This window comes from Brevibacillus brevis (genome assembly GCF_900637055.1).
In the GTDB taxonomy this organism is placed as follows: domain Bacteria; phylum Bacillota; class Bacilli; order Brevibacillales; family Brevibacillaceae; genus Brevibacillus; species Brevibacillus brevis.
In genome coordinates this window covers 3884684-3942354 of record NZ_LR134338.1, presented here as the reverse complement: position 1 = coordinate 3942354, position 57671 = coordinate 3884684, and the positions used below count along the sequence as shown (strand labels likewise).

Below are 57671 nucleotides of genomic sequence, written 5' to 3'. Positions count from 1 at the left end.
CATGTGGATCAAATGGGTTACGATTCATGAATCGTATGGCCTCCCGCGGATTGCTCAGGAATGTCGGCGTTATTTGGAAATGAAGGGGATTCGTGTCAGGCTTTTGTCCAGACAGACCAAAAAAGCAGGACATGTCTATACACTGCAAGTACCGCTCGCTCAACAGGAGCAAGCAAAGGCGCTGCTACGCGATTTTAAGAACACTCTGAAATAACGGGCACAGCCATACTTCCCCTTACGTCCAGTCGAATGGCACGGGCATACTAGGTGAAGGGGGGATGATGGATATGGGAACGACCCTTTTGGAAAGACCTGAAAAGACGGAGCAGAAAGGCAGCAAGCTGTTTGTTCCAGATTATATTTTCGTCGAGCCAAATGCACTGAATTATCCACTTGGTCAAGAGCTGTATCGCCATTTTCAAAAGGAAGGGATTCCGATGCAGATGACGACCAGTCATAATCAGGTCCGTGGCATCCCTGGGGATACGGAAGTGGAGAAATATCGCAATGCGAAGCGGACATTGGTCATTGGTGTACGCAAAACATTGAAGTTCGAGACCTCCAAGCCTTCCGCAGAATATGCCATTCCACTGGCAACCGGATGTGCTGCCCACTGTCACTATTGCTATTTGAACACAAATATCGGGACAAAGCCGTATGTTCGGGTGTACGTCAATACAGATGAGATACTTGCGCAGGCCGAGAAGTATATCCAAGAACGCCCAGGTGAGATCACTCGTTTTGAGGCAGCCTGTACATCCGATCCAGTTAGCATTGAGCATCTTACGGGCAATCTGAAAAGAGCAATTGAGTTTATGGGCCAGCAGGAGTTTGGGCGGTTGCGCTTCGTGACCAAGTTTCACCACGTGGATTCCTTGCTGGATGCCAAGCACAACAAGCATACCCGATTTCGTTTCAGCATGAATGCCGACTACGTCATCAAAAATTTCGAACCAGGCACCTCCAGCTTTCATCAGCGACTGGAGGCCGCAGGGAAGGTAGCCAAGGCCGGTTATCCACTCGGCTTTATTTTAGCGCCTTTGTATTGGTTTGACGGATGGGAAGCAGGGTATACCGATTTGCTCGAAAGGCTGCGTTCACAGTTGGTTCCCGAAGCGATGGAGGATTTGACGTTCGAGCTGATCCAGCACCGTTTTACCAAGATCGCCAAAAGCTTGATCCTCCAGCGCTATCCGAAAACGAAGCTGGAGATGAAGGAAGAAGAACGCAAGTACAAATGGGGAAAATATGGGAAAGGCAAGTATGTCTATCCCGACATCCAAGCAAAGGCGTTGCAGGCCCATTTGGAAAGTGAAATTGCCCGACTGTTTCCGCAAGCTCGCGTGGAATATTTTACGTAAGTACCAGACTGCTCTTGATGAAGAGCAGTTTTTCTTTTTGAAAAATGAGTACCAAATGATACTAAACGACACAATGCGAATGTTTTCGACAAACGCTTACATACGTGCTAGAATATGGAGTGCTCTCATTTTCTTGAAAGGAATCGAAGCATACATGAAGTCCATATTGATTACCGTTGAGGGACCTATCGGTATTGGGAAAACCTCTTTATCGCGGGAACTAAGCCGTGCATGCAACTTGCAGCTACTGGAAGAAATCGTCTACGAAAACCCGTTCCTAGGCAAATTTTATGAAAATATTGCCGAATGGAGCTTTCAGCTCGAGATGTTTTTCCTCTGCAATCGTTACAAGCAGTTGCAGGATATACATTCACAGTTCCTGAATCAAGGTATTTCCGTTGTTTCTGATTACAATATTTTCAAAAATACGATTTTTGCCAAACGGACGTTACAAGGTGATAACCTGCCAAAGTACCTCAAAATTTATGATATCCTGACAGAGGATTTGCCTCAGGCCCATTTGGTGATCTACATGACAGCTTCGATTGAGACCGTGATGAAGCGGATTGCGATGCGAGATCGTGAAATGGAGCGTAGTATGGATGTCACCTATATGGAGAACCTGATTGCTGACTACAACGAGTTTATGGAAGCGTTTGAAAAGCATCATCCGGATACGCCTGTCATCAAATTCGATTGTGACGATTTGGATTTCGTACATAGACCAGAAGATTTGAAGGTTGTACTGGATCGAATTGTGCCACGAATTCAAGAGGTGATGGGACAAGAAGGATAGGGAACGAAGGAAAAGTAAGCATGGGGATAAGGAGTTGCGTACATGTCGAGGTTTCAAAGCAGCACGCTTCGTGAAAAATACGGGATACCAAACAACGCAGTGATTACGATCGGGGGGACAGTAGGGGTAGGAAAATCCACCTTTACACATGCCTTGGCAGATCAGCTCGGATTTCGTGTGTCCGTAGAAAAGGTTGACAATAACCCGTATTTGGGCCGTTACTATAACGATTTATCGCGTTGGGGCTTCCATTTGCAAATTTTCTTTTTGGCAGAACGCTTTAAGGAACAAAAACGGATGTTTGATTATGGCGGCGGTTTTGTTCAAGATCGCTCCATCTATGAGGATACCGGGATTTTTGCCCGCATGCTGTACGAGCAAGGCAACATGACAGAAGAAGATTACCGCACTTATACAGAACTTTTTGAAGCGATGGTTATGACGCCTTACTTCCCGCACCCGGATATTTTAATCTATTTAGAGGGAAGCTTCGATGATATTATTGGCCGCGTAAAAGAGCGCGGGCGTCCGATGGAGCAACAAACGCCGGTGGATTACTGGCAGGATTTGTTTGGCCGCTATGATAGCTGGATTGCCTCCTTTACTTCCTGTCCGATTTTGAGAGTCAATATCAACGAATACGATGTTGTGGAGGACCCATCTTCGGTAGAGAGCATTATTGCTCGGGCTGCTGAAAAAATTCGGATTGGACGAGCTACCCGCTTTTCATCATAAAAACCCTTTGCAATGACAAAAAAGCACCCCTGCATTTTGCCGGTAAGAGGCGGAAGCAGGGGTGCTTTGCTTTTATTTTGCGCGATATCCTTCCAAGAGAAGGGTCATCGCTGCTGAAATTTCCTCAAGCGACTTCTCATGATCAGGCGTCTCCGAAATCCATAGCACCGCTTCATTCATCGCACCAGACAGCAAATGCGTCAGAGCATCGATGGAAACGGGTCGTAGGCACCCTTGCTCCTGCATCGTTTGAAGCTGCTCCTTGAGATGCCGCATGGAGTTTTCCTCGTCCATTCGTCGCCACGTTTCCCACCCGATGACAGAAGGGCCATCGATAAGCAATATCCGCTTGTTGCGATGTTCGACGGCCGAGGAGACAAAGGCCAAGCAACCCAAGATCAATTGTTGCCAAGGATCATCACTTTTCGCAGCTTCAGCTTCTACGCGCTCTCCGATTTCTTGTTGGACAGAAGCCAGTACTGCCTGAAATAATCCTTCTTTGCTCCCAAAGTTATGGTACAGTGCGCCACGGGTCACCCCGGCTTGTTTCACGATGTCTTCCATGGCGGCATCCGCGTAGCCTTGTCTGGAGAACATCTCTCTTGCCACTTCGATCAGTTTTTGTATCGTCTGCTGTTTTTGCTCTGCTTTGGACATCTTCATGTTGTACGATCTCCTTACTTATTTCATGCCAGATGAAACAGGATCAACATAACTGTCAGCAAATGCTTCAGTAGGCGGGATTACCTTTATGATATCAAGCAAAATGCCATTCGGATCGGATGTAATAAAATGCCGCTGACCGAAATCCTCGTCTCTAATGTCGAGATGGAGAGGAAGACCTGCTTTCACAATAAGTCTCTCGTATTCAGCGTCAACATCATCGACTTCGAAATTAAGGATAAGACCGCCATCTACGGGCTTTCGGAACCCTTGAGGAATCGTGTTGTGAGAAGGAGCCAAGATGGCTAGCTCAAATGGCGGAGTGCTGCTCTGATTTTGCAGGCTCACATACCAGTCTGCTTCGAAAACCATTTCAAATCCAAAGTGCTGTTGATAAAACTTCGAGCTAGCCTCAACTTGTTCTGTCAAGATAACAGGATAAAAGCTGTTCACTTTCATTATGGATCTCTCTCCCTCACGATTGGATGAGGTTAATTTAACATACATACAGTATGTATGTAAAGTGCTTTCTCTATTTTACAACAAAGCTTCCCTACACTTTGCCACATGCAAATCGGCTCCGGATAAACCCCGCTGTGGTATAATAAGAACATCTTGGAATTAAAGGGGCTCAGACATGGCAGAAGAATGGTTTGAACGCAGCTTTCGCGAAGATTATGTGCTTGTGTATCGTCATAGGGACGATTCGGCAGCAGATGGAGAGATCGCTAATCTGTTGGAAAGATTGCCGGTAAAGGACACAGGACGCGTACTTGATCTTTGCTGCGGGAGCGGGCGTCATTCGCGTGCGCTGGCTCGCCGGGGGTATGAAGTAGTTGGTGTGGATTTGTCGCCTGTTCTCTTACAGTTGGCTGAGGAACAAAACACCTATCCACAGCTAAGTTTTGCCCGCTGTGACATGCGCGACATTCCGTTTCACGAAGAATTTGATATCGTGGTGAATTTGTTTACCAGCTTTGGTTATTTCTCCACCGATGAAGAAAATGCTAACGTTATTCGTAACATGGCACAAGCGCTCAAAACAAAAGGTGAAGTGGTCATCGATTTTTTAAATGCAGCGTACGTTATCGATAATCTCGTGCCGCACTCTACGAAGGAAGTCAGTGGGCTGTTGATTAAAGAAGAACGCTGGATCCAGGATGGATTTGTGAAAAAGCGGATACTGATTTCTGACGAGTCATCGAACGAACCGCGTGAGTATATGGAGCAGGTTCGCTTGTTTTCTGCTCAGCAAATGATGGCGATGCTTGCAGAGGCGGGATTCGAACAAATTCAAGTATTTGGAAATTATCAGTTTGACGAATATGTGGCCCATGAATCACCTCGAATGATTTTTTATGCCGTGAAGCAATAGGGTGCGGATAACCTGTACGTCTCGTGAATATGATGGTGTAACAACCGTTCATCGGGTAAAAGGGGGCATTGCTACAATGAGCAAGCTGTCTTTGGAACAGGTCAAATTGTATCTGAGCAAGGTACCTGGCTGGAAGCTGGTAGAAGACCGAATGGCACTATCACGCACGTACCACTGTCGTGACTTTTCCACTGCGATCAGTTTCGTCAACCGGGTGGCAGAGATGCTTGAGCATGACAATCAGCACGTGGAAATTCATTTGGCAGGGGGAACGGTCACATTTACGTTAGCCACCCGCGAGGCAAAAGGTTTAACTGGCAAAGATTTTGCGTTAGCCCAGACCATCAGCAAAGTGAGCTAACAGGCAGAAGAGAAAGAGCCGCTTCCACAGCGAAGCGGTATTTCTTTTTGGCTTTTTAAGAGCTACTTTGTTATGATGGGCAGTATGAACCATTTCGGAGGGATTACAAGATGGACATTCAACAACACGAGCAATTGATTCAACTGTTGGCGGAGTATAAAAATCAAAAGACTTCCGTGACTTTTACCCAATGGGATACCGAGAGTGAAGAAGAGGAAGAGGTAACACAGTTTCAAGCTCAACTCCTCGAAACCAAGCTGACTGACAATGAATTTGAGGAAAAAGATCTCCTGCTCGTGTTTACGACAGAACAGGGCGAAGAAATGGAAATCCTGATGGAGATTCCGGGTGATGAAGTAGATTTGGCTAGCTATGAGGAAGGCCATTTGCGCATTTTTGGAACAGAAGCGGAGATTGTTTTGCAAAAATGAAAACGAAGCGAGCTTTTCGTTATGTAGGTACGCCCGATTCCATGTCTGATAAAGAGGCGTACCACTGCGAAAAATATATAAAGAAAAACAAGCATTCCTTGGTGAGAGCAGGACAATATTTGGTTGATGTAACAGCCCTCCACGCTTTGTTTCACTTGGACTGTTGGAATTGCAGGACGGTCCATCGCGAGACCTGCTGTGAGGGTGGACAACCGTACGCTGTAGAAGAATGGCAGATTCCGATCATGGAGGGGGAAATCCCCTCTATCTCTGCTGGACTTCAGGATGAGTCCGAACGCAATCATTGGCTTACGCATGGGGTATGGGATCGCAATGAGCGTCCAGGAACCATTCGCATGCGGCATGGCAATTGTCTTTTTTATCAAGAAAACAATGGGCGTTACGGCTGTGCGATCCATGCTTATGCCGAGCAGGCTGGTCGTGAAGTTGAGCCTCTCAAGCCATTTAGCTGTCAACTGTATCCAATTGATTTGATTGATACAGGGGAGGGGATTCTGTTAACGGCAGTTACCAATGAAACGTCGTCCTTTTCCAGATGGGGTACGGATTATTTGGAGCAGTTTTACTGTGCCAGCCCGGCTCGCCGAGAGCTTGCCACGCACATAGATGACAAGCTGTTTGCTTTAGACGGCTATCGCCCAGCCTATGAGTGGAATCTCCCTTTGTTACGTTACATTTTGCAAGAAGAGGCAGAGAGAATAGAAGGCATGCTTGCGAGCAGCTATCAATTGGAACGTTGAATGCCTTGTGATATGATGATGTATGCATCAAGTAGATTGATAAAGGAGCAACAGCGATGAACGTCAAGACAACTCAAGAATCTCGTACAATTCAGGCATCACTGGTTCAGCCATCTGATACGAATTACCATGGGACTATTTTTGGTGGTACGATGATGGCTTATATAGATGAGGTAGCTGCAATCGTTGCGATGCGACATTCGCGTCGCCCTGTTGTGACAGCATCGATTGACTCGATTGACTTTCTTGCTCCCGTGAAAATGGGACATTCCATCTGCCTGGAAGCGTATGTTTCGTCAACAGGCAGAACGTCTATGGAGGTTTTCGTAAAAGTTATCTCGGAAAATCTCCAGACTGGCAAGCGCATTTTGACCGCGACATCTTTTCTCACCTTTGTTGCCCTGGATGAGGAAGGGAACCCGACTGAGGTGCCAGCCATTGCCCCTGAAACAGAGGAAGAAGAGAGATTGATGGCCACTGCGGAAGAGCGCAAGAAAATGCGCAAGGAACGAAAAGGGAATCTGCAAGATTTTGTGAGCCAATTGAACATCGAGAAAAACATATAATTTTTTTTAGTCTTCACCCTGAGCGAACATTCGTTCAGGGGATTCTCGTTTATCCATAATGAGGAGGAATCGGGCAATGAAGTACCGCAGATTAGGAAAAACCGACCTGAACGTATCCGTAATCGGTGTAGGTACCTGGCAATTTGGCGGGGAGTGGGGAATGGATTTCTCCCAAGAAGCTGTTGACCAGATTCTCGACAAAGCAAAAGATCTCGGCATCAACTTGATTGATACAGCAGAATGCTACGGAGATCATCTGTCTGAACAGCTTATCGGGGGATATTTGAAAAAAAACCGCCGCGAAGACTGGATTGTGGCGACGAAATTCGGACATCATTTTCATGACAAATTTTCGCGAACCAATCATTACGGAGCAGCTGAAGTTCAGCAACAATTGGAAAAATCGCTGCAAGCCTTGCAGACCGACTATATTGACTTGTACCAATTCCACTCGGGACCAGACGAGGCTTTTGACAATGATGACTTGTGGACCTACCTCGACAAACAGGTGCAGGCAGGAACGATCCGTCATCTCGGCCTCTCGATTGCGAAAAATGACAACATGCATCAAACATCTGCCGCTACCTCGGTGAATGCAAAGGCAATCCAAGTGGTGTACAATCGTCTGGATCAAAAGCCGGAAGAAGGTGTTTTTGCTTCCTGCCAGCAGCAAGACCTGGGTGTGTTGGCTCGCGTTCCGTTGGCGAGTGGTTATTTGAGCGGAAAGTATAAGCCAGGGTCTGTATTTGGTGGCAACGATGTGCGGCATCGACACGATCAGGAGCATGTCAACAAGCTGCTGCTCCAAGTAGAAGAAATCAAGAAAAATGAAGTTCCAGAAGGTATGGATATGGCGCAGTGGGCATTGGCGTGGTGCCTCAAGCATCCGGCTGTCACTACCGTGATCCCAGGCAGCAAGAGCCCAGCGCAGGTAGAGGCGAATGCCAAAGCAGCTGACTATGTGAGCGATGAGCATCCACAAGCGACGTCGAAATAAAAAGGAATCGTGCTATGACAACTTCCAAAAAAACGGTAAGAACTTGCGCGAATGGTCATTCATACATGAAAAGTAGTGATTGTCCGACTTGCCCAATCTGTGAGCAAGAACGCAAACCGGATATGGGATTTCTTTCTCTGCTCTCGGCACCAGCAAGAAGGGCATTGGAACACAATGGCATCACTTCCTTGGAACACCTCGCTAGTTACAGCGAAAAAGAGATCCTGAAATTTCATGGGATGGGGCCAGCATCTATGCCGAAACTTCGGACAGCATTAAACGAAAAGGGATTGTCATTCAAGAATGAATGATTGGGCATAGCAAATAAAAAAGGAGGAGTCGCGATAGGATAGCGGCTTCTCCTTTTTCTTTTAATCTAAAAAGCGGGATCTGATCTGCGGGGTAGGAAGCATGCATTGTTCTGCTTTGCCCATCCACCGATAACGATTTCTCGCCACCCAATCATAAATCGGATCGCGGATAGGTCTAGGGATGAGCCGAGCTGCGTTTGACAACAGAGGCCATACACCTTGAAGCTTGCGGCCAACGTGCAAGATCGCATCAGACTTTGTATATAGCTGTCCGTTGGCAATAAAAACCACGGAGGACATGTCTTTTTCCTGATAGCTGTAATGAGACAAAATTTCCTGTGCTCTCTGTGATTGCAAGGAAGCAAAGTGAATGTGCCCATGCGGATCACGCTTCAAAATAAACTGCACAGCACCGTGGCACAGATGACAAACCCCATCAAACAGCAACAGGTAGTCAGGATGGTCCAGTTCTCTGCCTGCTTTCATGAGACAGCCCTCCATACGTCAAGTGGTTTGGTCTACATGCTTATCCTTAGCTCCATCATAGCAGAGAAAGACAATGGTTCCTATACACGAACGATTATTCCGTGACAAACGCGAGTGTCCCTTGCTGGATCAGCTCTTCAGCCTTTACGAGATCAGGATGCATTTCGCGGTCTTCATGCAGGCGGGGAATCACTCGGCGCAATTGCTGATAGGCTCTCGCTGTGCCGGTCCCGAGATCTCCCGAACCAAAATCGATAGCTTGTGCTGCTGCCAAATATTCAATGGCAAGCACCTTGGTGACATTCGATACGATCGTGCGAAGCTTGCGAGCAGAAGTCGTTCCCATGCTGACATGGTCCTCCTGATTGGCAGATGATGGAATCGAATCGACCGATGCGGGATGGCAGAGCACTTTGTTTTCAGAAACAATGGAAGCGGCTACATATTGCGTGATCATAAATCCAGAATGGAGCCCGCCATTTTCGGTTAAGAATCCGGGAAGCCCACTTAGCTGTGGATTGACGAGACGTTCGGTGCGTCTTTCGGAAATATTTGCCAGCTCGGCGATGGCAATGGCAAGAAAATCAGCTGCGAATGCCATTGGCTGACCATGGAAATTCCCGCCGGAGATGACATCGCCTGTTTCTGTAAAAAGGATAGGGTTATCGGTGACGCTATTGCATTCACGAGTCACTGTGGTCCATACATACTCCAGCGTATCACGAGTTGCACCGTGCACTTGCGGGAGGCAACGAAGGCTGTAAGGATCTTGGACACGTAGCTCACCCTGCGCAGTCGTTCGCTTGCTGCCGGATAAGTGCTGGAGCAAGCGCTTTGCTGATTCCTGCTGTCCTGGATGCGGGCGGACGAGATGAAGCTGGGGATCAAACGCTTTTGGAATTCCACGCAGCGCTTCAATCGTCATCGCCGCAATCAATTCAGCGCTTTCAAGCAGAACTCGCGAATCATACAAAGCGAGGCAAAGCTGTGCAGTCATCGCCTGTGTACCGTTAATCAGAGCCAGACCTTCTTTTGCCTCCAGTCGAATTGGAGAAAGACCCACTTCACTCAGTGCTTCTTTGCCGGATAGCCGCTTGCCATTGACGAGCGCTTCACCTTTGCCGAGCATGACCAGTACCATATGAGCGAGAGGGGCTAGGTCGCCACTGGCACCAAGGGATCCTTGTTGAGGAATAATCGGATGAACCCCTCGATTGCATAGTTCTACAAGCTGAAGCAATGTTTCTTCCCGAATGCCCGAATACCCCTTTGCCAATGCATTAATGCGCAAAGCCATCATTGCACGGACAACTTCATCGGCATAAGGGTCTCCCATCCCGCAAGCATGACTCATAATCAAATTTTCTTGCAGCTTGCTTACGTCTTCATCGTGGATCATGACATCAGAGAATTTTCCGAAGCCAGTGGTGATTCCGTATACGACTTCCTGCTGCGATACCATTTTCTCTACCATGGCACGTGAAGCACGAACACGATTCAATGCTTCTTCGGTCAATTGGATGTGTGTGGCTCTTCTTGCAATGGAAACAACATCTTCAATACGCAGTTGATCCCCATCTACTTTTACAACGTTTGCTTGCTGATTCATCTGTAATTTCCTCCTTTAGCAGAGCAGAGAACGAAAAGAGCGAGGGGTTAGGATATGATATCCTAACCCCTCGCTCGAGAGCATGTATGTGATTGGATGAAAACGTGTAAGCCTGCATTCGTCGCGGCATACGTTCTTCCTCACTTTCGTTCATGTGCAACTGTCTGATTATTTTATCTATTGCTATCATTGTATCAAATGCCTACGTGCAGTCAAGATGATCTTGTCACGGCGGCTTCCCTAGAGAGGAAAAAAAGGGCTTAGTCCATTTTTTCAAACTGGGCGAGAGTCGTCTCTCGAGTTGGATAAATGTCATACCATGTACTGTGTTATTTCATCCGAAAGGACGTGTAGATCCGTGGAAAAGCGACGTAAGATGCCGCCTATGCCTACCGCACTCCCAAGGCGTCCTAAAGAAATGCCGAAGCCGCCTTCTTCAGCGATGCCATTGCCGTCTCCATCGATGCCGTCACCTATGAAGCCTTCTCCTGAAAAGCCCAGGTCGGAAAGTCCAATCAATCCGAATCATTCCATTCCTGCGCGCCCAATGCCGCAAAAACCGATCATGCCTGCTCCCAATCTGGCTAACCCGAACGTGCCAAACGTAATGCCGCCAAATCGGATGCCAGCGAATCCAATCCCACCCAATCTCATGCCGTCGAATCCAATGCCAATGCCACCGAACCGGATGCCAGCAAACCCTATGCCTAACGCTTCACCAAATGTAAGGCCAAATGAGAGCCCGAACTTGAGGCCAAATGTAAGACCCAATGTCAGACCAAACGTGCGGCCAAATGAGAGTCCAAACATGAGACCGAATGTTAGACCGAACGTAAGACCAAACGAAAGTCCAAATATGAGGCCAAATGTCGGACCGAATGTAAGACCAAATGTAAGACCAAAAGTGCGGCCGAATGAAAGTCCAAACATGATGCCAAATCTAAGACCGAATATCAGGCCAAATATCAGACCAAATGTCAGGCCGAATGCGCGACCGAATGAGAACATTGGAAGGGAACTGGAGCTGTACCTGTTCAAATTCCAGTTCCATATGGACCGGATGCAGTACTTCCGCCACAAGTGCGATGAGCATCGTGAAAATCGCCGCAAATACATGGAATACCGCAGACATTTCAAGCATCATGAACGGAGAATGCATCATTATCATGACCGTTGCCAATTATGGAATGACGGTAGCAGTTCCTTTGGGAGAGGTTCATCATCTTCGGGTGGCAGTAGTTCTTCCTCCGGATACACTTATCGACATAGACGGGGTCATAGACGAGGGCGTGGGTGTGACTGCGGATGTTCATTTTGAAACGCATGAGGAAGGACGCCAGCTAATTAAGCGGCGTCCTTTTCATACTCATTTCGTAAATGCTTCAACAGCGACTCCTTTTTTCTTTAACTCGCGTCTTAAAGTAAATAGAGCATCATCTTTGTTTTTGCATTCCAATATGATGTCCACATTGTAATCCGCAAGCGCACTGACAAATGTAAGGAACGCTTCTGGGTCAATATCGTCTGCATGAGCCCGAAAGTCATTCGCTGACTTAGGTGAGGACATATGCATCTTTGGTGTTCGCTCTCCCCAGGTTTGAATAATGCGTGGAAGGTATTCCGTCCAATCCTCGCCATCAGAATGGCAGTTGTGGTGGTGAATATCGAGCACCATCGGCACACCGATCCGTTCGCACAGCTCCAGTACCTCGCGCATGGTAAAAGACGTGTCATCGTTTTCCACGACTAAACGTCGCTTGACGTTTTCGGGAAGCCGCTCGAAGTTGGATGCAAAACGATCGAGAGAAGAGGCTTTGTCTTCGTATACCCCTCCCACATGAGTCACCAGGACGGAATTGTCGTCGAGTCCCAGTAAATCAAACACTTTTGCATGGTAGGAAAAATCGGCAATCGTCGATTCCAGCACAGAAGGCTTGTCGCTGTTCAATATACTGTAATGTCCGGGATGAGCTGTCAAACGAATACCATGATTGCGGATATAATTCCCTGCCTTTTGGAAGTCCCATGCGAATTCTTTTGCCCAATCCCATTCAGCTGCTACTGGATGAGTAGCAAGCGGAACAAATTCGGAAGGAAGTCGATACAAAAAGATGTTGTTTTCAACATTATAAGCAAGCAAATCCATTAAATTGAAAAAGTTTACCTGCATAACTTGCCGCAGTTTTTTTAATCGGGCTTGTGGGTCTAATTTATTTACTTGGGCAACTGTCGTTTTTTTGTTTGGATTGTTTTTCGTCTTTACACTGATGCAGGCATAGCCCATACGGATCAAGGAAATCCCCCTCCTTTGCAGCAGCATTCCTTTGTAGTATCTCCAAAACGGGAACGTCGCGGCTTCTTGCCAGGGAATTATAAAACGGATAAGATGGGAGAATGTCACAGGCACGCCTACAACCTTTCCGTGAAAGCGCGGACGTTCCTCGTGAGTAGACTTCGGTAGAGGTTTTTGAAGGAGAATGCAATGAATAGTCTTGACCAATCCTATAGTATGACTCTGGTTTTTCTCTCCTATTTTATTTCAGCAATGGCGTCATACACAGCATTAGATCTGGGCGCACGTCTCCATTATGCAAAAGGCAGGGGACGTGTGTTTTGGTTATGTGCTGGAGCCGTCTCCATGGGGCTGGGTATTTGGGCTATGCATTTTGTTGCCATGCTTGCCTTGCATCTGCCGATTGACGTCCATTATGATAACCTGATTGTATTTTTCTCGATTGTTTTGGCCGTTCTATCATCAGCGCTTACATTATGGATTGTAAGCGAGCAATCCATGTCCAAAACAAGGGTAATAACAGGATCGGTTGTTATTGGGTCTGGTATCGCTGGAATGCATTATACAGGAATGGCAGCGATGATGATGAACGCCAATATTCTGTACGATTGGCTATGGTTTACCGTATCCATTTTCGTTGCCATCCTGGTTTCAATGGTTGCGTTGATTCTTACGTTTCAATTGCGTTCGGTGGATCCAGTAAAAGGTCTCTGGCGTAAAATTTTTGCAGGGCTGTTGATGGGGGCAGCCATTACCGGTATGCATTACACCGGTATGTACGCCATCACATTCGTCGCTCACGAGCACCTGACAATCGCAGTGATCTCGGATGATGACTCGGGGCTGATCGCTACCATGATTGGTATTGTGATCGTGTTGATTCTGGTCGTGACCTTGGCTTCTGTCTACGTGGACAAGCAATTCGCAGGGAAGACCTTGCGCGTGCTGGAAAGTGATCAACGCTATAAATCGCTATTTGAGCACAATTACGATGGGGTGATCTTTTACTCGATCGATGGTAGCCAAAGCGTCATGAATCCTGCGGCGATGCGATTGACAAAGGAGCAGAGCTTGCCTCTCGAAAAGTTAATGGCGATGTGTACTTCTAGAGATGCCGAGCTCATATCGACACATTTTATAAATGCAGTGCAAGGTGAGGCGCGCAACTACGAGATTACCTTGACCACGAGCGAGGGGCGTCAGCTTCATTTGAATATGACCCATACCCCCGTATTTGTCGATCAGCAGATTACGGGCGTATTTGTGATTGTACGAGACATTACCAATAAGAAAGAATACGAGGCAAAAATCAATTATCTCGCTTTTCACGATTCGTTGACTGGTTTGCCGAATCGCCGTTTTGTCGAACAGCAACTGGATCAGGTGATCATGGAGGCACAGAGAACGGATCAGCAAGTTTACGTACTGTTTCTGGATCTCGACCATTTCAAACTGGTAAACGATTCCTTGGGGCATGATTTTGGTGACCTATTACTTCAGGAAGCTTCCTTGCGTTTGCAGGATTGTGTGGGTGAAAAAGGATCGGTGAGCAGGCTTGGCGGAGACGAATTCATGGTGATTCTTACGGATGTCACGGAAAAAGAAGTATTTTCTATGGCGAATGAAATCAACCATAGTATTGAACAGGCCTTTTTTATCCACGGGCAAGAGCTGTACATAACGACGAGTATCGGGATTTCTCGCTATCCAGCGGATGGGCAAGACAGAAGTGTCTTGATGCGTAACGCAGATGCGGCGATGTATGCAGCCAAAGACAAAGGGAAGAACAGTTTCCACCTGTATGTACCGAATCTGGAGCAAGCAGTGAATGACAAAATGAATATTCAAAATGAATTGAATCGCGCTTTGGCCAGGCAAGAATTTTTATTGCATTACCAGCCACAGGTAAGTGCCAAATCAGGCGCAATTGTTGGTGTAGAAGCGTTGATTCGTTGGAATCATCCTGAACGAGGCTTGCTTTTGCCAGACCAGTTCATCTCTGTAGCAGAAGAAACCGGGTTAATCGTACCGATTGGAGAGTGGGTGCTGCGGACGGCCTGCAAACAGAACAAGCAATGGCAAGAACAAGGACTCAAGCCGCTTCGGGTGGCCGTTAATCTTTCTGCGCGTCAATTCCTCAAACAAGACTTTACCCAGATGGTCGCTGAGATTCTGGACCAGACAGGGTTGGCACCGGAATACTTGGAGCTAGAAATTACAGAAAGCAGCATGATCGACGTCCAACGCGCCACACAGGCACTTAAGGAACTGAAGCGATTAGGGGTGCATGTTGCGATTGACGATTTTGGAACGGGCTACAGTTCTCTCTATTATCTGAAAGAATTTCCGCTGAATCGTTTGAAAATAGATCGCTCGTTTGTGCGCGACATGATCGAACAGCCTTCCAATCAGGCCATCGTGTCCACGATTATTTCCATGGCGCATCATTTGCAACTGCATGTGATTGCGGAAGGGGTAGAGACAAAGGAGGAGCTTGCATTTTTGCAGGAGCATCTGTGTGAAGAAGTTCAAGGCTATTTATTCAGCAGACCGTTACCGAGTGAAGATGTAGCGTTCTATTTGCAGGCCCAAAAAGGCGCTAGTTAAACAAGAGGAGCAGCTCTCGTGAGTTGCTCTTTTGTTTTGCATTTGCCAGCCAAATGATGTGGTATAGCTGTCAAATTGGCACGTAAAATGTACTATTCCTGCTATCTTGTCAAGGAATTGCATCTAGGACGAAAGGAGGGGGAGAATGCTGGCTCTAGGTGTCATCTTATTGCTGTTTACCATTGGAGTTGCGATTGCCATCGGGTATCGGGCAAACGAAAGCGTCCGGCAATTTGATGAAAGCGCGCATGAGAGCTTTATCGGTTCCCAAGCTGAGAAGGGAAGGGAGGGATAATAAAGTGCGGCAGGAAAAAGAACAGCAATTACTCGAGGACAAGAGAGACCTGAACAAGTTTGGTTATGCGCAGGAATTACTGAGGGATATGGGTGGCTTTTCGAACTTTGCGATCTCATTTTCGATTATCTCTATTTTGACTGGTGCGGTATCCTTGTACGGGCACGGATTACTGTATGGCGGGTCTGGCATGATGGGCTTCGGATGGACCTTGGTAGCGTTATTCGTCATCCTGATTGCAGCATCGATGTCTGAACTCGCATCTGCGATCCCTACAGCCGGAGCCTTGTATCACTGGGCAGCTATTTTAGGAAGCAAACGGTGGGGCTGGTACACAGCGTGGATCAATCTCATAGGCCAGATCGGGATTGTCGCAGGCATTGACTATTCGTTCTCTTTGTTTGCAGATCCGCTGCTCGCGAGCGCGTTTGGCTATACCTCAACAGAAACGACCACGTTAATCCTGTTCGGGATCACGCTCCTTTTGCACGGTACGTTTAACCACATTGGAATTCGACTCGTTGCCCGGTTAAATGACTTCTCCGCTTGGTATCATATTGGCGTCGTCGTCATACTCGTCGGAAGCCTCGTCTTTTTCTCCCGTCATGATTTGCAACCGCTTGATTACCTCTTTCAAGTTGGTCAAACCTTTTCAGACAAACCGTACGCAATTGCTTTTTTAATTGGGTTGTTACAAGCCCAGTGGACGTTTACTGGCTACGACGCATCGGCGCATACGATTGAAGAAACCATTAACCCGCGGGTTCGTGCTGCTTGGGGGATTTATACGTCCGTGGCCTTTTCCTTTATTTTTGGATTTATCATGCTTGCTTTTGTCACCTTATCCATCAAAAACGCAGCGGCTGCGAGTGAAGCGGAAAATGCATTTATTTATGTGATTAGCGAGGCATTAGGCGGCACATTTGGTTCGGTTGTGCTGTGGCTGGTCACCTTTGCGATGTGGTTCTGTGGCTTGGCGTCGATTACTTCCTTTTCGCGAATGTTGTATGCGGTTTCACGTGACAAAGGAATGCCGTGGAGCCACCAATGGGCAGAAATATCGACCAAGTACAGAACGCCGGCAAAAGCAATTTGGCTGGTTATCATTCTTTCTTTTGCGCTTGCCTTGTTCGATTACATCGTGAAAAGCATCAATCCTAATACGTCGTATACCACTTTGGCATTTCTTACAGCGGTAAGTGTCGTTGGGCTATATGTCGCCTACGGGATTCCCTTGTATCTCAAGCTCCGGGCAGAGTCGCGAGGACTATTTCAGCGGAAACATTACGGTCCATGGCATTTAGGGAACTGGAGTAAACCCATCAACGTGTTGAGTCTGATTTGGATCGTCTTCATCTCGATCATGATGGTGATTCCACCCAATCAAACTGCTGGGTATGCCTTGATTGCCATGTTTTTGGTGCTTCTGATCATGGATTTGGCTTATTACCGGAAGCATTTCAAGGGCCCGCAAGCTGCGCTGGGAAATTCGGAGGAAGACATTAAACGTCAGGAAGCAAAATTTCGGGACTCCTAATGGAAAAGAAGTTCCGCTTCATGAAATGTGAAGAGCCTCCCTTATGTCAGTATTGGCATAGGGGCTTTTTTCTAGAAAAGCTTCCAATCTAGCAGAGTAAATGTTTTTATTGTTCCAAATAGTATATTTTACATGGACATTATCGATAGAAAATTCTAAAATAACAAATAAATAGACACATACGGATGCAGATTCGACAGCTTTGTCCTCGTGGAATGGACATTTGTTATTTTCATCGTTCCGTGATAGAATTCACAAAACGATATTTTTTTTAGCTAAACTTAACTGACTCGGAAAATTTTGAGGAGAAAAACAAAAAAAGGAGTGATTGTGTGAGTTTGGAAACGAAGAAATGGGCGGATGAAGTAGCTGAGCAGGTAGTCTCATGGCGACGATATCTCCATCAGCATCCAGAATTGTCGTTTGAAGAGGAGAAGACGTCCCAATTTATTTACGAAACGTTGGAATCTTTCGGGAATTTAGAGCTTTCGCGGCCAACCAAAACGAGTGTGGTCGCTCGACTGATCGGATCACAGCCAGGAAAAGTTCTTGGCATTCGCGCTGACATTGATGCTCTCCCCATTCATGAAGAAAATGATGTGCCATACGCATCTGGAAAAGCTGGCGTGATGCACGCATGCGGACATGACGGTCACACAGCGATGCTGTTGGGAGCCGCAAAAATTTTGTCCCAGTACAAGGATCAAATCAAAGGTGAGGTTCGTTTCTTCTTCCAGCATGCCGAGGAGCTCCCGCCGGGTGGGGCTGCCGAAATCGTAAGAGCTGGTGCAGCGGACGGACTGGATTCGATCATTGGCATTCATTTGGCATCGTACATGCCTGTCGGGAAATTCGGTGTTCTTTACGGGGCACTTACTTCATCGACAGATCGCTTCGATATCAAGATTCAAGGAAAAGGCGGGCATTCCTCGCAACCGGAAGCATCCGTTGACCCGATCGTTATTGGGGCACAGGTTATTACTGGATTACAACAAATTGTATCCCGCAATGTGAGTGCGTTGGACAAGGTCGTTATTTCGGTGACGATGCTGAATGCAGGGACAGCGTATAACATTATTCCGGATTCGATGACACTGACGGGCTCCACACGCTGCTTCGATGCGGAGATTCGCAAAAATATTCCGATGTGGATTGAACGAATTGTCAAAGGAATTACGGAAGCGCATGGCGCAAGTTATGAATTCACGTTCTCACATGGCTACACATCGGTTGTCAATGACAAGCAGGTGACCAAGCTGATGGAGGATACGATCCGCGAGCGTTGGGGAGAAGAAGAGATTATTTACATTGATCCTTTGATGCCGGGTGAAGATTTCTCTGAGTATTTGAAAAAAGCTCCAGGCTGTTTTATTCAATTGGGTGCTGGCAATCCAGACAAAGGCTTTACATACCCGCATCATCATCCACGCTTTGATTTTGATGAGGATGCAATGGTACGCGGTGTGGAATTGTTTGTTCGTGCAGCTCAAAAGGTCGTCATGGAGTAGAGCGAGATAGAATGAGGGGGATGTTGTATGGCAGAGGCACGCGTCAATGAGTACAAGCTGCATTTTATCGTACTTATTCTCGTCGCATTGACAGAATTTATCGGGACAAAAAAAATCAGTATAGGCATCGGGGTTATCGCTCTGTTTCCGATGCTCTACGCGCTCGTTTTAGGCGGGGCAATCAGCTGGCCTAAGTTTAAATTTTTGAGCGAAAAAGAAATGAACGTCGCAGCCAATATTTTGGGTGTTTCGTTTTTGATCTTTATTGCGAAGCTGGGAGCCAATATTGGTCCTGAGCTGCCTAAGCTACTCGGCTCTGGTGTATCCTTAATTGTCCAAGAGATGGGACACATTGTAGGGACAATTGCACTTGGTTTGCCAGTCGCATTGTGGCTGGGTCTGAAGCGTGAAGCCATTGGGGCTACATATTCTCTCGACCGTGAGCCAAACTTGGCAATCATTGTAGATAAGTTTGGAGCAAACTCTGCCGAAGCTCGCGGCGCGCTGGGTGTATATGTTTGCGGAACCTTGTTTGGTGCCATTTATATGTCGATTCTTGCAAGTATTTTAGGAAGCAGCGGGTTGTTCCACCCAATTTCTCTAGCGATGGGAGCCGCAGTTGGTTCCGGTAGTATGATGGCAGCAGCAACAGGCTCATTGGCTGTTATTTTCCCGGAAGCACAAAAAGACATTGCCTTTTATTCCGGAGCGGCAAACTTGATGATGAGTATCGTCGGTACGTACATATGCATCTTCTTCTCTTTGCCGGTCACACAAAAGCTGTACGCATGGCTTGAGCCTATCATTGGACGCAAAAGCGCTTCTTCTGCAGCAGAGGGGGGGAGAAAAAGCGCATGAATCAAATCTTGACGATTTTTATCATTGGCTTCATTGCTCTCATCGGTAACTGGATCGGTTATAAGGTACCAATCATGGAATCTTTGCCAGGTATTTTGCTCTTGGCGGTTATTACGTTGATCGGAATGGGCTTCACTCGCATTCTTCCGTTCAAATCCCCCGTCATTGTATGGATCTCTTTGTTTGCGATGCTTGCGACATCCCCGTTTTTTCCAGGGAACGAATATACGGCTGCTGCGATTGCCAAGATCAATCTGCTCGCATTGGCCACACCGATTCTTGCCTATGCAGGTTTGTCACTCGGAAAAGACGTTCATCTGTTCAAACAGCTTAGCTGGCGTATCGTAGTGGTGTCTCTCGTCGTCTTTACCGGTACGTTCCTGTTTGCTACGTTGTTTGCGGAGATTGTATTCAAGTTTCAAGGCGAATTTTAACGAAACTGTTTTTGTGTTTGGGCCTCCGTGTGCTTTCATATGCCATGGAGGTTCTTTTCACATACAACTGTGAGAGTCAGGAGTGGAGAGAGCATGATCATTGATGTGAGAAAGGTTACCTGGCAAAGAGATGAAACAACCATTTTGCAAGACATTGCCTGGCAAGTGCAAGACAAGGAGCATTGGTGTTTAGTCGGTTTAAACGGCTCAGGTAAAACCAGTTTGTTGAATATTATTTGTGGCTATGTGTGGCCGACAAAGGGGGAAGTCAGTGTATTAGGCAATCTTTACGGAACAGTCGACTTGCGCGAGGTGCGTAAATCAATCGGCTGGGTAAGCACGGCACTGATGGCACAGCTTCACGAGCATGAAACCGCACTCCGTGTCGTCTTGAGTGGACGGGAGGCAACCATCGGCTTGTATTCTGTTCCAGAGGAGGCGGACGTAGAGAAAGCGTCGGATTTACTCGATACGTTTGGATGCCGTGCATTAAAAAACAGGCGTTTTGCCGCTTTATCGCAAGGGGAGAGACAAAAAATACTGATTGCTCGTGCGTTGATGGCTTCCCCTCGATTGCTCATCCTAGACGAGCCTTGTACCGGACTGGACTTGCTTTCAAGAGAACAGCTGTTGGCCATGATTGAACAAATCGCCAAACAGCCGAACGGGCCCACTCTCCTTTATGTCACCCATCATATCGAAGAAATTTTGCCTTGCTTCACGCATACCTTGCTGCTAAAAGCGGGGGAAGTCGACCAAGCTGGAAAAACAGATGAGGTCCTAACGGCTGAGCGTCTGACAAGCTTTTTCGGTGTACCTGTTCACATTCAACGATCGCAAGGAAGATCTTGGGTAAGCTTAGGGGAAGAGGCGACTGTTTGATCGTGTAGGATAAGTTTGGGCACGAGTCAGCACGGTTGTGTATGATTGTGTATAATAGCTATAAGAAACTGTATCTGGGAGGAGAGGAGAGATGGAGGCATGAACAATGTGATTGCACCAATCACAGACTCCACCTGGGCGATCATCACCTACGAGGAAGCGTGGAATAGCTACGTGAACAGCTATGTGATCAAACAAGGGAATGCCTTTGTATTGATTGATTCTCACCAGCGCAAGCAACGTTCATATTTTCAACAGGCGTTGGAAGAGATCGGGGTCAAGCCAGAGCGAACGGAATATGTCTACTTCACTCATCGACATGCTGATCATATTGGAAATGCCGATATGTTCCCTTCTCGAAACAATTGGATTCACCTCGACGATTATTACGAACTGGACGATTTTTCACAGACGCTATTCGGCCATACGTTTACAGGGAGTGGGGGAGATCTGCCTTCCCTGCGTTTCCGACAGCTTTCTTTTCATACAGAAGGCTCTGTTGCCTTCTTTGATCCCCAGACGAAAATATGCTTTGTTGGCGATCATTTGTGTTTTGAAAACACAGAACTCGGTCAAATTGTTGGCGGAGAAGTGGACTGTCGGACAGCTTATCAAGAACAATTGAAGCAATGGGTAGCTCGTGAACCAGAGCGAGCGGTGGAGTTTACGGAGGGCTTGGAGATTTTGCTGGATTGGCCTATTGAGTATTTAGCCACTGGTCATGGTCCGATTCTGCAAGGAGAAATTGCGCCGTTTTTGCAGGAACTCATTGCGATTGCACGTACGTAATATGTACAAAAAAGACTTGTGCGCCTCAACTGGCTGACCACAAGTCTTTTTTGTGCGAATTATTTTGACGCAGGAAGTTCTGCTTTGTCCGCTTCTTTCTCTTGATCCTCTACTTTTTCAAATGCCTTGTCCAAAATTTGAACATTATGCTTTTGCTTCAATTCCTTGATCCACGTACTCATGTTGGAACGTTTGTTTTTATCTTTTACTTTCTCCGTTACCTTTGGACGTACTTCTTCTAGCGTACCCTTGAGCTTTTCTTTGTTTTTCTCATAGTATTCCTTGATTTGCTCTTCCGTGATCGGGTAAGCTTTCTCAAACATCTTGTCCCTTAGCATAATCAAACGTGATCTCTCACGCAATTCATCCTCGGTAATTTCTTCTTCAGTCAAATACTCTTGGAATTTCTCTGGCCCCATTTTTTCTTTGATTGGGTTAATCTTTGCGTCCAGTTCCTGATCACTTACCGTGATTCCCTGTGCATTCGCTTCTTGTTTATACACTTCCTTGATGATGAGATCAGACATCACGCGTTTCCCAGCTTCTTTTTTCATAGCCTCGTATGCTTGATCTTTGGAAATAGAGACATTCCCCACTTTAGCCAGTGTTTCTGTAGAGGAAGAAGCAGATTCTTTGCCAGATGTACAGCCCGCTACAGCGAGACCGAGTACAAGTGCTGAGGCAGCAAGTATAGATACATTGAATTTTTTCATTAAAAATACCTCACTTTCTTGATAGTAATACGACTGTGCATAGAGCAGCGTTACGGGGACCGAAAATAAAAACCGCACACATAAAGCAATGTGCGGTCGTCAGTCATTTAGCTGGCTTGTGTAGAGGCTTTTTTCCACTCTTCCAAGCGTTTTTCCAGTACGGTGTGATTCAGATGCAAAAGACTGGCTGATTTGTCCATCAATTGCTTGAGATGGGAAAGAGCTCGCTCGTAATTACCTTTGGCAGCTTCAATCTCTGCCAAGCAGAAGAGCTTCCAGTCTTTTGCCGATCGTTTGCTTGCGATCAGCTGGTAAGCTTCTATGGCACTCTCGACTTCACCCAGTCGGGCGTGCGAGCAGGCAATAAGAGCTAAGGAATCAGTCATTCCCTGATCACGCTGGTAAATACGAAACGCCACTTCCAAGGATTCGTTGTATCGTTCGGATGAATAGTAAACGATCGCCAGGTTGTAAAACAAGTAGTGAATCATCGCTTGATTGAATAACGTTGGTCGTTCTTTGCAGACGTTGATTCCTTGAACGATATATTTTTCGGCCATTTCATAATTGCCAAGCATGATCTCATGTGTTGATTTATCCAGCATAGCGACAGCACGGGAACGGTTCTTCCGATAGGAAGCCTCCAGCCAGCGCAATCGAATATTCAAACGGCGTTTGAAAAGATTGGCCATGTACTGAAAGCGGAAGGGCCAGTGCAGGCGAATAAACATAACCAACAGCACAGCCGCAATCCCTGCCAGCGTTGATGTCAAATTAAAACTCAAATACTCCACGTAGTGACACCCTCTCTATTTACGCTGCATCTATTACCCCATCTTAGCACAGAACCTGTCCGCATGACAGAGCATTACCGCTATTTCGTCAATGGCAAGATATTCTCTTTTTTGGGGGTAGAGAGCTGCTGCGTTTTGACGAAATCGTCGGAAACGGTATAGAGAGTGTCGCCAATCGTGAGTATCCGCTTAATGTTACTGGAGCTGTCGTACCAGCCTTCGCCTGCTCTCGCGATATCTTCCTTCGCCAGATGAGTGATCTGATCTGTCAGTTGAAAGCCTTTTTGCAGATCGAGCTGATATACATAGGCACCCTGGAAAGTAAAGTGGCCGTACTCGCGCATATCGTTTTTGGCTTTTTGTTCAGATGTTCGTTCGTGAACTGTGACAGGAAAGGCTAGCAGATTTTTTTCTTTCGAGAACAGCAGAGCCTTGTGATTGCGCAACAGCTCGGAGTCCGTTCCTCTGTCCCCGATAACAGTCTTGAACTTTTCCTTCGGTTTCGTTACATCACTGACGTCAAAGAGGGCAATTTTCATCCCTTGGTAGTACGCCCAGTCTTTATCTGCTTCTGCTTCTTTGCCAAAACCGATGATATGGTTTTCATCATACGGGTGTAAATAGTCGCTGTAACCTGGAATTTTGAGGGCACCTAGTACGCTTGGAGCAGAAGGCTTCTTCAGATCGAGAACGAACAGCGGGTCGACTTTTTTGAAAGTGACCATGTAGGCACGATCTCCCATGAAGCGGACAGAGTAAATGCGTTCTCCTGGTGCGATGCCTTCCAGCTTGCCAAATACCTCAAGTTTGTTGTCCAGTACATACAAGTTGTTTTTCGACGTATGCTCATCATCTCGCCACATGTTCCCGCTCGTGGTGGCGATTCGGAAATAACCATCGTTTTCATCCATGGAAAACTGGTTCAGAATGCGTCCAGGCACCGACCCTTTTCCCGTATACCGAATGTCTCCCTTGTTCATGGCAAAGCGGTAAATGGTTGTATCTGACTCCATGGGAGGGGCAATCAAGGGAGTTGTCGCTCCTTTTTGCTTAACGGCTACTGGCTGGACATTGTTCTGTGTGACGGCTACATACAGATTTTTGGTGGATGCATAGATGTTCTCCCCAGCACCCAGATACGTATTCAGTGACATCTCTTGTTTCGTATCATCCAGATTCACGCCAGCGACGATCAAATACTCTGGACGAAAATGATCCGGGAAGTAACGAATCTCGCTGTAGGGAATGGTTTGGTATTGGTTATGATGGACGCTGTCTTTATACGTTGGGCCGGGCACTTCTGCTTTCTCTTGCAGAATACGATAAGCATCCATGTAATGGTTGGCTGTCACGTACAAGCTCGCGCCGATTTTGCGGGACGACATGTACTGGCCTTCCAGCTCCAGTTGACGAATGAGCCTAGGCTGTTTTTTGTCCGTAATATCGTAGATCATGGTTTTCACTGACTGCATGCCTTGGTAACGGGGGATGCCTCGTTTGGAAGCAGGATCAGGAGGATAGGAGATAGTCTCATCCGCTTGCCCGATTACAATGAGTCTACGATCGTCTACGTACATTTCTTGCGGTACGAATTTTCCATTGTCATAGCTGATACGGCTTGCGATTTTCATCTCGGTGGCAGGATACGCTTTGATGATGCGCACTTCATTTTGCGTGGATTGATAAAGATAAGTTCCGTCTGATTTAACGATATCTGCTTCATCGACGCCCTGCACTTGTGTGTTCGTTGTGGAAAAATCACCCCGAACAGCGCCGCTGGAAGTGTCAGCTACTTTGTTGGCAGTGCTAGGTGCGGATGCAGGCAAAGCGGTGCCCATTTCCAGGGTGGCGTAATGGTAGCTGTCCAGGTTTGATGATTGGATGAGCTTTTTTAGCTCCGCATAGGAACCGACTACTGGCAAATCCTCTGTAGATGCGGCTTGAACGGCTGGCTCCGCGACTGTACCCGTCGAGAACAGGAAGGGTATAGCGGTCACCACCAGTACGGAGGCGAGAAGCCCAGCAATTGTTTTTTTCATTTTGATCCCCCTCATATGTGCTTCTTGCCAAAATTTGTTGTCGGTAATTAGACGACGCACGTTTACGGAATGTTTCACACACCTTTGGGCAGCAATCTACGGACAGGTGGGGGAGCGTGTGCTATAATAATAGGCGGTTTATGCTACCATTTACACCACTACGTCAAAAGGGGCGTCATAGATGGAAAACTTGAAGCAAAGCATTCTGGAACTGATCACGGATACTTCTACGAATCTACCACCAGACGTGCGTCGTGCCGTCAATGCAGCTAAAGTGAAAGAGGATCTTGGCACGCGTGCAGCGCTGTCTTTGTCTACGATTGCGCAAAACGTCGTCATGGCAGAAGAAAATGTTTCTCCGATCTGTCAAGATACGGGGATGCCAACTTTCGAAGTAAAAACTCCGGTTGGAGTCAACCAGCTGATCATTAAACAAGCAATCAAGGAAATGATTGCAGAAGCAACCAAAACAGGCAAGCTGCGTTCCAACTCCGTAGATTCCTTGACGGGTGCAAACACAGGGGACAACCTCGGACCAGGTACGCCTGTGATTCACTTCGAGCAATGGGAAGAGAATGAAATCGAAATCAAGCTGATTCTCAAAGGCGGCGGCTGTGAGAACAAGAACATCCAATATTCCCTGCCCTGTGAGCTCGAAGGCCTGGGTAAAGTGGGCCGCAACCTGGATGGCATTCGCAAGTGCATCCTGCACGCAGTTTACCAAGCGCAGGGACAAGGCTGTAGTGCCGGCTTCATCGGCGTAGGAATCGGTGGCGATCGCACTTCCGGTTATGCACTGGCGAAGCATCAATTGTTCCGCAAAGTAGATGATGTCAATCCAATCGCTGATTTGGCTGCATTGGAAGACTACATCATGGAAACAGCGAACCAGCTCGGAATCGGAACCATGGGCTTCGGTGGCAACTCGACTCTGCTCGGCTGTAAAATCGGCGTGGAAAACCGCCTGCCAGCAAGCTTTTTCGTATCCGTTGCGTACAACTGCTGGGCATTCCGCCGTCAAGGTGTTCGCCTGAACCCGGAGACTGGCGAAATCCTCCGTTACCTCTATAAAGACGAAGAAGTGGCGATGGACTTGTCCCCAGTAGCAGCTACGGACGATGCGGGCGAAAAGCGCCGAGAGGTTGTTCTGGAAGCGCCAATCTCTGAAGAACAAATCCGCAGCCTGCGAGTGGGCGATGTGGTCATTATCAATGGAGAAATGCACACAGGACGCGACGCCCTGCACAGCTACCTGATGGATCATGACTGTCCAGTAGACCTCAATGGAGGGATCATTTACCATTGCGGTCCAGTTATGCTGAAGGACGAAGCAGGCGAGTGGCATGTAAAAGCGGCTGGCCCGACTACCTCTATTCGCGAGGAGCCGTACCAAGGCGAAATCATCAAGAAATTCGGAATCCGTGCCGTTATCGGAAAAGGCGGAATGGGTGCGAAAACCCTGAAAGCATTGAACGAGCATGGCGCTGTGTACTTGAATGCGATTGGCGGAGCGGCCCAGTATTATGCAGAATGCTTGGAAAAAGTAGAAGGTGTCGACTTCATGGAATTTGGTATTCCAGAAGCGATGTGGCACCTGCGCGTAAAAGGCTTCGCAGCAATCGTCACCATGGATTCTCATGGCAACAGCTTGCACGCGGATGTGGAAAAGTCTTCTGCAGAGAAATTGGCTCAGTTTGCGGCACCTGTATTTAAATAAGGAATGTAACACGAAAGCCTCTGGCGCACTTCACGTGCTGCCGGAGGCTTTTTTTTCAAACTAGGCGGGAGAGGGGAAGGAAATCGTTGGATAGATGATGAACTTTCGAGGGACTAACCAGGATTGCGGACAGATGGATTTTCATTTTTGACAGGGGGGACAGGAATGAAATGGTTGATTGCTGATCGTGTCATTATCGGAGATGGAGAGCATGTAATCGAACAAGGCGCTGTTGGGATTGATGAACGAGGAAAGATTGTAGCAGTAGGGACAGAATCGGAGCTTACGGATTCCATTTCGGAAGGAGAGGTAAAGCGGTACAGCGGATGCTCCATTTTGCCAGGCTTGATCGATTTACATGTTCACATCGGGTATTGGTGGAGCAAACCAGACTCGGCTGAGTATCGCAACAACGATGGACTCGTGGCTTTACTTGCGACAGCGAACTTGAAAGAGGCACTTTCCTTGGGGGTCACGACGATCCGCGATGTAGCAGCACCGGATGGATTGTGCAGTACGCTGAAGCTGGCAGCCAAGAACAAGTTCATTGTTTCTCCTCGTCTTTTTCAAGTAAACCAAGGGATTATTATGACCGGGGGGCACGGCTGGCAATTAGAGGGTGCCCTGCGAGAAGCAAATGGCCCGTGGGAAGTGCGGACAGCCGTGCGTGAACAAGTGAGAGCAGGAGCAGACTGGATCAAGCTCATGACGAGCCATCGTACACCAACGCCGGAGTTCACACAAGAGGAGCTGGATGCGGCGGTTGATGAATCTCATCGCTTGGGACGGAAATGCTGTGTGCATGCCTCACTCCAGCCGGCGATCCAGATGGCGATTGATGCGGGATTTGATACGATCGAGCACGCGACGTTTATGACCGTCGAACAGGCAGAGCAGATGAAAGAAAAAGGACTCGTATGGGTACCGACCATGATCACCTTTTTTCAGATTGCTGATTATTACAAGCATATTTGGAATGAGCAACAACAGGCGAATCAAGGCATATTGAGCGAAGGGATTATCGAGCAAGGAGCCTTTTTCCTCGAATCGGAAAAGGCGTACCGCGAGAACTTCGCACGATTGATGAATACAGGCGTAAAGATCGCTACGGGTACGGATATCGTATTGGAAGGCTATCCGATTACACCTGTGGCAGAAGAGATCAAGCTGATGGTGGAACTGGGGATGGAGCCAATTCGGGCGATCCAGGCTGCTACCCAAAACGCTGCAGAGGTGCTGGACCAAGGAAGCAAGATCGGAACGTTAGCGCCAGGTTATTTTGCAGATTTGCTTGTGGTAAAAGGTGATCCGCTACAAGAGATAGAGGTATTGAAGCAAGTAGAAGAAGTGTATCTTGAGGGTGTGACTGTGTTTTCCAAGTGTTAATGGGGCAGAGCCTTGCCATTTCAGGTTTGTAACGGCGTTTGTACTGGGTGTTTGACTATTCTTTGCCAAAATGGGTATTGGTTTATTGCGCGTGTATCAAGGCGGGCATAGGTTAATAACGAATGATCACAGATAAAAGGAGTGAGATTCGTGAACTATGTAGTCCGTGCCGGAGATACGCTGAACAGCATTGCGGCTCGTTTTGGTGTATCCGTTCAGGAATTGATCCGCGTGAATAATATCGCCTATCCTTACTACATTTACGTCGGTCAAAATTTGTACATCCCGACCACAGCGACACCAGCACCTGGAGTGGAAGTCAATCGGCGCTTGGATCGTCTGGAAAGGCGAGTAGATGCGCTGCGAGAAGATTATCGCAGACTGGATAACCGTGTAGATCGATTGGAGAACCGTGTCACTCGAGTGGAGCGAGCCATTACGCCGACACCACCTCCGCGCCCACGTCCGACCGTTACGCCTCGTCCACGCTAAGCAGCTGGATAGAGGGTCGAATAATTTTCCACACTTCGCCATTTCCTCTTCGCCCGAACCTGCATAAAGTGATACGAGAGGATTAAGAGGAGGTGCGGCCATGCTAGGGTTAAATGGAAAAAACATCCGACACCATTTCATGGGCGTCTATGGAAAAGTGGTGCAGATTCGGGAACTGGTGGATGTCATCGATCAAGTTTTTGACTCTGTAAACAAAGTGGGCGACATTGGAAAGGCGATGCTTGGACCTCGGAAGGCAAGTGCCAAAAAGCTCGACAAGCTGAGATGAATGGCGAAAGGAATTGCATAACAAAAAAACCGCGTCCGTAATGGAGGCGGTTTTTATTTATGGTTCGTTCATAGTTATTAGGGGCAGACTCTATCATCAGAATAACTCATTTGAAAGAAAAAGTCTATTCTTTTTTTGGAATTTCCCTTATATTTTTGGAGCTGTTATCAACTGACTTCAAAAAGGGGAGTGATGGAGATGGAAAAGGAAAAGCGTCGGGTTGGATTGGTTACGGGTGGAGTGCTGATGGGGCTAGTCTTGTCATCGTTGGATCAGACGATTGTATCAACAGCCATGCCGACAATCACGAAAGAGCTCGGAGGTTTATCGTTTTATAGCTGGGTGTTCGCCATTTATATGCTCGCATCGACCACGAGCATGCCCATCTATGGGAAAATGGCAGACTTGTTTGGGCCAAGAAAAATGTATTTGATCGGTTTGCTTCTGTTTCTGGTAGGATCTCTTTTGTGCGGCATGGCTAATTCTATGACGGGTCTTATTGCAGCGAGAGGAGTCCAAGGCTTGGGCGCTGGGGCATTAATGCCGGTTGCATTCATTATTGTGGGTGAACTGTATCCACCCGAAAAGAGAGGCAAATTTCAAGGTCTTTTCGGAGCAGTCTTTGCCATGACGAGTATACTCGGACCCTCGTTGGGGGGAATTCTCGTGGAGCATCTGCCGTGGGGATGGATCTTCTTTATAAACCTTCCTGTCGGTATCGCTGCCTTTTTGATCATTGCCCTAGCCTGGAGTGATCAGCGGCACTACGATAAGAAGCCTGTCATTGATTGGTATGGGGCGATTAGCTTGAGTGCAGCTATCATTCTCATCCTGCTGTCCCTTGTCATGGAGGGGAGGGAATACAAAATCGGGTTAGGGGGAGCGGGTATCTTGCTTCTCGGCATGTTCATTTGGATTGAAACCAAAGCAAAGGAACCCCTGCTTCCGCTTTCCCTATTTCGCATCCCGGCCATTGGATATGGCAATCTCGTAGGATTCCTTGTGAGTGCCGCTTTGTTCGGTGCAATCGCATACATCCCTCTGTTCGTCCAAGGGGTACGCGGTGCGACTCCCTCAGAGGCTGGATACCTTTTAGTGCCACTCATGTTGTCCGCAGCGATTTCTTCGACGATTGGGGGAAGATGGATGGCAAAAGCTACATTTCGGGCGATTCTGATTCCCAGCTTAATCATTATGGCGACAGGCTTTTACCTTCTGAGCACGATTGATGTAGGGACAACCAACACACAGCTCGTCATCTATATGATTGTCACAGGTCTAGGCATGGGGGCAATCTATCCTGCACTCGGTACAGCAGCACACAGCGCTGTAAAACCGCAAGATCGGGGTGTTGCCATGTCGACATCGCAATTATTTCGTTCTATTGGGGGGACGATTGGAATCAGTGTGTTTGGGAGCATCGTAGAAGGGCGGATGCGGGCAGGATTGTTGTTTAGTGAAGCTTTGCACGGCGTCTTTATCACGGGTTTGATTCTGATTGGAATCAGTTTGATAGCCAGTGTCCGACTCGGCAATACTCGATTGCTCGACAAAGAACCCCGCCATTCGCATACATCAAATAGCGGGGTTCCCAAACAATAGGATCACGGATTTTTATTCATGCCTTCCATTGCCATCCGAACCATCTCTCTGACCATACTGCCGCCCAAGCGTCCTCCGATTCGACCGGCATCGTGAGAGGTTAACTGTCCATTGTAGCCCGGCTGCAAAGGAACATGAATTTCTTCTGCGACTTCGAATTTTGCCTGCGCGGGATCATCAACGTGTGCAACCTGCGCTTTTAGGGCGTCCAGTCCTTTTCTCGCCTCGGGGACGAGAGGGCGTTTGCGTCTGCTCATGGTAGATCACCTCACGCCCTAGCATGCCCAATTAGACGAGTGCTTTGCGCAGAGTGAAATCAGTCTCCTGATAGTAAGTATTGGCAACGAGCAGGTTCGGTCCTGCACATGCAGCAGCAGGGCAGAAGCAATTGATCTTCTGATTCAGCGTGTGTTCTTGCCATTTTTCAAACATCGACTGGAGCTGATCCGTTTGAATATTGCCCAATGGCTCTACATCCCCGAAATCGGTCACGATGACATCGCCGGTGAAAATGTTGATGTTAAGACGATTGCGACCATCTGGATCATTGCGAGTCGTCACATTTTTCGCAGAGCGCAGTCTGCTGATCAATTCCCTGTCTGCTGCTTCAGGACTACAAGCGAAAAACGGAAGCGTCCCGAAAAGCATCCACAAATCTTCATTACGTACATCGAGCATCCGATGAATGGCTTGACGAAGCTCATCGAGTGAAAGTACATCCAGATCACGGGCAAAATCACTCGCGTACATCGGGTGTACTTCATGTCGCTTACTTCCCATCTCCTGAATCTGACGGTGGAGGGTATCGAGCTTTGTCCATGTGCGATGATTCAGCATCGTTTCGGCTGAGACAAATACACCTGCTTCCGAGAGCTTGCGAGCATTTTCCATCATCTCATGAAATTGTGCTTCCGCTCTTTTGATTGAAACCGGCTGCCGTGCTTTTGCGTAAACAATATCATGGAATTCCTCGGGAGTAGACCAGTTCCACGAAATATGCATGACATCGATGTAAGGCAGGATCAACTCATACCGAGAAAAAGGCATGGACATGTTGGAGTTGATTTGCGTCCGCAGCCCACGATCTGCTGCATATTGTAGAATAGGTGCGATCACAGTTTTCACGGTGCGCTCGCTGTACATCGGTTCTCCGCCTGTTATACTGATAGTAAGCAGATCTTTTGCTTCATCGAGACGACGGAGTATAAGATCGACAGGGAGAGCGGGATCGTCTTTGTATCGCAATGTATCACCAACCGCGCAATGCTCACAGCGGAGATTGCACAGATTCGTTACAGTAAACTCGACGCTGGTAAGTTTATAGGCGGGGGGTGTCGCATTGAACAACGGCTCCCATGGATCGTGTAAAGGTGTTAATGGTGTAGTTGGAACCATGCGGATCAATTGTGGAAACCTCCTTCATTCTGCGTACAACTCAACCTATTATAACGACATTGGGGCGGAAGGAGAATAGCTAACGAGATGATTATGGGGATGTCTTTTGGACGCGGTGTGCTTTTTCATGATCGAAATGTGCTGGCTTGCGCGGAAGTAAAAGACGGAGTCATTCATATGTGGGCGGAAAAAATCACATTGAAAACAATAGGGAAGCTCTGGTATCGAATATTTTTCTCCTTTCCGTGGTACTATCAATTGTTTCACCTCATGCTTGCTTGTTATGTGCTGGCAGCGATTTTGAAGCCTGACTGGGCCTTCATCGATCCGATGTGGGTAGCTGTATACATCGCAGGCTTTCACTTCGTTTTTCCGAAAAAGATGAAAAAATTTCACGGTGCGGAGCATAAGGTGTTTAGCTATGGAGGGAAGAAGTCGCTAGCAGCACTGAAAGAGATTCAACGGGCAAATATCGTAAATGACGGTTGCTCGACGAATCTGGTCGTGTGGTTTTTTATGGGGTTCCTTTTGTCCGTATTCTTTTTACCCTTAGAATGGAGCGTCGCATGCGGGGTAGCAGGACTGCTTGTCGGCATGCTTGGGGATCGTTACGTGCGTAAATATTTCGGTTTTCTTTACAAGCTGTCGGCGTTCTTTCAAAAATACAGCACGACCAAAGAACCGGATCGGCTTCATTTAGAGACAGCGATTCGCTCGTATATGCTTTTTGAACACATTCGCGAAGTGGATCGATTGCAGAATGCTTCGTAAGGAAAAAGCGGTGTTTCCACTAAGGATACGCCGCTTTTTTTGTTCCATGCACAGGTCTGTAACGTCATTGAATTCATTTTCCTACTCCCGTTCTAGCGGGCTTTCTTCCAGTTGACGATACATCTTTCCTTTATCCACATACGATTGGCGAATGCGTACGAATTCTTTCAAGTCTGCCTCGTTAAGTTCGCGTTTTACTTTCGCTGGATTGCCGACAACAAGCGAGCGAGGTGGCACTTTCATGCCTGGAGGAACGAGTGCACCCGCAGCAACCATCGCTTCTTCCCCGATTTCCGCCCGATCCAATACAATCGCGCCCATTCCGATCAATGCGCCGCGACGTACCACGCAGCTATGTAAAACGGCATTATGTCCAACGGTCACCTCGTCTTCGAGGATCAACGGATTGTTCGGGCTTTGATGCAGGGTGCTGTTGTCTTGGACGCTGACGCGTTTTCCGATGACGGTCGGAGCGATGTCACCGCGAATCACAGTGTTGTACCAAATAGAAGAATCCTCACCGATTTCGACATCGCCAGAAACGACGGAGCCTTTTGCTAGAAAAACAGTAGGGTGAATCTTCGGTTTGATGTTTTCAAATGATAAGAGCAGCATAGTAACCTCCTAATCAATGAGTAAGCGAGCAATCTGTTTGCATCGGGCGCGGATGGAAAATGGAGAAGCGGCCAGTTGCAGGATCGCAGTCGATGACTGTCCCGGAGAGCTTGTCTATCTCATGCGTTTGATAAAAGAAACGAATTCCACTTATTTCTTGTTCGAGATCATGTTTTTCCGCTTCCGTAATGGCGATGCTATATGTATAGCTGCCACAACCCGTCGTAGTCGGAACGAGTCTGATTCCGAGCTGCTCAGCATCCGCTTCTTCCGCGATCATTTGTGCAAGACGTACTGCCGCAGTTGGAGTAATGGTGATCATCGTCCTACCTCCTTATCGCCTATCTATTGTACTACAAATGGAACCTTTGTGACTGAAACCGTATATTTGCCTCATCGGCAAGGTAATGCTTTATTCGAGCGTAAAGCCCGTACCACTAAGGTACAGGCCACCACATTGTAAGCTCAAGCAACTCTGTGTCCATTATAAATGTTACCGTACAATTTCCCCGACATGATAAGCTCGCTTTATGAGGGGTAATTTCGTAAGTTTGTGTTCTGTTGTGCAACCTTTTCTTTTAACATAACGATTAAAAATAGGGAAGCAAGGATGGCGATCGCCACGCTAATCGTACCCAACCATGTAATCGAAGACAGGGAAACTTGCTCAACCGCAATGCCTCCGATACCTGCCCCTGCGGCCATCGAGAGCTGCATCATGGATTGATTAAGACCAAGCATGATCCCTGAGTTATTCGGTGATATCCGTACCAAATTAAACTGTTGCGTAGGCCCGGAAGACCATGCAGCGAAAGACCATAGTACCAAAATGGCGATAACTGTAAACGGTTGAGGCGAGATAGCAACAGTAACTGAAAGCAAAATGAGAGCAACAACGTGCAGGATCATTCCACCAAGTAAAGTGGGGGATACTCCCCATTTGTCAGTGCTGAAACCACCCAATTTGGAACCGATCAGACTAGCTACGCCGAACGCCAATAAGGCTGCGCTCAACAAATTCTCATTCATGCCTGCGACTTCGAGAAGATAGGGTGAAATGTAGGTATATGCGAGGGAATACCCACCCAGCCAAAAGAACGTAATCGATAAGCCAAGTGCGACCTTCGGGTTTTTCAATAATGCTAACTGCTTAGACAGAGGTATCGGCTCATCCCCTTGCACTTGCGGGATCGTCCGTGACAGGACAAACATCGCCAGAAGTCCTGCCAGCGCAATGATACCGAAAACGGATTGCCATCCAAATGTAGCGGCGGCTGCGCGTCCGAGGGGAACACCAATGATTAATGATGCGGTAAATCCCATAATGACGGTTGCAATCGAGCTTGCCTGTTTACCTGCAGGAGCGATCTTGGACGCGATATCTAACGCAGTCACAACAACCATCCCTGCTCCTAAAGCCATGATCACACGGGCTAGAACAAACAATTCAAATTTCGGCATAGCGAATGACAGGATATTGGCTAACACGAAAATACCTAGTGCACTAACGAGAAGCCTCTTTCTATCCATTTTCGCAGTTAGTGCCATCATGATCGGGGTGAAAATGGCATAAACAAATGAAAAAATAGTAACAAGCTGACCCGCCGCTGTAATTGAGATGCCCATGGTACTGGAGAGTTTATCAAGGATGCCTGAAATCACGTACTCGGATGTCCCAACTAAAAAACTGACCAATGCCAAAAAGTAAACCTTCCATGTATTCGACATGTATTTCACTCCTGTTAAAATATTTGCATCTTTCATAAGATGTTGTCCAATAATGCTGATTCAAACCGCGAAATATTAATATATCGAGATATATCGAAATGTGTTTTGAAATAAAACTGAATACTCCATGAAGCATTCAGCTTTATTTCGATCATATTTGACTACTAAAAAAGGCTCCAATTTCACGTATTTTTTCTTCGTCCCTGGTATAATACGTGTATTTGCCAATACGCTCCGTCTTGATAAGGCCGGCTCGTTGGAGAATGGACAAATATTGGGATGCGGTTGATTGGGTCATATTCAATTTCTCAGTTATCTGGCTGACGCATACCCCGATTTTCCTCATATCAACTCCTTCATGGGGCGTAAAATGTTTTTCAGGCTCTTTTAACCAATACAAAATTTGAAGTCTAGACTCGTTGGACAGCGCTTTAAAAATTTCAATTGGATCCATACGCATAATTATATCGAGAATTATCGATATGTAAAGACCTCCGATCGAAAATAACGAATAACCATACTCACTAACCTTCCAAATCCTGCTTGTTGACCATGTATGAGCCATGTGATAGAGTAAATGTTACTGATTCTGATGTGCAGGAAATGTGGGTAGTCGCTGCCGCAATCGTTTCGACGATTGGCGGTAGAGGAAAGTCCAGGCTCGCCCAGGCTGAGATGCCTGGAGTGTTCGTACCTGGTGCAAGCCAGGGCAGTGAGGCGTCAAGCCTTGCTGACGGCGTGGAAAGGGCTCTCTCTGAGGCCCGAGTACGCTGAAAGTGCCACAGAAACGTAGCTTTTCTGGCGACAGAAAAGATGGAACGCGGTAAACCCTGCGAGCGAGAAACCCAAATTAGGTAGGGGAACCGTCCTGAAGGAATCAAACGGAAAGGACGGATGGTATCTTCGGATGCCATAGATAGATGGCTACCGCTCTTGGTGCGAGGGATTGCCCCGCTTGAAGCACGGGAGAGACAGAACCTGGCTTATAGCATTTCCTGCTGGAATGAAACGTAAAACCACCTGAGATCTCAGGTGGTTTTTTTACGTTCTGCGAAATATCGTGAACCCGCTACCTATCTATGTTTAAGAACAGTGGAATGAATTACCGTGAACAAGCCTTGAAACTTTTTCGGAAATCTTGTCGTCTAAAAAGAGCATTCGGCAGAAGAAAACAGTTCTACTGTGGACTTATCTATCATTTCTTCAAATGGGAGTGTCTGCTGGAGAGAAAAAACTGATGAAACTGTTACATTAACGGAGGGGTTTATTTTGCAAAAAGCAAAGAATCGGGCAAGCAAGGATTTCAAAAAATTATTGGCGACAGCGGTTCTGGCAGGTTCGCTTGCATTGCCGGGGACCGGATTGGCTGCTACGGCACTGCCATTCTCCGACATCGGAGGAAACGTTAATAAAGACGCGATTCTGAAATTGAATTATGCAGGTGTGTTAAAAGGATATACCGATGGCACGTTCAAGCCGAATAAAGAAGTGACGAGAGCGGAGTTCGCCAAAGTTGCGGTGCTGGCACTTGGGTACACAGATGCGCAAGCAAAGCTCTTGCAAGGAAAAACAGTCTTTAAAGATCTGCCTGCAGATCACTGGGCGACAGGCTATATCAATCTCGCTGTATCGCAAGGCATTATCAAGGGCTATCCAGATGGCACCTTCAAACCGAATCACAATGTAAAAATTGCGGAAGCGTTGACTGTTTACGTTCAAGGCTTGAAGATCGACGTTCGTCCATCAGCATCAAGCGAGTGGTACATCCCGTACTTGCTGGAAGCGGACAGAGCAGGTATCTACGATGCAAAAGAAACACCGACAGCAGCAGCTCCGCGTGATATCGTCGCGAAGTATACAGATAAGTTCATGGAAACGCCTGTATACGCAAACGGCGCATACTACGACAAAGATGGCAATGCAAAAGGAACCATTCAAAAGCTGCCAGTAGTAAAGGGCGCAGTCGCTTCGTATGACAAGTCTGGCAAAAAGCTGAAACTAGTCGGACAAAACAAAGAAATCGAAATTGCTGATTCCGCGCAAGTATACGGCAATCTGGTCGTAGGCGCGCAAGTAGAATACATCACGAAAAACGGCCGAGTGGCTTTCCTCACCGTTGTTACTTCTGACTCCGAAATCGTCGAAGGGATCGTGAAGACTGGCCTTAATTTTACAACGGCTGTAGGCGATGAGAAGAAATTCAAGGCAATCGTCAATGGAAGAGAAGTCGTTTTGGAAGTAGAAGATGGTGTAAATGTAAGCCGTTCTCACATCGGCCAAAAGTTTGTGGCAGTCGTTGGCGACAATGGCAAGATCAAGTCCATCACGATTAGCGACAACACGACAAAAGGAATTGTGGAAAAAGTATCTTCCGTGAGCGGTTCCAACTCGAAGAAAGAGCTGAGGGTAGACGGCACGACATATGTTCTGGATTCCAAAGCAACGATCAAAGGCAAGGCGCATCCAGAGGCGAAAGCAACAAGTGCATCGTTCTCTGACATCGAAAAAGACGACTTGGTCGAGCTGACACTCAATGTAGACGGCAAAGTATCCGAGCTTGTTTACACGAAGCTGAGCTTCACGGATACGATCACCGTTGATACAAACAAAAACCTGATTCGCGTTGCTGGCGTCAATTACGAGGTGCATGAAGATACTGAGTTGTTCGTAGACGAAGACGAAGTAGATGAGCTGGATGAGTTGACGAGCGGCCAAATTGCAGTGCTTACGTTTGACAAGAATGGAAATCTGGTGAAAGTAGAGCAGGGTGTAGGAGCAGCTACGAACAAGCTGGTCTCCGACACAACCGCGTATGCAGCAGGAAAGCTGGCAACTGTGAAAATCGACGGGAAAACCTACGATATCTTGACCAACGCGAAGCTGACAGTCGATGGTGACTCCGTATCACCAACCATGGTTAAAACCGATCAGTTTAATGACCACCGTATCCTTACGTGGAAATACAATGTCGGCACGAATGACATTGTGGAACTGACTTTGGAAAAGCAAACCGTAAAAGGATACGTGACGAAAAAATCCGGTTCCAAAATTACCGTGAACGGGAAAGTGTATGAGCTCTTGTCCGGCGTCACAATTGACAGCGATGCAGCATCCAACGACAAAGAGTACACGCTGACACTCAACAACGCTGGCAAAGTAAAAGCCGTTACAGGTGCGCCTAGGAAAGTAAGCGGCGTGGTTGACTCTGTTGAGGTTCGTAACGATGACGGCAAGGTGACTTCCGCGAAAGTAGAGGTTAACGGCAAGACGTACGATGTAACGGATGAGGACGCGATTGAAGACGTTGATCAATTTGAGTACGTGACATTGACTCTTGATCGTGACGGTGATGTCATTGCTGCTTCCATCAGTGGAAAACTTGCGAAAGAAAACGTGAGTTTCGTCGGAATCGAATCCCGTGTGAACAAAGACAAATACGTATTCTTCGGTGACGTATCGACGAGCTTGAAGATGACGGAAGACGCAAAGATCAAATACTACAACGGTAATGACTTGAAAGAAAGCGATCTTTCCACCAAAGACAAAGTGGATTTGTGGACAAATGACCAAGGTCATGTCTATGCCATTGTTGTAGCAAAACGATAAGAAAATAGAAAAAGGCGATCTCTTCCTCCATTCGAGAAGGGGTCGCCTTTTCATTTGCTGGCATCGTCTTTAAAAAGTATTTAATTGAAAATGGTTTTCAATTAAAAAAAGATGTGATATATTCATATTGTTTCGTGCAAAACAAAAAGAGGAGTGGTTTCAATGCAGGTTGATTATGACGTGATTATTGTTGGTGGTGGACCAGTTGGCATGATGGTGGCTGGAGAGCTGGCGTTGGCTAAAATGAAGGTGTGCGTACTTGAGCGGTTAAAGGAAACGACTCCGTATTCACGGGCACTCACTGTACATCCGCGCACACTTGAAATCCTGGATTTGCGCGGGTTGAAAGCGAAATTACTTGATAGAGTAAAGCCGATTTCGACGGGGCATTTTGCTGCGCTTGATACACGCTTGGATTTTTCTGTCTTGGATTCTTCCTCTAACTACACACTGATTATTCCCCAACATGACACGGAGAAGATACTAGAGGAGTGGGCAAAAAGTCTAGGGGTGGAAATACGCAGAGAAGTGGAGGTAATGGCCGTACACCAAGATCAGCACGGGGTTGAGGTTGAGGCTTCCGTGCCGAATGGAAAGGCTGTGCTTACGGCACTCTATGTGGTCGGTGCAGACGGAGCTGCCAGCATTGTCCGCAAGGAGGCAGGCATTCCGTTTATCGGCAAAAATGCTACTTTTACAGCTATGCAGGGGGATGTTGTTTTGAAAAATCCCCCAGAATCAGGAGCTGCTTCACACTTTAATGAGCATGGTTTGGTCATGATTGTACCCTTGCCAAAAGGGATGCATCGGGTGGTGCTGATCGATCCGGAGCGAATGGCAGTGCCAAAGGAAGAACCAGTTTCCTTGGAGGAATTGCGCACTAGTTTACTGCGTATTCTTGGCGACGATTTGGGGATTTCCGACCCGTTTTGGATGACTCGTTTTGGAAATGCGACCTTGCAAGCTCAGCGTTATCGGGAGAGACGGATTTTCCTGGCGGGAGATGCGGCGCATATTCATTTTCCAGCCGGAGGACAGGGGATGAACGTTGGCCTGCAAGAGGCAATCAACCTAGGGTGGAAGCTGGCGGCCCAATTAAAAGGTTGGGCACCGGATTGGCTGTTGGACAGCTATCATACGGAGCGTTTCCCCATCAATACCGCATTGCTAACGAATACTCAGGTGCAGTCGTTGCTGTTCGGTAGTATGGAATTCTCCCCATCCGTTATCGCTTTGAGGAATATGGTGTCCGACCTGCTGCAAATACCCGAGGCAAATTATCTGCTGGCTACCCAAATCTCTGCATTCAATATCCAATATGAACCGGATGGGGAGATGCAGCCGCATGTATTGAATGGTCGACGTTTTACAGAGTTGAATCTGCGTCTGGAGAACGGTGAGTGCCAGAATGCATACGAGCTTTTTCATTCCGGTTCATTCCTTTTGCTACATTTAGGATCGGATGAACGATTGGACAATGCTTTCGATTGGTCGAAATACAAGCATGTCCATGTGCTTCGCGCTTCGCTTGCTGAGGGAGCTACTGACTGGCATGACGTGCATACAGCGCTGATTCGACCGGATGGATATGTCGCTTGGGCTGTTTCCCAGTCAGAGTCTAATCCGATGGAAGCCATTCGGAAAGGAATCACTCACTGGTGCGGGCAAGTTTAATTGTTGCAGGATTGTTTTGTGCGAAACAAAATAAATTGTTTTTCTCGAAACAATCAGTATATAATGGAGAGGAGATGGTTATTTAGGAGACATGATATGCAAAACACAGAGCTTTCCAAGCAGCGGATTATGCAGCTTTACATACAGCTCGTTACGCAGCAAGAGCAGCGAGAAAGCAATTTAACTACACGAATGGCGGAAGAGATGCAGAAGCTGGAATCCGAGATGGGAATGAAGCTAAACCTTACGCTATCCGAAATTCATTTCATTGCCTGTATCGGAGATCATGGTCCCATTAACGTCACCACGATTTCGGAAAAAGTCAACTTAACGAAAGGGTCCATAACACGGATCAGCAAAAAGTTATGGAAGCTTGATTTAATTAAAAGGCAACAGCTGGTTGATAATAAGAAAGAAGTGTACTACCGGCTAACCGCAAAGGGACAAAAGCTGTATAAGATTCATCACCAGGTGCATCAGGACATTGAACAGCGATTTATGGGTTTTCTGGATAAATACACACCGGAGCAATTAGCATTTTCCCGCGAACTGCTGGAGGACTTGCTGGATTGGGATTTCTGAAATCGTAGAAAAAGGGACACCATCACAGATGGTGTCCTTTTTTGGCTCTGGGTCCTCTTGACAATTAAAATCCGCCTGCATAAAATTTGAATGACCAATCAATTTTTTGATTAATCGACCAAAAACTATCCATCAGGAGTGGAATAGCAATGACTGATTCTTTTATTGCCGAGGCTAGAAGAGAGCAAATTGTTCTTGCTTGTATTGATACATTGGAAGAGGTTGGCTATCACAATTTAAGCTTAACGAAGGTAGCAAAAAAAGCCAGGATTAGCACAGGGCTTATTTCTTATCATTTTCGTGACAAGCTTGATCTTATGAATCATACCTTACTGTTTTTGATAGCGAAGCAACTTGATTTTATTCGTGGGAACGTTGTGTTATCACATTCTGCAACGAAACAACTGGAAGCTTTTATAGAGGCACATCTGACTTATCAAGAAACCCATTATAAACATACAATTGCCTTGATTGAGATTGTTTTTAATGCTCGGAATGAAAATGGGGTGCCATATTACAGAATGGAAGACGAACCTGAAGAGGACGGACTTAGAAAGATGGTAGTGGATATTCTCAAGGAAGGCCAACAGAATGGGGAATTTACTCCATCCTTTCAAACAGAAATAGTAGCATCCTTTATTATCGGGGCGATCGAAGAAAGAATGCTTAAGCCGAATTCATCTATACCCATGGAGCAATACGCCGTTGAGCTCGTAAAAATGGTGATGAAGCTCATTGTCTAACGATACCGTTGAACTTTTGGCAACAAACAAAGGAGTGGATCGTATGTCCGTTTTACTTCATATGATAACGGCGGAGACAAAAAAACGTGCCGTTTCATTAGATCTGGCCAGAGGCGCTATGTTACTACTTATTGCACTCGCACATGCCCCGCTGTATCTGTACGCTTTGGAACCCGGGATCGTTCACAGAATGGAAAGTCAGAATTTCTTTGATCAAGTTGTCAATCTTTTTGGCATGTTCATCATTGATAACAGAGCAAGAGCGATGTTTGCCGTTTTATTCGGTTATGGTTTGGTACTGGCTTTTAATAGTCAAATGGCGAAAGGAAAAAGAGAAAAAGATGCTGTAAAGGCGGTCCGGAGGCGTTCCTGGTATTTGATAGTATTTGGAGCAGTTTTAGTGGTGATCATTGGCGGTCAAGATATTTTAATGGCCTATGGGGTAGCTGGTCTTCTCGTCAGTTGGCTGTTAACACGTGAAATAAAGACGCTGATCCGAACCTTTATTGTTATCACGGTATTCTATATCATCGCAAATCCGATAATGTGGGGCTTCACGATGGAATCCATCGGAGATTATGGGTTTCCTCCAGAGGTGTTAGCTACAGACACCTATCTTAGCACACTGCTACTTAGTTTGACTTATTTCCCGTTTATTCCTATTTTTATTCATGGCATGTTCCCGATTCTTCCTTCCGTTTTGCTGGGAATGTGGATTGCCAACTATCAATTATTAACCAAGCCGGAGCAACAGATACGAACGCTTACTTTCATAACAACTATCGGCTTAGCTGTTTCTATACTAGGAGCATTGCCTTTAACCTTTATAGGGAACATATGGAACCCGAGTTTTTTTCTCGCTGGTTTCGTGTACGGATTCCACATTTTAACCGGAATTGCTGGAGGATTAGCTTATGCGGCTTTCTTTGGAATCATCGGGGCAAGACTAAAAAAAGTAGGGCCTTTTCTCCATTCGTTCATGGCTTTAGGAAGGCGTTCCTTAACATTCTATGTATGGAATGAGGCAATGCTGGTTTTATTGTTTTCACCAGTAGCACTTGATTTAGGAGGACATGTTAGTAACGGAATGGCTACTTTGATTGCCGTTGGTATTTGGGGTGTGTCTCTCCTATTGGCCACACTTTTAGAAAAGCATAATCTGAACGGACCATTAGAAATCGTAATGAGACGATTGGTATTATAAAAAGAAAATTCATTAACTTCTCATTCACGCAGGGGTAGTGCCTTCTTTTTTCAATCGATTATAATAGCGTATAAAAGCCAGTTATGGTTAGGAGAAAGAGGGGAACTCCATGACTTATACCACGCAGGAAAACGGTGTTTTTCCAGCAGTCTGTTCACTTGACTGCCCGGACCAATGTGGATTGCTCCTTCATAAAAAAGAGGGGAAAATCATCAAAATTGAAGGGGACCCCAACCATCCGGTGACGAAGGGAAATATTTGCAACAAAGTCCGAAACATGACAGAACGCATTTACGATCCCAAGCGACTCACGCATCCGCTGAAACGCACTGGCAAAAAAGGAAGCGGGGAATTTGTCCGAATCAGTTGGGAGGAAGCGATTGCGACCATTACCGAACGCTGGCGTGCCTTAATCGACTCAGACGGTCCCGAGAGCATTTTGCCTTACAGCTTTTACGGAAACATGGGGCGGATCAATGTCGAAGGGATGGATCGCCGTTTTTTCCATCGTATGGGGGCCAGTCAACTTGACCGGACGATTTGCAACAGTGCAGGGGCTGTAGGGTACAGCTACACGATGGGCGGAGCCTTTGGAACAGATCCGGAAGACACCGTTCATTCCAAGCTGTTCATCATGTGGGGGATCAATACGGTTAGCACCAACATGCATCAAGTGGTGTTTGCAGAACAGGCTCGAAAAAACGGGGCGAAGATCATCGTGATTGATGTCCATAAAAATCAGACAGGTCGATGGGCTGATTGGTTTATCCCGATTTTACCCGGAACAGATACGGCTTTGGCTTTGGGCATCATGCATGTGCTTTTTGCAGAAAACTTGGTGGATTCAGCCTTTATGGAAAAGTATACGGTCGGACATGAAGAGCTCAGGGAGCATGTACGTACCTACGATCCTGCTACCGTATCAGCCATAACGGGTGTCCCTGTCGACGATATTTACAAATTGGCGAGAATGTATGGCACCACTTCCCCGTCCTTTATTCGCATCGGAAACGGCATTCAGCATCACGACAATGGTGGAATGTGTGTAAGAACGATTGCTTGTCTTCCGGCCCTGACAGGGCAGTGGCTCGTCAAAGGTGGCGGGGCCAATAAAGGGAATAAAGGCTTTCTGGAGCACAACAAGCTTGCCGTGCAGCGACCAGATTTGCTGGCCAATAAACAGACGAGAGTCATCAACATGAATGAACTTGGAAAAGCGTTGCTCGATACAGAACCGCCGGTGAAGTCGCTATTCGTCTATACGAGCAATCCAGCCATTGTCGCACCGGAAGGAAACAAAGTACGGCAAGGCTTGGCGAGAGAGGACCTGTTCACGGTCGTGCATGACTTGTTTTTGACAGAGACGGCTCTCTATGCCGATATCGTTTTGCCAGCGACGTCTTCTTATGAAAATACGGATTTTTACACGTCGTATTGGCATCATTACATTCAGCTTCAGCAACCGGTGATCGCCCCATTTGGAGAGAGCAAATCCAACACGGAGGTTTTCCGCTTGCTGGCTGCTGCGATGGGATATGACGAACCTGTTTTTCAAGACAGTGATGCAGAGATGGTAAGACAGGCGTTGGAGGGACACGGCAATCCTCATCTGGAAGGAATCACGTATGAAACTTTGGTCGAAAAACAATATGCCAAAGCAAATAGGGAACCTTTCTTTTTGGAACACCTTCCAACCCCAAGTGGCAAAATTGAGCTTTACTCGCAAGCAATGGCAAAACGAGGGTTGCCCCCATTACCGACGTACACGCCATTGGTGAATGATGGGGATTTCCCGTATTTATTTGTCCCGGGGCCCAATCACAATTATTTGAACTCCACGTTCTCGAATAATGAGAAGCATAAGAAAATGGAGAAAATACCTCGTTTGCATATGAATGTGGCAGATGCGTCTGCATCAGGCATAAGTGACGGAGATACGGTCCGCATATGGAATAAGCGGGGAGAATGCGAGCTGGTTGTATCGATAGGAGAAAATGTTTTACCGGGAGTGGTGGTCAGTCAAGGCTTGTGGGCTGATGCTCCTCACTCAAAGCATTATGTAAATGCGCTGACCCCGGATCGCATCGCGGACATGGGGGGAGGAGCTACCTTTTTTTCCGGACGTGTCGATGTGGAGAAGGTCATACGATAAAATATCAGCGAGTGTCTCGATTGTAGCCGGACACTCGCTGGTTACTTTTATTACCCGAAAGGATAGGAAGGGTTATTGTGAGGGAGTTGTCCAATGATCATAGTTGCTGTAGAACCAATTCACCTTAATTATTCTGAGCTTTACACGAAAGCAGCATGTCCTTAATGATATCTACGACAACATCTGGCTGATCAATATGAATGGCATGTCCAGCATTTTCAACGATGATATGTTTGCTGCGGGTTGATAATTTCGTAAGCTCTTTATGTAAGTGGACCCAAGCAGCCATAGATTCAGGATTATGATGAGATTGTAATGTACCCGATACGACAATGAGTGGCTTGTTGCCAAGTGATTTAGAATTTCGAGCTTGTTCAAAGCTTTCTTCCATCTCTTGAATAGAACCTTCAAGAACAAACTGACTATAGTACGCTGCCTGAATTTCTTCAGAGAACAATGGAACCATGACTTTATTTTGATCTTCATGACATGGATCTAATAAAATCACTCCGGCAACCTCTTCTGGGAATGTACTTGCATATAGTCGGACATTCAATCCCCCAAAAGAGTGCCCGACCAAAACGTAAGGGGGGGACACGTTTGCTTTTTGAAGCAAGCTTCTAAGATTCTCGATGATTTGCTGACTATGACGAGGTCTTTCATCACTTTCACTTTCCCCTATACCTGCTCGGTCATAAATGAACATCCTAGTATGCTTTGAAATGTCACCGCCAATCGAACTCCAGTAGTTCAATGTACACCCATAACCAGAATCAAAAACCACCGTCGGAAAATCACTTATTTCACCAAAATATTTAAAACATAGTCTAACTCCACCGATGTCGAGCTTTTGACTCGTTTCATTTATTCCAATGTCACTCATTTTATCTCCTCCATATATTTTTTCATTCGGTTCATTTCCACAAACTATGCAATCATCCTTTTTTTTCAAGTTGGATTGGGTGAACCATAAGAAATTAGGAGCTTTGCATACAAAAAAGTGTCCCTACTGCACATGGCAGTGGGACACTTTCTTATGTCACTTACAGGACGAAGCTGACGACGACACCAGACAAAAGACTAACCAGCGTGGCACCGAACAGCAGCTTCAACCCAAAGCGAGCGACCACATTGGATTGTTTCTCATTCAGACCTTTCACCGCACCAGCGATGATGCCGATAGAGGAGAAGTTCGCGAACGAAACGAGGAAGACAGAGAGAATTCCTACTGTACGTGGGCTTAGTTCAGATACGACTTTGCCCAGCTCGATCATCGCCACAAACTCGTTCGTTACGAGCTTCGTCGCCATGATACTGCCAGCCGTCATCGCCTCCGCAAAAGGAATGCCCATCAAGATGGCAAAAGGAGCGAAGACGAAGCCGAGCATTTCTTGGAACGTCCAGCCGAAAATCATGCCGAACAAGCTGTTCACAGCTGCGATCAAGGCAACAAAACCGAGCAGCATTGCGCCCACGACTACGGCAACCTTGAAGCCGTCCATGATGTACTCGACGAGCATTTCGAAAAAGGACTGCTTCTCATTGCTTTGAATCTCCAGTAAATCTTCTTCTTCGTTCACTGTATAAGGGTTGATGATGGAAGCGATAATAAAGCCGCCAAACAGATTCAGGAACAGTGCTGTGACGACGTATTTTGGCTCAATCATCGTCATGTATGCACCGACAATCGACATCGAAACAGTCGACATGGCTGACGCGCATAGCGTATACAGACGGTGCTCTGGCAACGAACCGAGCTGTTTTTTCACAGTGATGAAGACTTCATTTTGGCCGACAATAGCGGAAGCGACAGCGTTGTAAGACTCCAGCTTACCCATGCCGTTAATTTTGCTTAGGACAAAGCCAATTGCTTTCATCACAATTGGCAAAATCTTGAAGTGACGCAAAATACCGATCAGGACGGAAATGAAGACGATGGGGAGCAATACTCCAAGGAAAAAGGACATTTGTCCGTCGTTTGCCAGATTGCCAAAAACGAAATTGATCCCTTCCGCAGCAAAGGCAAGAAGTTTTTCAAACGATTTGGAAATGGCTGAAACGAATATAAACCCAAACTTGGTATGCAAAAGAAGAAAGGCAAGCAAAAATTGCAGAGCAATCATGACGAAGATCGGTTTGTATTTGACCTTTTTACGTCCATTGCTCCCTAACAATGCTAACCCGATCACGATGAGTAAGCCAACGATGGGAATGATGTAATTCATTACAACCTCCGAGAAATTTAATAATGCTAAACTTGACAGGCAAAAAAACGCACTTCCCGACAAGAGAAGTGAAAGCGGTTTATATTCTATCATCTCGATAATATGATTGCAATTTATATGTATGTTCAGAATTCTTATCCATTACGCTTGGAAAGCTGAAATCGGGCGTACTAGCATAAGCCCACCACCATACGGTTTATGGAGGAGGTGAAATCCTTGGATGAGTTGCAGAGGCTCAAGCAGTTAATCACTTCAGCAGAGCATGTCTGGACTCAGATCGCGAATTCGCCGAGAGGAAAGCCTGTGTATACCGTAAACGGTGTGGATTACACGCCATTGCCCGAAAAATACAACACCAAACGAAAAATCTCCCGTATTTTCCGTCGGTATTGGGGAAAGCAATTGACGGAAGTGATGATTCGGAATCTCCATTTACGGATGCTAAAAGGTAAGCTCTGTGTTCCTTATCGTGATATCCCACCTTTTCCTGCAACCGTGCTGTCGTTGCAGATAAAAGTGAATCTGCCGGATCATCGGACCGTGGCTGCGATACTGAGCGGGGGAGGGAAAAAAACACGAGTCGACTACCGTTTGATCCGAGTAGGCGCAACCAAAACGTTCACGATCATGAAACGCTCAGGCGAGCAGTTTGATCTGAGATATCAATCTCTTCCCACCATTCCCCTCAACCCGAAGGCACAACCCGTACGTAGAACCAAGAAACGGAAAAAGACCAGAAAGTAACGAAAAGCTCCTCAATTCCCCCGAAACATAAGGGGCGAGGAGCTTTTGATATTTCGTTAGACACGAATGGAAACACGGTATTCCCGCAGCCAATAATCCAGCTGGCCGAGATAGGCGAACAACTGGGGTGTACTCATGAGCTGACCGAAAAACGGAATGCTCGAAGCCTGTGCATCTGACTCGGCAATTTTTCGAATCGTTGGAACATCTACCAGTTGAAGCAGTGGAGAGGAAGGGTCGTTTAAAATATCCAGCAGCCAAGAGCGAACGGCTTCCGTATAGGCGGGATTATGTGTTTTCGGGTACGGGCTTTTCTTGCGATACAGAACCTCATCCGGCAAGATTCCTTCCATAGCTTTTCGCAAAATTCCTTTTTCCCGATTCCCGTGCGTCTTCATATCCCATGGGATGTTCCAGACGTATTCCACGATGCGGTGGTCACAGAACGGGACGCGCGCTTCCAGACTGGCCGCCATACTCATTCGGTCCTTGCGATCCAACAGCGTGTTCATGAACCACGTTATATTCAAATAAAACATTTCCCGTCGGCGAGCTTCAAGTGGATCTTCGCCTGGAAGATGTGGGACTTCATCGAGAGATTCCTCATACCGCATGGCAACGTATTCCTCGGGTTTGACCCATTCGCGAAGATCAGGGGATAGCCAGGAGGCACGCTCTTTCGTAGCTCTCGACCAAGGGAACGTTCCGGCATTCAGCAGTTCCTCGCGATGAAACCACGGATACCCGCCAAATACTTCATCTGCGCATTCTCCAGAGAGGACGACGGTCGTCTCTTTTTTTATTTCGCGGCAAAACAGGTAAAGGGATGCATCCACATCAGCCATCCCCGGCAAGTCGCGGGCGAGTGTCGCTGTTTTCAGGGATGCAATCAAATCGTCTGTGTCGAACTCAATCGTGTGGTGCTGGGTTCCGAGAAATTTTGTAACAAGTTGCACATAAGGTTCATCCTCATTCGGTTGAAAAGCACTCGCCTTGAAATGCTTTCGGTTGTCGACGTAATCGATGGAGTAGCTGTGCAGGGTTCCACGGCCTGTTTTTTGAAAATGATCTGCCGCTACGGCTGTTATAATGCTCGAGTCTAACCCGCCTGACAATAGGGTCGAAACGGGAACATCCGCAACCAATTGGCGTTCAATCGAATCCGTGACTAACTCTCTGACACGTTCTGCAGTTGTCTCTAGGTCATCCGTATGTGGGTGGCTTTCGAGCTGCCAGTAGCGTTTTTGCTTGACGCTATCACGCGTCACCAACAGATAGGAGCCGGGCCGAACCTCGTGTACGTTATGAAAAACACCATGGCCAGGCGTGCGAGCGGGACTGATCCCGAAAACCTCCGCCAAGCCTTCACGAGAGAGCTCTGGTTTGACTTCGGGGTGAGCGAGCAAGGCTTTTAGCTCGGAGGCCAGCAGAAAAGAACTGCCTCTTTGCGCATAAAACAGCGGCTTAACCCCCATACGGTCACGACCAACAAACAATCTTTGTTCGCGTTCGTCCCAGATCGCAAAAGCAAAGATGCCGTTTAACTTTGACAGACAATCTGGCCCCCACTCCAAATACGTGTGCAAAAGCACCTCCGTATCCGAGTGAGATTGAAAGGTATGTCCGCAGGCCAGCAGTTCTGCTCGCAAATCCTCGGTATTATACAATTCACCATTGTAGATCATGGTGCAGGCATGTTCGTTTTTGAGAGCCGACATAGGCTGCTGTCCACCAGCAGGGTCTACGACCACAAGGCGGCGATGACCGAGGGCCGCGCGCGGAGTCAGCCAAAAGCCTTCTGCATCAGGGCCTCGATCCTTGAGGCATTGGGTCATTTTTTGCAGCACATTACGTTCACCAGATAAGTCCTTTTCCCAATCAATCCATCCTACAATTCCACACATGGTATGATCACCCTTCTCCTGAAGCATTGCACACACAGCGTATGCAATCAGCCTAGCGAGGTTGTCTGTCCAGCAGGGAATTGAGGGCAATATGCGGAATTTATAGAAGATTTAAACTAAGGGAGGCTGCGGTGGACAATCTCACGTTATTGCTCATTGAAAGAATGGGCATTCTTTTGACGCTGGCATTTATTTTGACAAGAACACCGTTGTTTCGCCAGCTTTTAGACCGCGAATTGCACGTAGGGACGTCAATCGCATTTTCCGTGATGTTCGGGTTGTTTGGGATTGCAGGTACATATGCAGGCGTGGTCGTGCAAGGGGAGAGCTATCTTCCTGCGTTTTGGATTTTTCGTTTGTCGAATGACGAAATTATCGCCAATTCTACGTTGGTAGGGGTCGTTATTGGAGGTTTGCTCGGAGGGCCTCTCGTTGGCCTGGGGGCAGGTGTCATTGCTGGGCTTCATGTCTTCCAATTGGGAGGATTCGCCGCAGCATCGATGGGCTTGTCGATCCCGATCACGGGGTTGCTGGCAGGATACGTAGCGCGTTTTTTCTCACAGGAGCGGGTTATTTCTCCGTCCAAAGCCATGTTCATCGGCATGTTCGCGCCCATTATTCAGATGTCGCTTTTATTGATCATGGCAGCTCCGCCCGAGCTGGCGCGAACCATGGTCAACGTGATTGGGATTCCCATGGTGCTGACGAACAGTGTTTCGATTGCCATTTTTACGACGATGATACGGGTTGCCTTGCAAGAGGCAGAACGTTCGGCAGCCATTGAGGCGGAGCGTTCCTTTACGATAGCGGAAAGAATTTTGCCTCACCTGAAAAGGGGGCTTACACCGCAAACGGCTCAGTCAGCAGCCCTCGTCTTGCAAAAAGAAACGAAAGCAGCAGCTGTCGCGGTAACCGATCGAGAACGGCTTCTTGCGCACGTGGGAGTGGGGGCAGATCATCATCATCCGGGAGAAGCGCTCCATAGTGAGCTCGATAAGCGGGCCCTGTATAGCGGTGGAATCGACAAGGGATTGACGCGAGAGAGCATCGGGTGCAAGCGCAAAAGTTGTAGCCTGCATGCAGCGATTCTCGTGCCGATTAAAGAAGGGGACAGCGTCGTCGGTCTGATCAAACTCTATTATCGGAGGCCGCAACAAATAGGAAAAGTACAGGAAGCACTAGCAAAAGGACTTGGCAACCTGATCTCCAATCAATTGACCCTATCGCTCACGGAGCAAATGAAAGGGTTAATGAAGGATGCAGAGTTGCGAATGCTGCAGGCACAGATTCATCCTCACTTTTTGTTCAACACGTTGAATTCCATTGTGACCTTGATACGAATTGATCCGCAGCTAGCCCGGCATATGACCATTCAGCTTGGCGTGTTCATGCGATTCAACCTGAAGCTCACAGCGAGTCCGCTTGTCACCGTGAGACAGGAGTTGGATCACCTGCATGCTTATTTGGAAATTATCAAAATCAGATTTTCCGAGCAATTCGTCGTTCGCACCAGCATTGATACGGGTGTTGAGGAAGCCCTTATTCCTCCTGGCACGTTGCAGCCGTTATTTGAGAATTGCATTCAGCATGGTGTTCGCGACATCACGAACGGCGGTGAGATCGTCCTCCATGTGAAACGAGAGAATCTGCACGTTGTTTTTCAAATCGAAGATAATGGCCAAGGCTTTCCCGACAACTTGCTGCCAGTTCTGGGAAAGGTGCCTATGGAGAGTAAGGAGGGCAACGGAATTGGCATTCATAATGTCAACCAACGTCTGATCAGCTTGTGCGGACAAGATGCCCAACTTCATTTTGCCAATAAAGAAGAAGGCGGCAGTTCGATTACCTTTACCATTCCCATTACAAAAGAGGTGAGTGCCTGATGCCGATACGCGTCATGATTGCAGAAGACGAGCGACTAGCACGCGAAGAACTGAGCTATTTACTGCTACAAGAAGGAGACGTAGAACTGCTGCCCTATGCCACCAATGGACGAGAGCTGTTGGAAATGGTCGATGTGCACGAACCGGATGTCGTCTTCCTGGATATGAAAATGCCTGAACTGGAAGGAGCGCAGGCAGCGAGAATGCTCGCATCACGCAAACAGCATCCCCTCATCGTGTTTTGTACCGCGTATGAGGAATTTGCCATCGATGCGTTTAAGCTGTACGCCGTCGATTATTTGTTGAAGCCTGTGGAGCCAAAGCGGCTGGTAGAAACGATGCAACGGATACGCGAACGTCTGGTCAAGCCGAAAGCAGAGCCTGTCCAGACAAAACGAACCAAGCTGTTGGTAGAAGACAATAGCAGATTAGTGGTCATTGACCCAACGACGATTGTCTATGCGGTGCGGGAGGAACGATATGTGCAAATCGTCACCCAAACGGCTACCTATTCGACGCGGATGACCCTGACACAACTGGCGGATAAGCTTTTCGCATACGACTTTTTCCGTACCCACAAAAGCTATTTGGTCAATCTTCAATTCGTGAGCGAGCTCGAACCATGGTTCAACGGTGCCTACAACCTGATTTTGAAGGGAGAAGGAAGACCGCGTATTCCCGTATCTCGGACCTCCGCCAAGGATTTGCTCAAACGTCTCGAGGAGTAAGCCCGGTGATCCATCGTTTGCAGATCGAGGTTAAAAATCTGCCACTGACACACTCTCCCCGACATCTTACGCAGAAAAATACACGGATAGAAAAGGATTTTCTACAATATAGGAAGCGCTTACATTTTTGTAGATGAGGGGGAGGTTCCCATGGGCAAATCCGCTTCGGCAAAAAAAGCCGAGGATCAGAAAAAGGATGCTGTTGATTATGCAAAAGTGATTCAGTCAGCCACTTTCAAAGAGCTTTTGAAAAGAAAAAAAGCGTTTATTTTGCCATCTTCTATTTTTTTCTTCATTTTTTACTTTACCCTTCCGATTTTAACCTCCTACTTCACCGTACTGAATCAACCAGCGTTTGGAGCCATTTCGTGGGCGTGGGTATTTGCCTTTGCTCAGTTCGTCATGACATGGGGTCTCTGTATCCTGTACACCAGGCGGGCAGAGCAGTTTGATCAACTTGTTGAGAAAATCAAACAAGAGGCAGGTGGGAGGGGCTAATGAACGTTACTGCATTTTTACTCTTTCTCGTCATTGTATTGTTGACACTTGTCATTACCTTTTACGCTTCGAAAAAGACGAACACGACCAGTGAGTTTTACACCGCTGGTGGAGGCCTGACGGGTTGGCAAAACGGCCTCGCGATTGCGGGAGATTACATGTCGGCAGCTTCCTTCCTGGGGATTGCCGGGATGATTGCGCTGAGCGGGTTTGATGGCTTCTTCTACAGTATCGGCTTTCTTGTCGCGTATCTCGTTGTACTCTACTTGGTGGCAGAACCTTTGCGTAATTTAGGAAAATACACGATGGCAGATATGATAGCCGCGCGTTTTGACAATAAAAAGGTGCGTGGTGTCGCCGCTCTCAATTCGATTGCCATCTCGATTTTTTACATGATCGCGCAATTGGTCGGAGCAGGGGCCTTGATCAAGCTGCTATTGGGGCTGGACTACACGACCTCCGTATTGATCGTAGGGGCATTGATGACAATCTACGTCGTCTTTGGCGGGATGACGGCAACCTCGTGGGTGCAGATCGTCAAAGCGGTTTTGTTGATGGTCGGTACATTCATCATCTCCATGATGGTTTTTGCCAAATTCGATTTTAATCTCTTGAAAATGTTCGAGCAAATGAAGACAGCGACACCATTGGGAGAGCAATTCCTCAATCCTGGCAACAAGTTTAAAGTAGGGCTTGATACCATTTCGCTGAATCTCGCGCTTGTGCTCGGAACAGCGGGATTGCCGCATATTTTGATTCGTTTCTTCACCGTAAAAGATGCCACGACTGCTCGCAAATCGGTTGTGTATGCGACATGGATCATTGGCGCCTTCTATGTCATGACGATCTTCCTCGGCTTCGGGGCGGCAGCGTTTGTAGGAGCGGGGAATATGGACCCAGCAGGCAACATGGGAGCTCCACTGCTTGCCCAAGCACTAGGCGGTAACTTCTTGTTCGCTTTTGTATCTGCGGTTGCCTTCGCTACCATTCTCGCGGTAGTGGCTGGGCTGGTGTTGACAGCGGCTTCTGCCTTTGCGCACGACTTTTACGGACACGTATTGCGACAAGGAAAAGCAACTGAAAATGAGCAAATGAAGATGGCCAAATGGGCGTCTGTCGGTGTCTCGGTTGTCTCCATCTTGCTCGCCTTGTTTGCGCAAAATCTGAACGTGGCTTTCCTTGTTGCGCTGGCTTTCGCAGTAGCGGCGAGTGCAAATCTACCAGTGATTTTGTTCACGATCTTCTGGAAAAGGTTCAATACAGCAGGAGCAATCACCGGGATGCTTGTCGGTCTGTTCAGCTCTCTCATTCTGGTTGCGATGAGTCCGAACGTTTGGAATCCGGTAGCTGGAAAAGCCATTTTGGTCGGCGAAGCGCTGTTCCCGTTGCCGAATCCGGGCATTGTCTCGATCCCGTTAGGGTTTTTGGCAGCATGGATCGGAACCTTGTTGTCCAGCTCCCGTGATGATAAGAAGTATGAGGAAATTTTGGTGAAAGCGAATACAGGAATGAAAGATTCAGCGTAGAAACAGTAAATGTAGGAAGCTCATGCCACGAAGAGAAGGCTGGGGTTAACCCCTGGTCTTTTTTTCATTTTTGCAAGAAGGGAGAGGTATTGTCCGTGACGACGATCATCTTTTTCCTTGCCGTCATTATCGGAACGATGGCCATCACTTATTCGGCTGCCAAACAGACGGGTACGACGAAAGACTTTTATGCAGCAGGCAATCGCTTGAACGGGTTACAAAATGGCATTGCCATTGCAGGCGATTACATGAGTGCTGCCTCGTTTTTAGGGATTGCGGGAACGATTGCGATGTACGGCTTTGACGGGTTCGTGTATGCGATTGGCTTTTTTGTCTCTTATCTGATTATTTTGTTTTTAGTTGCGGAGCCGTTGCATAATTTGGGGCGCTATACGTTGGCAGACGCGATTGCCGTCCGATTTGACAGCCTTTGGCTGCGTGGCGTTGTTGCCTGTACGACGCTATTAATTACGATTTTTTACATGCTGGCGCAATTAGTTGGGGCAGGTGCCCTCATTCATTATTTATTGGGAGTGCGTTACGATACGGCGGTCCTGATTGTCGGGAGCCTGATGACATTTTACGTCGTGTTCGGCGGGATGGTGGCGACCTCCTGGGTTCAGATTATTAAAGCGATTTTGCTCCTGACAGGGACATTGATCTTAAGCCTGATCGTGTTTGCTCGTTTTGATTGGAGCTTCTCCGAAATGTTTTCCCATGTGAGTACGATTACACCTCTTCAGGAACAGTTCTTGCAGCCGGGAAATCAACTTCATGATCCGCTGGAAACGATTTCCCTGCATTTGGCTTTGATTCTTGGTACAGCCGGACTCCCCCATATTATCTCCCGGTTATTCACAGTCAAGGACGCAAAGACGACTCGTAATTCGATTTACACCGCTACGTGGGTCATCGGTGCCTTTTATTTGATGACGATTTTTCTCGGCTTCGGGGCGAGTACGTTTGTAGGCTACGAGGCATTGAAAAATGTGGGCTTCGGGGGGAATCTGACCGTCACGCTCTTGGCAGATGCTCTCGGTGGAGAGTTTTTGATGGCGTATATTGCTGCTGTCGCCTTCGCGACGATATTGGCTGTCGTGACAGGTCTCGTGCTCTCCGCCTCTTCTGCGTTCGCGCATGATGTCTACAGTCATCTGATCAGACGAGGGGTGGCTTCGGAAAAAGAACAGGTCACCATGGCAAAGCTTTCGTCAGTTGCGGTGGGCGTGATCTCCATTGGGCTGGCGATCGGTGCAGAAAAAATGAACGTGGCGATTCTCGTTGCGCTGACGTTTGCGGTAGCAGCATCATCCAATTTGCCACTACTGTTGTTTACGTTGTATTGGAAGCGGTTTACCGTCCGAGGAGCGATTTGTGGCGTCCTGACAGGGTTAACGGCATCTGTAGTCCTTGTCATTTTAGGACCGACTGTTATGCATCCCCTAACCGGTCTTATTCGTGCGGAGCCACTCTTTCCACTGACGAATCCTGGGTTGGTCTCTATACCACTCGGCTTTTTAGGGGCAGTGCTCGGAACACTACTGGATCGGCCTGATCCGGATGCCGAGATGAAGTACCAACGCGTACTGTTTCAGGCGTTGACGGGAATCCGAGTTCCGCCTGCGAAGAAAACGGAACAAGAATCTGCATAAAGCCTCGTCGCGTGCCCCACTCTAGGAGTAGAAGGAGGAGAGGGCAATTGGGTACGACTAAAGAGTCAGACGCTTTATCACATGACCAGCCAGATGTTTATGAGCGTGCAAGGCTGGCACTGGATGATCTGATTGGAGAGCTATGTGAAGCACTGGAAGAGGAAGATACCGAATCCTATAAGCGAAAAGGCTATGAGATGATCGGAAGCTACTTTCGTGAGCCGGTTAATACCGGGGAATTAACCTTGATCTATGCAGCGGTCCTAGCAGATATCCTCTATAAGCTGGAGTTGACACAGCAAGAGGAAAACGTAACGATGGTCCGTGATCAGTACAGCATGATGAAAAAAGACGATTGAGTGGCGACCCCGTTGAGGGTCGTTTTTTGATTGGCGCGATCCTGCTTTGCATGATTCAGTGGGATACCATTCATACTACGGATAAACGACATCAAAATGGGTGATTGGTATGGAAAAGGTCGGGCTCGTTTTGCAGGGAGGAAGTAGCTCGTCGTCACGACGGATTGCGCGACAGGGGAAGCCGTTTACTTTGCGAAAGACGACTGTGAGGATATTTTTCAAGTGATTCGGGCTTCCTGCAGTCTTCCGTTTCTATCACCCAAGGTTACGATCAACGGACGTAAGCTATGGGATGGAGGCATCGCACATCCGGTACCTTTCATGAAGTCCATCCTAGATGGCAATCAAAAACATATTATTGTGCTTACTTCTTCTTGTCCGCCAGGTGAGTGGATGCGCAAGCTTTCGCGTGTCGAGCGTCTTTTTTCCAGAAGTACGCGCCTGTGCCAAGCATTCTCGTCATTTTCGCATCTATTACGAGGCTATCGAGCAGGTCAAAGAGATGCAGAAGGAAGGCAGAGCGTTTGTCATCGCACCTCCAGTAGGTACCTTTCTAAGAGGTTTTGAACGACAAGAAGAGAAGCTCGAGCATTATTACAGACAAGGCTACCAGAATGCACGTACCCAATTTTCTGGACTTTGTACATGGCTTGGTCTTGGCAGGAACAGCTGAAAATTGAGGAGACATCTGTCCCGCGGATGTTTTTTCGGCAAAAACATGTGAAACAGGTTTTTCCAAAGCGAAGATAGGGAAGAAGCATCAGGGGAGGATGGAATCAGGAGGAAAGACCCCATGAAATATGTGAATGTAGACCTAGTTGAGCCAGGAGACGTTTTGGCTCGAAGCATTTATACAAGTGAGGGCTTGACGCTCTTGCATGCAGGTGTCCAGCTGACTGTCGGAATGATTAATAAATTGCGTCGGTTTGGCGTCACGATGTTAAGCATCAAAGACCCGCTGCTCGATGAAGTGAAAGAGCAGGAGGTCGTCACGG

At 47.3% G+C, this 57671-nt stretch carries 59 protein-coding genes and 1 other RNA gene (2 of these 60 running past the window's edge); 41 read left to right on the top strand and 19 right to left on the bottom strand.

Translation table 11 applies throughout. The features are described from left to right. From EL268_RS18815 to EL268_RS18800, 4 genes are all read left to right on the top strand, one after another. Nucleotides 1-214: the 3' portion of a hypothetical protein gene (locus tag EL268_RS18815; protein WP_017247807.1), read on the top strand. The gene continues 14 nt to the left of window position 1, outside the view; the window shows 214 of its 228 coding nt (coding positions 15-228); the start codon falls outside the window, past its left edge; its stop codon occupies nt 212-214. A 73-nt stretch (nt 215-287) separates the two neighbouring features. Beyond that, nucleotides 288-1361 carry a spore photoproduct lyase gene (splB, locus tag EL268_RS18810; protein WP_106652751.1) on the top strand — a complete coding sequence of 358 codons (1074 nt, stop codon included), beginning with the start codon at nt 288-290 and terminating at the stop codon, nt 1359-1361. 154 nt (nt 1362-1515) lie between these two features. Next, the gene (locus tag EL268_RS18805; RefSeq protein WP_106653140.1) at nt 1516-2157 is read left to right on the top strand and encodes a deoxynucleoside kinase; all 642 of its coding nucleotides are present in this window, start codon (nt 1516-1518) and stop codon (nt 2155-2157) included. 42 nt (nt 2158-2199) lie between these two features. Then, complete coding sequence (locus tag EL268_RS18800) at nt 2200-2892, top strand: deoxynucleoside kinase (protein WP_106652752.1); 693 nt, start codon at nt 2200-2202, stop codon at nt 2890-2892. Between the two features lie 72 nt (nt 2893-2964). On the opposite strand, the gene EL268_RS18795 is transcribed toward EL268_RS18800, so the two are convergent. Together EL268_RS18795 and EL268_RS18790 are read right to left on the bottom strand one after the other, a co-directional pair. Further along, nucleotides 2965-3555 carry a TetR/AcrR family transcriptional regulator gene (locus tag EL268_RS18795; protein ID WP_106652753.1) on the bottom strand — a complete coding sequence of 197 codons (591 nt, stop codon included), beginning with the start codon at nt 3553-3555 and terminating at the stop codon, nt 2965-2967. Nucleotides 3556-3573: 18 nt separating this feature from the next. Then, complete coding sequence (locus tag EL268_RS18790) at nt 3574-4014, bottom strand: VOC family protein (RefSeq protein WP_106652754.1); 441 nt, start codon at nt 4012-4014, stop codon at nt 3574-3576. Nucleotides 4015-4192: 178 nt separating this feature from the next. On the opposite strand from EL268_RS18790, the gene EL268_RS18785 reads away from it, so the two are divergent. The 7 genes from EL268_RS18785 (at nt 4193) to EL268_RS18755 (ending at nt 8357) form a co-directional block, all read left to right on the top strand. Continuing rightward, nucleotides 4193-4930, top strand: coding sequence for a class I SAM-dependent methyltransferase (locus tag EL268_RS18785; protein WP_106652755.1), 738 nt, complete (start codon nt 4193-4195; stop codon nt 4928-4930). A 76-nt stretch (nt 4931-5006) separates the two neighbouring features. Further along, complete coding sequence (locus tag EL268_RS18780) at nt 5007-5291, top strand: 4a-hydroxytetrahydrobiopterin dehydratase (protein ID WP_007724250.1); 285 nt, start codon at nt 5007-5009, stop codon at nt 5289-5291. A gap of 110 nt (nt 5292-5401) precedes the next feature. After that, nucleotides 5402-5722, top strand: coding sequence for a hypothetical protein (locus EL268_RS18775; protein WP_106652756.1), 321 nt, complete (start codon nt 5402-5404; stop codon nt 5720-5722). Beyond that, nucleotides 5719-6483, top strand: a complete 765-nt coding sequence (locus tag EL268_RS18770) for a DUF3109 family protein (RefSeq protein WP_106652757.1) — start codon at nt 5719-5721, stop codon at nt 6481-6483. Before EL268_RS18775 ends, EL268_RS18770 begins: the two co-directional genes overlap by 4 nt. A 56-nt stretch (nt 6484-6539) precedes the next feature. Then, nucleotides 6540-7049, top strand: coding sequence for an acyl-CoA thioesterase (locus EL268_RS18765; protein ID WP_106652758.1), 510 nt, complete (start codon nt 6540-6542; stop codon nt 7047-7049). 76 nt (nt 7050-7125) lie between these two features. Next, entirely contained in the window at nt 7126-8046 is a 921-nt protein-coding gene (locus tag EL268_RS18760) for an aldo/keto reductase (RefSeq protein ID WP_106652759.1), read from the top strand. A 14-nt stretch (nt 8047-8060) separates the two neighbouring features. Then, nucleotides 8061-8357, top strand: a complete 297-nt coding sequence (locus tag EL268_RS18755) for an RNA polymerase alpha subunit C-terminal domain-containing protein (protein WP_106652760.1) — start codon at nt 8061-8063, stop codon at nt 8355-8357. 60 nt (nt 8358-8417) lie between these two features. Here EL268_RS18755 and EL268_RS18750 read toward each other — a convergent pair whose 3' ends face one another. The 5 genes from EL268_RS18750 to uvsE form a co-directional block, all read right to left on the bottom strand. Further along, nucleotides 8418-8858 (bottom strand): thiol-disulfide oxidoreductase DCC family protein, encoded by a 441-nt coding sequence (locus tag EL268_RS18750; protein ID WP_106652761.1) that lies wholly within the window; start codon nt 8856-8858, stop codon nt 8418-8420. Nucleotides 8859-8937: 79 nt separating this feature from the next. Beyond that, a complete protein-coding gene (gene hutH / locus EL268_RS18745; protein WP_106652762.1) occupies nt 8938-10452 on the bottom strand; it encodes a histidine ammonia-lyase in 1515 nt (504 codons plus the stop codon). 525 nt (nt 10453-10977) lie between these two features. Then, nucleotides 10978-11382 (bottom strand): hypothetical protein, encoded by a 405-nt coding sequence (locus EL268_RS18735; protein ID WP_232029935.1) that lies wholly within the window; start codon nt 11380-11382, stop codon nt 10978-10980. 10 nt (nt 11383-11392) lie between these two features. Continuing rightward, the gene (locus EL268_RS32865) at nt 11393-11596 is read right to left on the bottom strand and encodes a hypothetical protein (RefSeq protein WP_164724410.1); all 204 of its coding nucleotides are present in this window, start codon (nt 11594-11596) and stop codon (nt 11393-11395) included. 222 nt (nt 11597-11818) lie between these two features. Then, nucleotides 11819-12745, bottom strand: coding sequence for a UV DNA damage repair endonuclease UvsE (uvsE, locus tag EL268_RS18725; RefSeq protein WP_106652764.1), 927 nt, complete (start codon nt 12743-12745; stop codon nt 11819-11821). 189 nt (nt 12746-12934) lie between these two features. Here uvsE and EL268_RS18720 point away from each other — a divergent pair, with 189 nt between their 5' ends. From EL268_RS18720 to EL268_RS18690, 8 genes are all read left to right on the top strand, one after another. Next, a complete protein-coding gene (locus EL268_RS18720) occupies nt 12935-15352 on the top strand; it encodes an EAL domain-containing protein (RefSeq protein ID WP_106652765.1) in 2418 nt (805 codons plus the stop codon). A 145-nt stretch (nt 15353-15497) separates the two neighbouring features. Further along, nucleotides 15498-15647 carry a hypothetical protein gene (locus EL268_RS32860; protein WP_164724490.1) on the top strand — a complete coding sequence of 50 codons (150 nt, stop codon included), beginning with the start codon at nt 15498-15500 and terminating at the stop codon, nt 15645-15647. Nucleotides 15648-15651: 4 nt separating this feature from the next. Continuing rightward, a complete protein-coding gene (locus EL268_RS18715) occupies nt 15652-17184 on the top strand; it encodes an amino acid permease (protein WP_106652766.1) in 1533 nt (510 codons plus the stop codon). Between the two features lie 332 nt (nt 17185-17516). Then, the gene (locus tag EL268_RS18710) at nt 17517-18692 is read left to right on the top strand and encodes an amidohydrolase (RefSeq protein WP_106652767.1); all 1176 of its coding nucleotides are present in this window, start codon (nt 17517-17519) and stop codon (nt 18690-18692) included. A gap of 27 nt (nt 18693-18719) precedes the next feature. Continuing rightward, nucleotides 18720-19550 (top strand): DUF3100 domain-containing protein, encoded by an 831-nt coding sequence (locus EL268_RS18705; protein WP_106652768.1) that lies wholly within the window; start codon nt 18720-18722, stop codon nt 19548-19550. Then, entirely contained in the window at nt 19547-19984 is a 438-nt protein-coding gene (locus EL268_RS18700; RefSeq protein WP_106652769.1) for a hypothetical protein, read from the top strand. The genes EL268_RS18705 and EL268_RS18700 overlap by 4 nt, the downstream gene beginning before the upstream one ends. Nucleotides 19985-20077: 93 nt before the next feature. After that, nucleotides 20078-20866 carry an ABC transporter ATP-binding protein gene (locus EL268_RS18695; protein WP_106652770.1) on the top strand — a complete coding sequence of 263 codons (789 nt, stop codon included), beginning with the start codon at nt 20078-20080 and terminating at the stop codon, nt 20864-20866. 99 nt (nt 20867-20965) lie between these two features. Further along, nucleotides 20966-21655, top strand: coding sequence for an MBL fold metallo-hydrolase (locus tag EL268_RS18690; RefSeq protein WP_106652771.1), 690 nt, complete (start codon nt 20966-20968; stop codon nt 21653-21655). 59 nt (nt 21656-21714) lie between these two features. On the opposite strand, the gene EL268_RS18685 is transcribed toward EL268_RS18690, so the two are convergent. The 3 genes from EL268_RS18685 to EL268_RS18675 all read right to left on the bottom strand — a co-directional run bounded on the left by EL268_RS18685 (nt 21715) and on the right by EL268_RS18675 (nt 25201). Then, a complete protein-coding gene (locus EL268_RS18685) occupies nt 21715-22368 on the bottom strand; it encodes a SurA N-terminal domain-containing protein (protein WP_106652772.1) in 654 nt (217 codons plus the stop codon). A 107-nt stretch (nt 22369-22475) separates the two neighbouring features. Continuing rightward, nucleotides 22476-23162 carry a tetratricopeptide repeat protein gene (locus tag EL268_RS18680; protein ID WP_048032371.1) on the bottom strand — a complete coding sequence of 229 codons (687 nt, stop codon included), beginning with the start codon at nt 23160-23162 and terminating at the stop codon, nt 22476-22478. Between the two features lie 80 nt (nt 23163-23242). Next, nucleotides 23243-25201 (bottom strand): beta-propeller domain-containing protein, encoded by a 1959-nt coding sequence (locus tag EL268_RS18675; protein WP_106652773.1) that lies wholly within the window; start codon nt 25199-25201, stop codon nt 23243-23245. Between the two features lie 181 nt (nt 25202-25382). On the opposite strand from EL268_RS18675, the gene EL268_RS18670 reads away from it, so the two are divergent. The 5 genes from EL268_RS18670 to EL268_RS18650 all read left to right on the top strand — a co-directional run bounded on the left by EL268_RS18670 (nt 25383) and on the right by EL268_RS18650 (nt 30687). Beyond that, nucleotides 25383-26918 (top strand): fumarate hydratase, encoded by a 1536-nt coding sequence (locus EL268_RS18670; RefSeq protein ID WP_106652774.1) that lies wholly within the window; start codon nt 25383-25385, stop codon nt 26916-26918. A 165-nt stretch (nt 26919-27083) separates the two neighbouring features. Beyond that, the gene (locus EL268_RS18665) at nt 27084-28304 is read left to right on the top strand and encodes a metal-dependent hydrolase family protein (RefSeq protein ID WP_106652775.1); all 1221 of its coding nucleotides are present in this window, start codon (nt 27084-27086) and stop codon (nt 28302-28304) included. A 150-nt stretch (nt 28305-28454) separates the two neighbouring features. Then, nucleotides 28455-28796 carry a LysM peptidoglycan-binding domain-containing protein gene (locus EL268_RS18660; RefSeq protein WP_106652776.1) on the top strand — a complete coding sequence of 114 codons (342 nt, stop codon included), beginning with the start codon at nt 28455-28457 and terminating at the stop codon, nt 28794-28796. A gap of 100 nt (nt 28797-28896) precedes the next feature. Next, on the top strand, nt 28897-29085 hold the full coding sequence (locus EL268_RS18655) for a hypothetical protein (protein ID WP_047068706.1): 189 nt from the start codon (nt 28897-28899) through the stop codon (nt 29083-29085). 192 nt (nt 29086-29277) lie between these two features. Continuing rightward, nucleotides 29278-30687: an MDR family MFS transporter gene (locus EL268_RS18650; RefSeq protein ID WP_106652777.1), complete on the top strand. Its 1410-nt coding sequence runs from the start codon at nt 29278-29280 to the stop codon at nt 30685-30687. Nucleotides 30688-30689: 2 nt separating this feature from the next. Here the strand turns inward: EL268_RS18650 and EL268_RS18645 are convergent, their stop codons facing one another. Continuing rightward, nucleotides 30690-30944: an alpha/beta-type small acid-soluble spore protein gene (locus tag EL268_RS18645; protein WP_106652778.1), complete on the bottom strand. Its 255-nt coding sequence runs from the start codon at nt 30942-30944 to the stop codon at nt 30690-30692. A gap of 31 nt (nt 30945-30975) precedes the next feature. Beyond that, entirely contained in the window at nt 30976-32091 is a 1116-nt protein-coding gene (gene yfkAB, locus EL268_RS18640; RefSeq protein ID WP_106652779.1) for a radical SAM/CxCxxxxC motif protein YfkAB, read from the bottom strand. Between the two features lie 78 nt (nt 32092-32169). On the opposite strand from yfkAB, the gene EL268_RS18635 reads away from it, so the two are divergent. Next, complete coding sequence (locus EL268_RS18635; RefSeq protein WP_106652780.1) at nt 32170-32853, top strand: DUF1385 domain-containing protein; 684 nt, start codon at nt 32170-32172, stop codon at nt 32851-32853. A gap of 81 nt (nt 32854-32934) precedes the next feature. Here the strand turns inward: EL268_RS18635 and EL268_RS18630 are convergent, their stop codons facing one another. The 4 genes from EL268_RS18630 to EL268_RS18615 all read right to left on the bottom strand — a co-directional run bounded on the left by EL268_RS18630 (nt 32935) and on the right by EL268_RS18615 (nt 35650). Continuing rightward, nucleotides 32935-33468, bottom strand: coding sequence for a gamma carbonic anhydrase (locus tag EL268_RS18630; protein ID WP_007724325.1), 534 nt, complete (start codon nt 33466-33468; stop codon nt 32935-32937). 13 nt (nt 33469-33481) lie between these two features. Then, complete coding sequence (locus tag EL268_RS18625) at nt 33482-33790, bottom strand: iron-sulfur cluster biosynthesis family protein (RefSeq protein WP_106652781.1); 309 nt, start codon at nt 33788-33790, stop codon at nt 33482-33484. Between the two features lie 206 nt (nt 33791-33996). After that, nucleotides 33997-35196: an MFS transporter gene (locus tag EL268_RS18620; protein ID WP_174769416.1), complete on the bottom strand. Its 1200-nt coding sequence runs from the start codon at nt 35194-35196 to the stop codon at nt 33997-33999. A 151-nt stretch (nt 35197-35347) separates the two neighbouring features. Beyond that, entirely contained in the window at nt 35348-35650 is a 303-nt protein-coding gene (locus EL268_RS18615) for an ArsR/SmtB family transcription factor (RefSeq protein ID WP_047069466.1), read from the bottom strand. Between the two features lie 147 nt (nt 35651-35797). On the opposite strand from EL268_RS18615, the gene rnpB reads away from it, so the two are divergent. The 7 genes from rnpB (at nt 35798) to EL268_RS18580 (ending at nt 45157) form a co-directional block, all read left to right on the top strand. Beyond that, nucleotides 35798-36187, top strand: an RNA gene (gene rnpB, locus EL268_RS18610) — RNase P RNA component class B. A gap of 278 nt (nt 36188-36465) precedes the next feature. Continuing rightward, nucleotides 36466-38802, top strand: a complete 2337-nt coding sequence (locus tag EL268_RS18605) for an S-layer homology domain-containing protein (protein ID WP_106652782.1) — start codon at nt 36466-36468, stop codon at nt 38800-38802. 162 nt (nt 38803-38964) lie between these two features. Continuing rightward, nucleotides 38965-40476, top strand: coding sequence for a monooxygenase (locus tag EL268_RS18600; protein ID WP_106652783.1), 1512 nt, complete (start codon nt 38965-38967; stop codon nt 40474-40476). 96 nt (nt 40477-40572) lie between these two features. Then, a complete protein-coding gene (locus tag EL268_RS18595) occupies nt 40573-41058 on the top strand; it encodes a MarR family transcriptional regulator (RefSeq protein ID WP_106652784.1) in 486 nt (161 codons plus the stop codon). A 149-nt stretch (nt 41059-41207) separates the two neighbouring features. Further along, nucleotides 41208-41801 (top strand): TetR/AcrR family transcriptional regulator, encoded by a 594-nt coding sequence (locus EL268_RS18590; RefSeq protein WP_106652785.1) that lies wholly within the window; start codon nt 41208-41210, stop codon nt 41799-41801. Nucleotides 41802-41844: 43 nt separating this feature from the next. Then, nucleotides 41845-43005, top strand: coding sequence for a DUF418 domain-containing protein (locus EL268_RS18585; RefSeq protein WP_232029933.1), 1161 nt, complete (start codon nt 41845-41847; stop codon nt 43003-43005). A gap of 109 nt (nt 43006-43114) precedes the next feature. Then, nucleotides 43115-45157, top strand: a complete 2043-nt coding sequence (locus EL268_RS18580; protein WP_106652786.1) for a molybdopterin-containing oxidoreductase family protein — start codon at nt 43115-43117, stop codon at nt 45155-45157. Between the two features lie 124 nt (nt 45158-45281). Here the strand turns inward: EL268_RS18580 and EL268_RS18575 are convergent, their stop codons facing one another. Next, on the bottom strand, nt 45282-46040 hold the full coding sequence (locus tag EL268_RS18575; RefSeq protein ID WP_106652787.1) for an alpha/beta fold hydrolase: 759 nt from the start codon (nt 46038-46040) through the stop codon (nt 45282-45284). Between the two features lie 160 nt (nt 46041-46200). Beyond that, on the bottom strand, nt 46201-47382 hold the full coding sequence (locus EL268_RS18570; RefSeq protein ID WP_106652788.1) for a NupC/NupG family nucleoside CNT transporter: 1182 nt from the start codon (nt 47380-47382) through the stop codon (nt 46201-46203). Between the two features lie 207 nt (nt 47383-47589). On the opposite strand from EL268_RS18570, the gene EL268_RS18565 reads away from it, so the two are divergent. Further along, nucleotides 47590-48126, top strand: coding sequence for a DL-endopeptidase inhibitor IseA family protein (locus EL268_RS18565; protein ID WP_106652789.1), 537 nt, complete (start codon nt 47590-47592; stop codon nt 48124-48126). A 56-nt stretch (nt 48127-48182) separates the two neighbouring features. Here EL268_RS18565 and asnB read toward each other — a convergent pair whose 3' ends face one another. After that, the gene (gene asnB / locus EL268_RS18560) at nt 48183-50030 is read right to left on the bottom strand and encodes an asparagine synthase (glutamine-hydrolyzing) (RefSeq protein WP_106652790.1); all 1848 of its coding nucleotides are present in this window, start codon (nt 50028-50030) and stop codon (nt 48183-48185) included. 131 nt (nt 50031-50161) lie between these two features. On the opposite strand from asnB, the gene EL268_RS18555 reads away from it, so the two are divergent. From EL268_RS18555 to EL268_RS18520, 8 genes are all read left to right on the top strand, one after another. Next, entirely contained in the window at nt 50162-51913 is a 1752-nt protein-coding gene (locus tag EL268_RS18555; RefSeq protein WP_106652791.1) for a LytS/YhcK type 5TM receptor domain-containing protein, read from the top strand. After that, nucleotides 51913-52641: a LytR/AlgR family response regulator transcription factor gene (locus EL268_RS18550; protein WP_106652792.1), complete on the top strand. Its 729-nt coding sequence runs from the start codon at nt 51913-51915 to the stop codon at nt 52639-52641. Before EL268_RS18555 ends, EL268_RS18550 begins: the two co-directional genes overlap by 1 nt. A 150-nt stretch (nt 52642-52791) precedes the next feature. Beyond that, nucleotides 52792-53139 carry a DUF485 domain-containing protein gene (locus EL268_RS18545; protein WP_106652793.1) on the top strand — a complete coding sequence of 116 codons (348 nt, stop codon included), beginning with the start codon at nt 52792-52794 and terminating at the stop codon, nt 53137-53139. Then, nucleotides 53139-54665, top strand: coding sequence for a solute symporter family protein (locus EL268_RS18540; RefSeq protein ID WP_106652794.1), 1527 nt, complete (start codon nt 53139-53141; stop codon nt 54663-54665). The genes EL268_RS18545 and EL268_RS18540 overlap by 1 nt, the downstream gene beginning before the upstream one ends. Nucleotides 54666-54754: 89 nt before the next feature. Next, complete coding sequence (locus EL268_RS18535; protein WP_373863410.1) at nt 54755-56317, top strand: solute symporter family protein; 1563 nt, start codon at nt 54755-54757, stop codon at nt 56315-56317. 47 nt (nt 56318-56364) lie between these two features. Next, a complete protein-coding gene (locus EL268_RS18530; RefSeq protein ID WP_106652796.1) occupies nt 56365-56676 on the top strand; it encodes a hypothetical protein in 312 nt (103 codons plus the stop codon). A gap of 337 nt (nt 56677-57013) precedes the next feature. Continuing rightward, the gene (locus tag EL268_RS33420) at nt 57014-57349 is read left to right on the top strand and encodes a DUF6363 domain-containing protein (protein ID WP_232030619.1); all 336 of its coding nucleotides are present in this window, start codon (nt 57014-57016) and stop codon (nt 57347-57349) included. A 120-nt stretch (nt 57350-57469) separates the two neighbouring features. Beyond that, nucleotides 57470-57671: the 5' portion of an HD-GYP domain-containing protein gene (locus EL268_RS18520; protein ID WP_106652797.1), read on the top strand. Its footprint extends 860 nt past the window's final position; the window shows 202 of its 1062 coding nt (coding positions 1-202); its start codon is at nt 57470-57472; the stop codon falls past the right edge of the window.

Coding starts and splice junctions, on each gene's coding strand:
- hutH (WP_106652762.1), bottom strand. CDS start 10,452: ATGAATCAGCAAGCAAACGTTGTAAAAGTAGATGGGGATCAACTGCGT.
- EL268_RS33420 (WP_232030619.1), top strand. CDS start 57,014: ATGGCAATCAAAAACATATTATTGTGCTTACTTCTTCTTGTCCGCCAG.
- EL268_RS18775 (WP_106652756.1), top strand. CDS start 5,402: ATGGACATTCAACAACACGAGCAATTGATTCAACTGTTGGCGGAGTAT.
- splB (WP_106652751.1), top strand. CDS start 288: ATGGGAACGACCCTTTTGGAAAGACCTGAAAAGACGGAGCAGAAAGGC.
- EL268_RS18695 (WP_106652770.1), top strand. CDS start 20,078: ATGATCATTGATGTGAGAAAGGTTACCTGGCAAAGAGATGAAACAACC.
- EL268_RS18705 (WP_106652768.1), top strand. CDS start 18,720: ATGGCAGAGGCACGCGTCAATGAGTACAAGCTGCATTTTATCGTACTT.
- EL268_RS18675 (WP_106652773.1), bottom strand. CDS start 25,201: ATGAAAAAAACAATTGCTGGGCTTCTCGCCTCCGTACTGGTGGTGACC.
- EL268_RS18770 (WP_106652757.1), top strand. CDS start 5,719: ATGAAAACGAAGCGAGCTTTTCGTTATGTAGGTACGCCCGATTCCATG.
- EL268_RS18595 (WP_106652784.1), top strand. CDS start 40,573: ATGCAAAACACAGAGCTTTCCAAGCAGCGGATTATGCAGCTTTACATA.
- EL268_RS18670 (WP_106652774.1), top strand. CDS start 25,383: ATGGAAAACTTGAAGCAAAGCATTCTGGAACTGATCACGGATACTTCT.
- EL268_RS18685 (WP_106652772.1), bottom strand. CDS start 22,368: ATGAAAAAATTCAATGTATCTATACTTGCTGCCTCAGCACTTGTACTC.
- EL268_RS18650 (WP_106652777.1), top strand. CDS start 29,278: ATGGAGATGGAAAAGGAAAAGCGTCGGGTTGGATTGGTTACGGGTGGA.
- EL268_RS18580 (WP_106652786.1), top strand. CDS start 43,115: ATGACTTATACCACGCAGGAAAACGGTGTTTTTCCAGCAGTCTGTTCA.
- EL268_RS18590 (WP_106652785.1), top strand. CDS start 41,208: ATGACTGATTCTTTTATTGCCGAGGCTAGAAGAGAGCAAATTGTTCTT.
- EL268_RS18570 (WP_106652788.1), bottom strand. CDS start 47,382: ATGAATTACATCATTCCCATCGTTGGCTTACTCATCGTGATCGGGTTA.
- EL268_RS18575 (WP_106652787.1), bottom strand. CDS start 46,040: ATGAGTGACATTGGAATAAATGAAACGAGTCAAAAGCTCGACATCGGT.
- EL268_RS18655 (WP_047068706.1), top strand. CDS start 28,897: ATGCTAGGGTTAAATGGAAAAAACATCCGACACCATTTCATGGGCGTC.
- EL268_RS18700 (WP_106652769.1), top strand. CDS start 19,547: ATGAATCAAATCTTGACGATTTTTATCATTGGCTTCATTGCTCTCATC.
- EL268_RS18785 (WP_106652755.1), top strand. CDS start 4,193: ATGGCAGAAGAATGGTTTGAACGCAGCTTTCGCGAAGATTATGTGCTT.
- EL268_RS18750 (WP_106652761.1), bottom strand. CDS start 8,858: ATGGAGGGCTGTCTCATGAAAGCAGGCAGAGAACTGGACCATCCTGAC.
- EL268_RS18795 (WP_106652753.1), bottom strand. CDS start 3,555: ATGAAGATGTCCAAAGCAGAGCAAAAACAGCAGACGATACAAAAACTG.
- EL268_RS18790 (WP_106652754.1), bottom strand. CDS start 4,014: ATGAAAGTGAACAGCTTTTATCCTGTTATCTTGACAGAACAAGTTGAG.
- EL268_RS18800 (WP_106652752.1), top strand. CDS start 2,200: ATGTCGAGGTTTCAAAGCAGCACGCTTCGTGAAAAATACGGGATACCA.
- EL268_RS18545 (WP_106652793.1), top strand. CDS start 52,792: ATGGGCAAATCCGCTTCGGCAAAAAAAGCCGAGGATCAGAAAAAGGAT.
- EL268_RS18805 (WP_106653140.1), top strand. CDS start 1,516: ATGAAGTCCATATTGATTACCGTTGAGGGACCTATCGGTATTGGGAAA.
- EL268_RS18735 (WP_232029935.1), bottom strand. CDS start 11,382: ATGTTTGGACTTTCATTCGGCCGCACTTTTGGTCTTACATTTGGTCTT.
- EL268_RS18600 (WP_106652783.1), top strand. CDS start 38,965: ATGCAGGTTGATTATGACGTGATTATTGTTGGTGGTGGACCAGTTGGC.
- EL268_RS32865 (WP_164724410.1), bottom strand. CDS start 11,596: ATGATGCTTGAAATGTCTGCGGTATTCCATGTATTTGCGGCGATTTTC.
- EL268_RS18760 (WP_106652759.1), top strand. CDS start 7,126: ATGAAGTACCGCAGATTAGGAAAAACCGACCTGAACGTATCCGTAATC.
- EL268_RS18620 (WP_174769416.1), bottom strand. CDS start 35,196: ATGTCGAATACATGGAAGGTTTACTTTTTGGCATTGGTCAGTTTTTTA.
- EL268_RS18720 (WP_106652765.1), top strand. CDS start 12,935: ATGAATAGTCTTGACCAATCCTATAGTATGACTCTGGTTTTTCTCTCC.
- EL268_RS32860 (WP_164724490.1), top strand. CDS start 15,498: ATGCTGGCTCTAGGTGTCATCTTATTGCTGTTTACCATTGGAGTTGCG.
- EL268_RS18690 (WP_106652771.1), top strand. CDS start 20,966: ATGAACAATGTGATTGCACCAATCACAGACTCCACCTGGGCGATCATC.
- EL268_RS18755 (WP_106652760.1), top strand. CDS start 8,061: ATGACAACTTCCAAAAAAACGGTAAGAACTTGCGCGAATGGTCATTCA.
- EL268_RS18765 (WP_106652758.1), top strand. CDS start 6,540: ATGAACGTCAAGACAACTCAAGAATCTCGTACAATTCAGGCATCACTG.
- EL268_RS18540 (WP_106652794.1), top strand. CDS start 53,139: ATGAACGTTACTGCATTTTTACTCTTTCTCGTCATTGTATTGTTGACA.
- EL268_RS18550 (WP_106652792.1), top strand. CDS start 51,913: ATGCCGATACGCGTCATGATTGCAGAAGACGAGCGACTAGCACGCGAA.
- EL268_RS18630 (WP_007724325.1), bottom strand. CDS start 33,468: ATGCTGCTCTTATCATTTGAAAACATCAAACCGAAGATTCACCCTACT.
- EL268_RS18665 (WP_106652775.1), top strand. CDS start 27,084: ATGAAATGGTTGATTGCTGATCGTGTCATTATCGGAGATGGAGAGCAT.
- EL268_RS18645 (WP_106652778.1), bottom strand. CDS start 30,944: ATGAGCAGACGCAAACGCCCTCTCGTCCCCGAGGCGAGAAAAGGACTG.
- EL268_RS18585 (WP_232029933.1), top strand. CDS start 41,845: ATGTCCGTTTTACTTCATATGATAACGGCGGAGACAAAAAAACGTGCC.
- EL268_RS18635 (WP_106652780.1), top strand. CDS start 32,170: ATGATTATGGGGATGTCTTTTGGACGCGGTGTGCTTTTTCATGATCGA.
- asnB (WP_106652790.1), bottom strand. CDS start 50,030: ATGTGTGGAATTGTAGGATGGATTGATTGGGAAAAGGACTTATCTGGT.
- EL268_RS18780 (WP_007724250.1), top strand. CDS start 5,007: ATGAGCAAGCTGTCTTTGGAACAGGTCAAATTGTATCTGAGCAAGGTA.
- EL268_RS18625 (WP_106652781.1), bottom strand. CDS start 33,790: ATGATCACCATTACTCCAACTGCGGCAGTACGTCTTGCACAAATGATC.
- EL268_RS18615 (WP_047069466.1), bottom strand. CDS start 35,650: ATGGATCCAATTGAAATTTTTAAAGCGCTGTCCAACGAGTCTAGACTT.